Origin of the sequence: Aeromonas sp. 30P (assembly GCF_051919805.1) — a bacterium.
GTDB lineage: Bacteria > Pseudomonadota > Gammaproteobacteria > Enterobacterales > Aeromonadaceae > Aeromonas > Aeromonas veronii.
Genome location: NZ_JBQBEA010000001.1, coordinates 2533544 through 2591214, shown reverse-complemented (window position 1 = coordinate 2591214; position 57671 = coordinate 2533544). Strand labels below are relative to the sequence as shown.

Annotated in this window: 43 protein-coding genes and 4 pseudogenes (2 of these 47 running past the window's edge); 25 read left to right on the top strand and 22 right to left on the bottom strand. The window is 57.0% G+C overall.

Going from position 1 to position 57671, the window contains the following annotated elements; all coding sequences use genetic code 11:
• Together mngB and mngA are read right to left on the bottom strand one after the other, a co-directional pair.
• A protein-coding gene (gene mngB, locus ACTG2B_RS11930) for a mannosylglycerate hydrolase (protein WP_439995915.1) crosses the window boundary here: on the bottom strand, positions 1 to 1132 show its start. Its footprint begins 1523 nt before the window's first position; only the first 1132 of its 2655 coding nucleotides appear in the window; the start codon lies at positions 1130 to 1132; its stop codon lies beyond the left edge, outside the window.
• A gap of 86 nt (positions 1133 to 1218) precedes the next feature.
• Complete coding sequence (gene mngA / locus ACTG2B_RS11925) at positions 1219 to 3165, bottom strand: PTS 2-O-a-mannosyl-D-glycerate transporter subunit IIABC (RefSeq protein ID WP_439995913.1); 1947 nt, start codon at positions 3163 to 3165, stop codon at positions 1219 to 1221.
• 247 nt (positions 3166 to 3412) lie between these two features.
• Between mngA and ACTG2B_RS11920 the strand changes: the two genes are divergently transcribed.
• Positions 3413 to 4132 (top strand): GntR family transcriptional regulator, encoded by a 720-nt coding sequence (locus ACTG2B_RS11920; protein ID WP_069553902.1) that lies wholly within the window; start codon positions 3413 to 3415, stop codon positions 4130 to 4132.
• A 127-nt stretch (positions 4133 to 4259) separates the two neighbouring features.
• On the opposite strand, the gene xseA is transcribed toward ACTG2B_RS11920, so the two are convergent.
• Positions 4260 to 5639: an exodeoxyribonuclease VII large subunit gene (gene xseA / locus ACTG2B_RS11915; protein ID WP_439995911.1), complete on the bottom strand. Its 1380-nt coding sequence runs from the start codon at positions 5637 to 5639 to the stop codon at positions 4260 to 4262.
• A gap of 290 nt (positions 5640 to 5929) precedes the next feature.
• Here xseA and ACTG2B_RS11910 point away from each other — a divergent pair, with 290 nt between their 5' ends.
• The 6 genes from ACTG2B_RS11910 (at position 5930) to ACTG2B_RS11885 (ending at position 12270) form a co-directional block, all read left to right on the top strand.
• Positions 5930 to 6481 (top strand): cytochrome b, encoded by a 552-nt coding sequence (locus tag ACTG2B_RS11910; protein ID WP_439995909.1) that lies wholly within the window; start codon positions 5930 to 5932, stop codon positions 6479 to 6481.
• A 465-nt stretch (positions 6482 to 6946) separates the two neighbouring features.
• Positions 6947 to 8410 (top strand): IMP dehydrogenase, encoded by a 1464-nt coding sequence (gene guaB, locus ACTG2B_RS11905; protein WP_439995908.1) that lies wholly within the window; start codon positions 6947 to 6949, stop codon positions 8408 to 8410.
• Positions 8411 to 8493: 83 nt separating this feature from the next.
• Entirely contained in the window at positions 8494 to 10083 is a 1590-nt protein-coding gene (gene guaA, locus ACTG2B_RS11900) for a glutamine-hydrolyzing GMP synthase (protein WP_033115210.1), read from the top strand.
• Between the two features lie 379 nt (positions 10084 to 10462).
• On the top strand, positions 10463 to 10735 hold the full coding sequence (locus ACTG2B_RS11895; protein WP_005337011.1) for a hypothetical protein: 273 nt from the start codon (positions 10463 to 10465) through the stop codon (positions 10733 to 10735).
• A gap of 325 nt (positions 10736 to 11060) precedes the next feature.
• Positions 11061 to 11393, top strand: a complete 333-nt coding sequence (locus tag ACTG2B_RS11890; protein WP_439995907.1) for a hypothetical protein — start codon at positions 11061 to 11063, stop codon at positions 11391 to 11393.
• Between the two features lie 67 nt (positions 11394 to 11460).
• Positions 11461 to 12270, top strand: coding sequence for a TIR domain-containing protein (locus ACTG2B_RS11885; RefSeq protein WP_439995905.1), 810 nt, complete (start codon positions 11461 to 11463; stop codon positions 12268 to 12270).
• Positions 12271 to 12404: 134 nt separating this feature from the next.
• Here ACTG2B_RS11885 and ACTG2B_RS11880 read toward each other — a convergent pair whose 3' ends face one another.
• The gene (locus tag ACTG2B_RS11880) at positions 12405 to 13232 is read right to left on the bottom strand and encodes a bifunctional transcriptional activator/DNA repair enzyme AdaA (protein ID WP_439995904.1); all 828 of its coding nucleotides are present in this window, start codon (positions 13230 to 13232) and stop codon (positions 12405 to 12407) included.
• 51 nt (positions 13233 to 13283) lie between these two features.
• Entirely contained in the window at positions 13284 to 14048 is a 765-nt protein-coding gene (locus ACTG2B_RS11875; RefSeq protein WP_439995902.1) for an SDR family oxidoreductase, read from the bottom strand.
• A gap of 320 nt (positions 14049 to 14368) precedes the next feature.
• Here ACTG2B_RS11875 and ACTG2B_RS11870 point away from each other — a divergent pair, with 320 nt between their 5' ends.
• Both ACTG2B_RS11870 and ACTG2B_RS11865 read left to right on the top strand, forming a co-directional pair.
• On the top strand, positions 14369 to 15739 hold the full coding sequence (locus ACTG2B_RS11870) for a leucine-rich repeat-containing protein kinase family protein (RefSeq protein WP_439995901.1): 1371 nt from the start codon (positions 14369 to 14371) through the stop codon (positions 15737 to 15739).
• Between the two features lie 283 nt (positions 15740 to 16022).
• Entirely contained in the window at positions 16023 to 16670 is a 648-nt protein-coding gene (locus tag ACTG2B_RS11865; RefSeq protein WP_005337003.1) for a thiopurine S-methyltransferase, read from the top strand.
• 331 nt (positions 16671 to 17001) lie between these two features.
• Here the strand turns inward: ACTG2B_RS11865 and ACTG2B_RS11860 are convergent, their stop codons facing one another.
• Positions 17002 to 19788 carry an insulinase family protein gene (locus ACTG2B_RS11860; protein ID WP_439995899.1) on the bottom strand — a complete coding sequence of 929 codons (2787 nt, stop codon included), beginning with the start codon at positions 19786 to 19788 and terminating at the stop codon, positions 17002 to 17004.
• Positions 19789 to 19950: 162 nt separating this feature from the next.
• Here ACTG2B_RS11860 and sixA point away from each other — a divergent pair, with 162 nt between their 5' ends.
• From sixA to ACTG2B_RS11845, 3 genes are all read left to right on the top strand, one after another.
• A complete protein-coding gene (gene sixA / locus ACTG2B_RS11855; RefSeq protein WP_040099633.1) occupies positions 19951 to 20418 on the top strand; it encodes a phosphohistidine phosphatase SixA in 468 nt (155 codons plus the stop codon).
• A gap of 133 nt (positions 20419 to 20551) precedes the next feature.
• Complete coding sequence (locus tag ACTG2B_RS11850) at positions 20552 to 20758, top strand: DUF1107 domain-containing protein (RefSeq protein ID WP_005336998.1); 207 nt, start codon at positions 20552 to 20554, stop codon at positions 20756 to 20758.
• A 164-nt stretch (positions 20759 to 20922) separates the two neighbouring features.
• Positions 20923 to 21840, top strand: a complete 918-nt coding sequence (locus tag ACTG2B_RS11845) for a DMT family transporter (RefSeq protein ID WP_128835583.1) — start codon at positions 20923 to 20925, stop codon at positions 21838 to 21840.
• 104 nt (positions 21841 to 21944) lie between these two features.
• On the opposite strand, the gene ACTG2B_RS11840 is transcribed toward ACTG2B_RS11845, so the two are convergent.
• Positions 21945 to 23561 carry a peptide ABC transporter substrate-binding protein gene (locus ACTG2B_RS11840; RefSeq protein WP_439995897.1) on the bottom strand — a complete coding sequence of 539 codons (1617 nt, stop codon included), beginning with the start codon at positions 23559 to 23561 and terminating at the stop codon, positions 21945 to 21947.
• Positions 23562 to 23943: 382 nt separating this feature from the next.
• Here ACTG2B_RS11840 and fbp point away from each other — a divergent pair, with 382 nt between their 5' ends.
• On the top strand, positions 23944 to 24978 hold the full coding sequence (gene fbp, locus ACTG2B_RS11835; RefSeq protein WP_042081164.1) for a class 1 fructose-bisphosphatase: 1035 nt from the start codon (positions 23944 to 23946) through the stop codon (positions 24976 to 24978).
• 239 nt (positions 24979 to 25217) lie between these two features.
• Here fbp and mfd read toward each other — a convergent pair whose 3' ends face one another.
• Together mfd and ACTG2B_RS11825 are read right to left on the bottom strand one after the other, a co-directional pair.
• Positions 25218 to 28700: a transcription-repair coupling factor gene (mfd, locus tag ACTG2B_RS11830; protein ID WP_439996935.1), complete on the bottom strand. Its 3483-nt coding sequence runs from the start codon at positions 28698 to 28700 to the stop codon at positions 25218 to 25220.
• A gap of 56 nt (positions 28701 to 28756) precedes the next feature.
• Positions 28757 to 29332, bottom strand: a complete 576-nt coding sequence (locus ACTG2B_RS11825) for a hypothetical protein (RefSeq protein WP_064336238.1) — start codon at positions 29330 to 29332, stop codon at positions 28757 to 28759.
• A gap of 76 nt (positions 29333 to 29408) precedes the next feature.
• Between ACTG2B_RS11825 and ACTG2B_RS11820 the strand changes: the two genes are divergently transcribed.
• The 3 genes from ACTG2B_RS11820 to lolE all read left to right on the top strand — a co-directional run bounded on the left by ACTG2B_RS11820 (position 29409) and on the right by lolE (position 32672).
• Positions 29409 to 30644 (top strand): lipoprotein-releasing ABC transporter permease subunit, encoded by a 1236-nt coding sequence (locus ACTG2B_RS11820; RefSeq protein ID WP_368151698.1) that lies wholly within the window; start codon positions 29409 to 29411, stop codon positions 30642 to 30644.
• Positions 30645 to 30732: 88 nt separating this feature from the next.
• Positions 30733 to 31431 (top strand): lipoprotein-releasing ABC transporter ATP-binding protein LolD, encoded by a 699-nt coding sequence (gene lolD, locus ACTG2B_RS11815; RefSeq protein ID WP_429200317.1) that lies wholly within the window; start codon positions 30733 to 30735, stop codon positions 31429 to 31431.
• Positions 31431 to 32672 carry a lipoprotein-releasing ABC transporter permease subunit LolE gene (lolE, locus tag ACTG2B_RS11810; RefSeq protein ID WP_323969721.1) on the top strand — a complete coding sequence of 414 codons (1242 nt, stop codon included), beginning with the start codon at positions 31431 to 31433 and terminating at the stop codon, positions 32670 to 32672. Before lolD ends, lolE begins: the two co-directional genes overlap by 1 nt.
• An 87-nt stretch (positions 32673 to 32759) precedes the next feature.
• Here the strand turns inward: lolE and yfbR are convergent, their stop codons facing one another.
• Together yfbR and ACTG2B_RS11800 are read right to left on the bottom strand one after the other, a co-directional pair.
• On the bottom strand, positions 32760 to 33350 hold the full coding sequence (yfbR, locus tag ACTG2B_RS11805) for a 5'-deoxynucleotidase (protein ID WP_439995895.1): 591 nt from the start codon (positions 33348 to 33350) through the stop codon (positions 32760 to 32762).
• Between the two features lie 91 nt (positions 33351 to 33441).
• Positions 33442 to 33876, bottom strand: a pseudogene (locus tag ACTG2B_RS11800) (YccF domain-containing protein).
• 441 nt (positions 33877 to 34317) lie between these two features.
• Here ACTG2B_RS11800 and tig point away from each other — a divergent pair.
• The 6 genes from tig (at position 34318) to ppiD (ending at position 42756) form a co-directional block, all read left to right on the top strand.
• Positions 34318 to 35628 carry a trigger factor gene (tig, locus tag ACTG2B_RS11795; protein ID WP_439995893.1) on the top strand — a complete coding sequence of 437 codons (1311 nt, stop codon included), beginning with the start codon at positions 34318 to 34320 and terminating at the stop codon, positions 35626 to 35628.
• A gap of 86 nt (positions 35629 to 35714) precedes the next feature.
• Positions 35715 to 36338 (top strand): ATP-dependent Clp endopeptidase proteolytic subunit ClpP, encoded by a 624-nt coding sequence (gene clpP, locus ACTG2B_RS11790; protein WP_005336979.1) that lies wholly within the window; start codon positions 35715 to 35717, stop codon positions 36336 to 36338.
• A 70-nt stretch (positions 36339 to 36408) separates the two neighbouring features.
• Positions 36409 to 37683 carry an ATP-dependent protease ATP-binding subunit ClpX gene (gene clpX, locus ACTG2B_RS11785; protein ID WP_005336977.1) on the top strand — a complete coding sequence of 425 codons (1275 nt, stop codon included), beginning with the start codon at positions 36409 to 36411 and terminating at the stop codon, positions 37681 to 37683.
• Positions 37684 to 37824: 141 nt separating this feature from the next.
• The gene (gene lon, locus ACTG2B_RS11780; protein ID WP_005336976.1) at positions 37825 to 40179 is read left to right on the top strand and encodes an endopeptidase La; all 2355 of its coding nucleotides are present in this window, start codon (positions 37825 to 37827) and stop codon (positions 40177 to 40179) included.
• A gap of 240 nt (positions 40180 to 40419) precedes the next feature.
• Positions 40420 to 40692: a nucleoid-associated protein HU-beta gene (gene hupB, locus ACTG2B_RS11775; RefSeq protein ID WP_005315375.1), complete on the top strand. Its 273-nt coding sequence runs from the start codon at positions 40420 to 40422 to the stop codon at positions 40690 to 40692.
• A 150-nt stretch (positions 40693 to 40842) separates the two neighbouring features.
• A complete protein-coding gene (ppiD, locus tag ACTG2B_RS11770; protein ID WP_439995892.1) occupies positions 40843 to 42756 on the top strand; it encodes a peptidylprolyl isomerase in 1914 nt (637 codons plus the stop codon).
• 201 nt (positions 42757 to 42957) lie between these two features.
• On the opposite strand, the gene ACTG2B_RS11765 is transcribed toward ppiD, so the two are convergent.
• The 5 genes from ACTG2B_RS11765 to ACTG2B_RS11745 form a co-directional block, all read right to left on the bottom strand.
• The gene (locus ACTG2B_RS11765) at positions 42958 to 44550 is read right to left on the bottom strand and encodes an ABC-F family ATPase (RefSeq protein ID WP_439995891.1); all 1593 of its coding nucleotides are present in this window, start codon (positions 44548 to 44550) and stop codon (positions 42958 to 42960) included.
• Positions 44551 to 44715: 165 nt separating this feature from the next.
• Positions 44716 to 46368 (bottom strand): cation acetate symporter, encoded by a 1653-nt coding sequence (locus ACTG2B_RS11760; RefSeq protein WP_026035062.1) that lies wholly within the window; start codon positions 46366 to 46368, stop codon positions 44716 to 44718.
• Positions 46369 to 46379: 11 nt separating this feature from the next.
• Positions 46380 to 46691 (bottom strand): DUF485 domain-containing protein, encoded by a 312-nt coding sequence (locus ACTG2B_RS11755; protein ID WP_005336970.1) that lies wholly within the window; start codon positions 46689 to 46691, stop codon positions 46380 to 46382.
• Positions 46692 to 46796: 105 nt separating this feature from the next.
• Positions 46797 to 47423: a 3'-5' exonuclease gene (locus tag ACTG2B_RS11750; RefSeq protein ID WP_101530787.1), complete on the bottom strand. Its 627-nt coding sequence runs from the start codon at positions 47421 to 47423 to the stop codon at positions 46797 to 46799.
• 2 nt (positions 47424 to 47425) lie between these two features.
• Positions 47426 to 49213 (bottom strand): putative nucleotidyltransferase substrate binding domain-containing protein, encoded by a 1788-nt coding sequence (locus ACTG2B_RS11745; protein WP_101530786.1) that lies wholly within the window; start codon positions 49211 to 49213, stop codon positions 47426 to 47428.
• 168 nt (positions 49214 to 49381) lie between these two features.
• On the opposite strand from ACTG2B_RS11745, the gene ACTG2B_RS11740 reads away from it, so the two are divergent.
• The 3 genes and pseudogenes from ACTG2B_RS11740 (at position 49382) to ACTG2B_RS11730 (ending at position 51042) form a co-directional block, all read left to right on the top strand.
• Positions 49382 to 50188: a crotonase/enoyl-CoA hydratase family protein gene (locus ACTG2B_RS11740; protein ID WP_439995889.1), complete on the top strand. Its 807-nt coding sequence runs from the start codon at positions 49382 to 49384 to the stop codon at positions 50186 to 50188.
• Positions 50189 to 50206: 18 nt separating this feature from the next.
• Positions 50207 to 50733 (top strand): annotated as a pseudogene (locus ACTG2B_RS11735) (phage portal protein); the annotation flags it as partial.
• A gap of 58 nt (positions 50734 to 50791) precedes the next feature.
• Positions 50792 to 51042, top strand: a pseudogene (locus ACTG2B_RS11730) (ogr/Delta-like zinc finger family protein).
• Positions 51043 to 51212: 170 nt separating this feature from the next.
• On the opposite strand, the gene ACTG2B_RS11725 reads toward ACTG2B_RS11730, so the two are convergent.
• The 6 genes and pseudogenes from ACTG2B_RS11725 to ACTG2B_RS11700 form a co-directional block, all read right to left on the bottom strand.
• Positions 51213 to 51833 (bottom strand): hypothetical protein, encoded by a 621-nt coding sequence (locus tag ACTG2B_RS11725; protein ID WP_439995887.1) that lies wholly within the window; start codon positions 51831 to 51833, stop codon positions 51213 to 51215.
• 339 nt (positions 51834 to 52172) lie between these two features.
• Entirely contained in the window at positions 52173 to 52886 is a 714-nt protein-coding gene (locus ACTG2B_RS11720; RefSeq protein WP_439995886.1) for a hypothetical protein, read from the bottom strand.
• Between the two features lies 1 nt (position 52887).
• Positions 52888 to 53343: a hypothetical protein gene (locus tag ACTG2B_RS11715; protein ID WP_439995884.1), complete on the bottom strand. Its 456-nt coding sequence runs from the start codon at positions 53341 to 53343 to the stop codon at positions 52888 to 52890.
• A gap of 517 nt (positions 53344 to 53860) precedes the next feature.
• Positions 53861 to 55095, bottom strand: a pseudogene (locus tag ACTG2B_RS11710) (replication endonuclease); the annotation flags it as partial.
• Between the two features lie 803 nt (positions 55096 to 55898).
• On the bottom strand, positions 55899 to 56972 hold the full coding sequence (locus ACTG2B_RS11705; RefSeq protein WP_439995883.1) for an LPS O-antigen chain length determinant protein WzzB: 1074 nt from the start codon (positions 56970 to 56972) through the stop codon (positions 55899 to 55901).
• A 657-nt stretch (positions 56973 to 57629) separates the two neighbouring features.
• On the bottom strand, positions 57630 to 57671 hold the final stretch of the coding sequence (locus ACTG2B_RS11700) for a hypothetical protein (RefSeq protein ID WP_439995881.1). Its footprint extends 1569 nt past the window's final position; only the last 42 of its 1611 coding nucleotides appear in the window; its start codon lies off the right edge, out of view; it ends in the stop codon at positions 57630 to 57632.

Below are 57671 nucleotides of genomic sequence, written 5' to 3'. Positions count from 1 at the left end.
TGTTGTCGACAATCTTGCGCATGTAGAAGCGGATCAGGTTCTCGGCCATGTCGTCGGCCAGAATGAAGCGGGTCATCACCTCCTGATGCACCTTGTCGCTACAGCAGCAGCCGATGCTGTCGTGGGCGTGGTTCTTCATGATCTCCTTCCACATCTTCTCCAACAGCCCATGGTGGTACTCGAAGCCGAGTGCCCAGGCGATGCTCGCCAGCGGCTCGAGGATGTTGACGATCTTGTTCTCGATGGCGGCGTGGGCCAGCTTGATGTCCATCCGGGTGGAGGAGATGGTGCGGTGTACCCGCATGTATTTGCCGTCGTTGAACTCCCCCTTGAGGGTGGCCAGCTGGTCGCGGCATTCTTCAATGCGCTCGAAGACCTGCTCGAAGCGGCTCATGTGGAATTCACGCTGGGGGTAGATCTCCTGCAGCTTGTCGATGATGGCGAAGATGTTCTGCTGCAGCGGCATCTGGTCGTGGCCGTTGGGCAGCAGGATATCCTTGGTCACCGAGGCCTTCTCTAGCACCTCGAAGTAGGATTCGAGCCGCTTGCGCAGGCCCGCCTCATCTTCCGGCAGGTACTTGCCGATGGCGTAGCCAAGCGGCAGCACCTGGGCGGTCACCTCGCTGCCGTCGTTGCTCTGCCAGAGGAACTCGGTCTTGTCGGTACCGTGGCGCTCGGAGCAGCCGCGCCAGAACATGGCCCGATCGATCCCGAAGCCGTTGAAGATGTGGGGCAGTTGGGAAGACATGCCGAACGAGTCGGGCAGGTAACCGATCTTCATCGGCTCGCCAAGGCTAAGGCAGTCGCGCATCCCGTAGAGCAGGTTGCGCAGGATGGACTCGCCGCTCACCTGCATGGTGTCGGTCTGGGTGTACCAGGGGCCGATGATGAGCTTGCCCGATTCCACCAGCGCCTTCACCCGGGCCTTGTTCTCGGGCTGGATGGCGAAGTAATCCTCCAGCACCGCGGTCTGGCCGTCCAGCACATAGAACTTGTAGTCGGGGTCGGATTCGAGACGGGCCAGGATCTCCGCCATGTTGTTGACCAGCAGGATGCGGGACTCCTCGGTGGTGAAGTACCACTCCCGATCCCAGTGCATGTGCGGCGTGATGTGAACTCGTGAAACTGTCATGACAATGATCCTTTGCTGACGCACGGCGGCCCTTGCCTGCCGTGCGGAAAAATAGTCTGTTGAAAAAGCGGTGGTGAAGATGCGCCTTACTCTGGGGCGACCACCTGATAGGTGCCGCGCTGCATGGCGTGACGGCGCCAGCCGATCAGCACCACAGTGGAGATAAGGGTGCCCACCAGCGCCGCACCGAGCCAGACGGCGGCCGCCATCAGGGCGCCGTGGCCGCCATCGTGGAGCAGGAACAGGGAGAAGATGCCGGCCCCCGGGGTGGAGAGACCAATCCCCATGGCACCCACCATGGCGCCGGTGACCACTGAGCCTGCGAGGAAGGAGCCGATCACCCGGATCGGATCTTCGATGGCCATCGGAATGGCGCCCTCGGTGATCCCTGCCAGCCCCAGCAGCCAGGTGGACTTGCCGGTCTCGATCTCGAAGGTCTGGAACAGGCGCGGCGCCAGCAGGGTGGAGAAGGTGACGGTAAAGGCCGAGACCATCTTGACCGCGCCGAAGATGGCGTAGGGGCCGTAGACCCCGTTGGCCATGGCGCCGAGGCAGAAGGCGTAGGCCGCCTTGTTGACCGGGCCACCCAGATCAAACGAGCACATAAAGCCGAGCAGGGCGCCCAGTACCAGCGCATTGGTGCCGGAGAGGCCGTTGAGCCATTCGGTGAGGCTGTTGTTGAGCCAGGCTACCGGCTGGCCGATGACAAACAGCATCAGGCTGCCTGCCACCAGAGTGCCGATCACCGGATAGAGGTAAAAGGTGAGAAAGCCGTTGAAGTTGGGGCTAAGGCGCACATGCTGCTTGACCCAACGCATCAGGTAACCGGCGATAAGACCACCGACCACGCCACCGAGAAAACCGGAGCCAATCATGTTGGCGGCCAGCCCAGCCGCAAAGCCCGGGCCCAGCGCCGGTTTGTCCGCCAGCGAGTAGGCGGTATAGGCCGCCAGCACCGGCACCATCAGGGTGCCCAGCATGCCACCGCCAAGCTTGCGGTACATCCAGAGCCAGGAGTTCTCGGTATCAAACTGATGTTGCAGGCCGAATATCTGGGCCAGCAGCACAGAGACGGCGAGCACGGTACCGCCTGCCACGATCAGCGGCACGGCAAAGGAGATACCGCTCAGCAGCGCCTGCTTGAGCTCGGTCTTGATGCTCACCTTCTTGCCGGTCGGCGCGTCGCTCTGGCTGGGGTTGGGCGTCGGGGCGGTGCGACCGGCCTTGGCCGCTTCCAGCGCATCATTGAGGATCCGCTCGGCATGGCGGATGGGCTCGGCCACCGGCGTCTCGATCCGGGGGATACCAATAAAACGCTCCTGCTCCTTGATGGCCACCTCGGCGGCGAAGATACAGGCCACCGCAGCATCGAGCGCCTCTTGCGGCAGGCGATCCTCGATGCCGTTGGCACCCTGCTTCTCGACCAGTACGCGAATGCCCAGCTTGCGCCCCGCTTTTTCCAGATACTCGGCGGCCATATAGGTGTGGGCGATCCCCGCCGGGCAGGCAGTGACACAGACCACAGTGGGTTGATTTGTATCTAATTTGTCTTCTTTTGCTGGTTGCTTGCCGCTATCCCCTTCACCATCGAGTAGCGCCATCAGCTGCTCGGCACTCTGGGCTGCCAGCACCGCCTCGCGGGTATCGTCATCCACCAGGGCGGTGGTGAGGGTGGTGAGCAGCTGCATATGGGTGGAGCCCGCCTGATCTGTCGGGATCGCCAGCATGAAGATCAGGTTGACCGGCTCGGGGCCGTCGATCCCCTCCCAGCCCAGCTCCTCACTCAGGGTTGCGACGGCAAAGGCCGCTTCGCGCACCGCATCGCACTTGCCGTGGGGTACTGCCAGCCCTTCGCCAAGGGCGGTGGGGCCCTGTGCCTCGCGGGCCATGACCGCGGCCAGAAAGGCGGCCTTGTCGTGCAGCTTGCCGGCCTGATCGAGCCGATCAGCCAGGGCATGAATGGCCGCATCCCGATCGGCAAACCGGGTTTGCAACGTGATGAGATGGGGGCCGGTAAGACTGGTCAGATTCATGATGATCCTCTGTCAGGTTGGCTTGCCAGCAAGCCGTCATGGTGAAAGTGACAGCGATGCTAACAAACCGGCCGACTGATTTTTGTGAGTGGTATCATACAATTCTTTATTTGTATTGTTTTTGTATTGTTTTGTCAAGGTGATTTGTTAGGTCAAATGGGGCCGAGCCGTTTTGTCTGCCGGGCAACTGGGGTAGAATGACGCCTCTTCCATTTATCATGGCGCAGAGCCGACGAGGTGGCCTTTCGTGTCGAAAAAACCCATGTATCGCCAGATAGCCGACACCATCCAGCAGTGGATTGCGCAAGGGGAGCTGGCCCCCGGCGATGCCCTGCCCACCGAAGCCGAGCTGCGCGAGCAGTTCGGGGTGAGCCGGGTGACGGTGCGTCAGGCCCTCAAGCAGCTGACCGAACTCAACGTCATCGAGAGCATTCAGGGCAGCGGCAGCTATGTGCGGCAGGAGAAGGTGAACTACGACATCTATCAGCTCACCAGCCTCTATGAGAAGGTGACCGATCCGGCGGCCGAGACCCACAGCGACATTCTCGCCTTCGAGGTGATCAAGGCGAGCCGCGAGCTGGCCGAGCGGCTCAATCTGCTGGAAGGGGCGCTGGTCTACTACGTCAAGCGGGTGCGCTTTATTCGCCAGATCGCGGTAACGCTGGAGGAGACCTGGATGCCGCTCGCCCTCTTCCCCGATCTCAGCTATGCGGTGATGCAGGGCTCCAAGTACCACTACATCGAGGAGGTGAAGCAGCTGGTGATCGACCGCAGCGAGCAGGAGATCATACCGGTGCTCCCCTCGGCGCAGGTGGTGGAGGCGCTCGGTATCGATCCCGCCAAACCCATTATCGAGAAGGTCTCCCGCGGCTTCTTGCAAGATGGCACCGTGTTCGAGTTCAGTCGCAACTTCTTCAAGAGCGATGACTACAAGTTCACCCTGGTCGCCCGCCGCGCCAAGGGGTGAGCGGGCGGCAGCGCCCGAGATAAAAAAGGCCACCACCCTGTTTGCGGTGGTGGCCTTTTTGTTTGACCGATTAACGGGTCGATGCCGGGCTAAATAGCAGATTGGCTGGTGGTTTGATGCAGCCGATCTACTGCGCTGAGTCTTTGATAACTTCCTCGACCCGCACCTGCAGGCTCCCTTGCGCCAGGGTGGTGATGAGTTGATCGCCACTGTTGACCTGATCGGCGCGGCTGATGACTTCGCCGCGTGGAGTGCGGGTGATGGAGTAGCCGCGACCGAGAGTAGCGAGCGGGCTCACCCCGTCGAGGCGGGCGGTGAGCATGGCGAGGCGGTGGCTCGCAAGGTCTTGCCGCTTGGCAATCAGGGCATAGAGCCGCTCCTCGGCCAGCTGGTGGCGGCGTTTGCCAGCTGCCAAGAGGCGCTCCGGACTCTTGCCCTGCAGGCGCAGCTCAAGGTTGGTGAGGCGCCGCTCACCCTGATGCAGCCGCTGGCGCAATAGCTGTTGCAAACGGGTGGAAAGCTCATCGAGGCGCTGGGATTGCTGCTCCAGTCGCCGCTTCGGATCCTGATGGTCGAGCCGCTTTTGCAGCAGGATGAAATCGTGGCGGGCGGCGGTCTGCTGGCGGCTCATCGCCTGCAGCAGTCGCTGCTTGAGGTGGGCGAGGCGCTGGATGCGGGCCTGATTGTCCGGTGCCACCAGTTCGGCGGCGGCCGACGGGGTTGGGGCGCGCACGTCGGCGGCAAAGTCGCTGATGGTGACATCCACCTCGTGACCCACCGCGCTCACCACAGGTATGGCGGAGTGGGCAATGGCGCGCGCCACCGCCTCTTCGTTAAAGCACCAGAGATCTTCAAGCGACCCGCCGCCACGGCCAACGATCAGCACATCCACCTCGGCGCGCTGGTTCGCTTTGGCGATTGCTGCGACGATCTGGCTGATGGCGGCGCTCCCCTGCACCTGAGTCGGGTAGATAAAGAGCGGCAGATCCGGCGCACGCCGTTTAAGCACCGTCAGCATATCGTGCAGGGCGGCACCTGTGGCGGAGGTGATAAGGCCCACAGCCCGCGGTTCACGGGGCAGCGGCCGCTTGCGGCTTTCGTCAAACAGCCCTTCGGCGCCGAGGCGGCGCTTGAGCTCTTCAAAACGCAAGGCCAACACGCCATCGCCCGCTGGCTGCATCGATTCGATGATCAGCTGGTAGTCGCCGCGCGGCTCATAGAGGGAGACCCGCGCCTGCACCAGCACCTGCATGCCATCCTGCGGGCGGAAGGCCACCCGCCGGTTGTTGCCCTTGAACATGGCGCAGCGCACCTGCGCCGACATGTCCTTGAGGGAGAAGTACCAGTGGCCGGAGCTTGGCATCGCCAGATTGGAGAGCTCGCCGGTCAGCCACACCAGCCCGAGATCCTGCTCCAGGATCATGCGCACGGCGCTGTTGAGGCGGGTGACGGTAAAGACCTGCTGCTCGCGGCCGCTCGCCGCACTGGATGGGGTAAATCGGTTCAATGGCGTACCTGTGGTCTGCTCCGGCGGGGCCGGGATAAAACAATGGCCGCTATCTTAACCCGAAACAGGGAGAGGGCGTTAAGCAGGCGGCGCCAGCAGCAGAAAAGCAAGATTGGAAACGCTGCCGTTTATCCGTGCAGGCAGTATGGCTTCCGATAAAAGCCCTCGCGCTTGCCCGCATCTGGTCAAGTTGCGGTTTGCCTAGATGCTGTTGATATCTCAGGTGCTGCTGATGTTCACGGCGCCACCATCTTGACCAGCGTTCACTCGCCCCCTGTTTGGAGTAGCTTATGAATCCCTCAGCCCGCTTAAGTTTGACGACCCGTTTGCTGCACTGGTCGGTTGCCTTGCTGATGATTGGCCTGACCCTTGTGGGCTATCTGATGGTTAAATTTGAAATATGGGATCTCTATGCCCTGCATAAATCTCTGGGGGTGATTGCACTGATCTTGATCCTGCCCCGCGCCATTCTCCGCCTTGTTAAAGGGTGGCCTGAGCCTGTGCGTCAATATCCTGTTTACGAGGCATTGGCAGCCAGGGCGATCCACTGGGGTTTGCTGATTTCAACGCTGCTTATTCCGGTGTCTGGTCTCTGTTATTCCGCAGCAGCTGGCCGAGGTGTCGCGATATTTGGCTGGTCTATTATCCCGATGAATCCAGATATCCATGATCCTGCCAATGTGATTCCATTTAGTGAATCCGTTCGGGATATTGCTCACACAGTCCATATATATTTGCCATATATCATGCTGGCATTTTTGCTGGTGCACATTGTCGGGGCGTTGAAACATCATCTGCTGGATAAAGATAATACCTTGTTGCGGATGGTGGGGCGAAAATAATAAAGAGAGGCACCCCTTTTTGTGCCGGAAAATATATATTGGCAGCGGATGAAATTTATTATCCAGACCGAGCAAAGGACATTGAGAAGATAATGATACCGGTGCGAGTTGTCGCCGCGAGGGCAAGAGACAATACAAGGACACAAGACACAAGACACAAGACACAAGACAAGGGGAGGGTGGTCAGAGGCCGCTTGCCCCCTGAGCCCCTGTCGATCATCCCGTTGCATGGGGGTTGCGCCGCCTCGGCACCTACCGGTTTTGCATAAATCACCGGCTAGCCAACTCTTTTGCCCCGAAATGGCGCTTTTCGTACTGATAATCTTGGTTTTTTGGCGTTTTGGCCGCCTAAAAGAGGGCTATGCCATAAAAAATTCAAAAAACTTCTTTACCAGTGACCAATGCGTGAGTAAACTTCGTCGGCAATATTTTACACCCCCACTTCCTCAACGGTGAGATATTGCCATGCTCAGGATTGCCAAAGAAGCGTTAACCTTCGACGATGTACTGTTGGTTCCCGCCCACTCCGAAGTTCTTCCCAATACTGCCGATCTGCGTACCAAGCTGACCTCCGCCATCAGCTTGAACATCCCGATGATATCCGCTGCCATGGACACAGTGACCGAAGCCCGTCTGGCTATCGCACTGGCCCAGGAAGGCGGTATCGGCTTTATCCACAAGAACATGTCCATCGAGCAGCAGGCTGCCGAAGTGCGCAAGGTCAAGAAGTACGAGAGCGGCGTGGTCACCGACCCCGTCACCGTGCGCCCTGACATGACCATCGCCCAAATCAAGGAGCTGAGCCACAAGAATGGCTTCGCCGGTTACCCCGTGGTGACTGACGGCAATCAGCTGGTCGGTATCATCACCGGCCGTGACGTGCGCTTCGTGATTGACCTCTCCCAGACCGTTGAACAGATCATGACCCAGAAAGATCGTCTGGTCACCGTGCGTGAAGGGGCCCCTCGCGAAGAGGTGGTTGCCCTGATGCAAAAGCACCGTATCGAAAAAGTGCTGGTGGTGAACGGCGACTTCAAACTCAAGGGCATGATCACCGTTAAAGATTTCCAGAAAGCCGAGCGCAAGCCCCATGCCTGTAAAGATGACAAGGGTCGTCTGCGGGTCGGTGCTGCGGTCGGTGCCGGTGCTGGCAACGAAGAGCGCGTCGCTGCGCTGGTGGAAGCCGGTGTAGACGTGCTGCTGATCGACTCCTCCCACGGCCACTCCCAGGGCGTGCTGGATCGCATCAAAGCCACCCGCGAAGCCTATCCTGATCTGCAGATCATCGGTGGCAACGTCGCGACCGCCGCGGGCGCCAAGGCGCTGGCTGCTGCCGGCGTCAATGCCGTCAAGGTCGGTATCGGCCCGGGCTCTATCTGTACTACCCGTATCGTGACCGGCGTGGGCGTGCCCCAGATCACTGCCATCTCCGACGCCGTTGACGCGCTGGAAGGCACTGGCGTTCCGGTTATCGCCGATGGCGGCATCCGCTTCTCTGGCGACATCGCCAAGGCCATTGCCGCGGGCGCCAGCTGCGTCATGGTAGGTTCCATGTTCGCCGGTACTGAAGAAGCGCCGGGCGAGATCGAGCTCTATCAGGGTCGCTCCTTCAAATCCTACCGTGGTATGGGTTCTCTGGGCGCCATGTCCAAAGGTTCCAGCGACCGCTACTTCCAGACCGACAACGCCGCCGACAAGCTGGTGCCGGAAGGCATCGAAGGTCGCGTGCCGTACAAGGGTCGCCTCAAAGAGATCATCCACCAGCAGATGGGCGGCCTGCGCTCCTCCATGGGCCTGACCGGCAGCGCCACCATCGACGATATGCGCACCAAAGCTGAATTTGTGCGCATCTCCGGCGCCGGGATGAAAGAGTCCCACGTCCACGATGTGACCATTACCAAAGAAGCCCCCAACTATCGGATGGGCTGATAAAACGGGGCCCTGCGCCCCGTTTTTCCACCCTTTTTTATCCCGTGCCCTTTGTGACAACATCAGCCTGATGCAGGAATAAAATGACTAAAGACATTCACCAGCACCGTATCCTTATCCTCGACTTCGGTTCCCAGTACACCCAGCTGATCGCCCGCCGCGTGCGCGAAATCGGCGTTTACTGCGAACTGTGGGCCTGGGATGTGACCGAAGAGCAGATCCGCGAATTCAATCCGAGCGGCATCATCCTCTCCGGCGGCCCCGAGTCCGTCACCGAAGCGGGCAGCCCGCGGGCCCCCGAGTATGTATTCAACGCCGGTGTCCCTGTGTTCGGTATCTGCTATGGCATGCAGACCATGGCCGAGCAACTGGGTGGCAAGGTGCAATCCTCTACCGAGCGTGAATTCGGTTACGCCAAGGTGGAAGTGCTGGGCGAGGCTGGCAAGAGCAGCGCACTGCTGCGCAACATCGAAGATGCCATCGCCGACAACGGCAATGCCCTGCTGGATGTCTGGATGAGCCACGGTGACAAGGTCACCACCATTCCGGCCGACTTCACCACCATCGCCCAGACCCCGACTTGCCCGCACGCGGCCATGGCCAACGAAGCCAAGCGCTTCTACGGCGTGCAGTTCCACCCGGAAGTGACCCACACCCGTCAGGGTGCCCGCATGCTGGAGCACTTCGTCAAAGACATCTGCGGCTGCGAATGCCTCTGGACCCCGGCCACCATCATCGACGACGCCGTTGCCCGCATCCGCGAGCAGGTGGGTGACGATGAAGTGATCCTCGGTCTCTCCGGCGGTGTCGACTCCTCCGTGGTCGCCATGCTGGTACATCGCGCCATCGGCGATCGCCTGACCTGCGTCTTCGTGGACAACGGTCTGCTGCGTCTGAACGAAGGCGAGCAGGTGATGGAGATGTTTGGTGACCACTTTGGTCTGAACATCATCAAGGTTGAAGCGGAAGATCGCTTCCTCTCTGCCCTGGCCGGTGTTGACGAGCCGGAAGCCAAGCGCAAGATCATCGGCCGCGTCTTCGTCGAAGTGTTTGACGATGAAGCGAAAAAGCTGAAAAACGCCAAGTGGCTGGCGCAAGGCACCATCTATCCGGACGTTATCGAATCCGCTGCCAGCAAGACCGGCAAAGCCCACGTCATCAAGTCTCACCACAACGTCGGCGGCCTGCCGGAAGAGATGAAGATGGGTCTGGTCGAGCCGCTGCGCGAGCTGTTCAAAGACGAAGTGCGCCGCGTCGGTCTGGAGCTGGGTCTGCCCTACGACATGCTCTACCGTCACCCGTTCCCGGGCCCGGGTCTGGGTGTGCGCGTCCTTGGTGAAGTGAAGAAAGAGTACTGTGATATTCTGCGCCGCGCCGATGCGGTCTTTATCGAAGAGCTGCGCAAAGCCGACCTCTACAACCAGGTCAGCCAAGCGTTCGCCGTCTTCCTGCCGGTGCGCTCCGTTGGCGTGATGGGTGATGGTCGCAAATATGACTGGGTGATTGCCCTGCGCGCTGTTGAAACCATCGACTTTATGACCGCCCACTGGGCTCACCTGCCGTACGACTTCCTCGGTCACGTATCGAACCGCATCATCAACGAGATCAACGGTATCTCCCGCGTGGTGTACGACGTCTCTGGCAAGCCGCCCGCAACCATCGAATGGGAATAAGCGACTCGCGCCCTTCTACCCTTCGAGCATAAAAATGCAAAAAGACGCCCTTGAGGCGTCTTTTCTTTTCTCAATCGTTTGCGCAACACATCTTCTTTTTTAGAGCAGCTTTTTCGCCACCTTGCCCCTGTCATATGTGACAGGGGCATTTTTGCCATCCCGCACTAGGCTCTCTCATGCCAATTGAGCCCGCTGTCAACAGCGGCTTGTGGCAAGGGGGAGGGCTGAGCCAGTTGCAGATAGCTGCGCAAACGGGCCCATCGTTATCGCGCCAACCGGCAGTGATGACACCCCGGTGGAGACCGGAAACCACTTGAATCAACGGGGCGCAGCCCGAACGGCCAAACGAGTCGGGATCATAGAGCACGGAGAGTTTGATATGTCAGAACAAGCAGTGTTGGTGGGTGGATGGACCGCATATCACAAGCTGACCGCCGAGGATCAGGCGGTATTTGATCAGGCGCTGAAAGGATTTGTCGGGGTGCAGTATGTGCCCTTTGAAGTCTCCACTCAGGTGGTGGCTGGCACCAACTACCGCTTCAAGTGCAAGAGCACTGTGCCGCTTGCCAAACCGATCCATGGCGAAGCCGTGGTGCAGATCTTCAAATCACTGGACGGGGATGCCCATATCACCTCCATTACCCCGATCTGATAGGGTTACGGGCAAGGCGGGGAGGGGGAGAGAGCTCCTAACCGGTTTGCTCCAAATCCTGAAAATAAGAAAGACGCCTTAGGGCGTCTTTTCTTTATCTACGATCCAGTAGCGCAGCTATGAGGTCGGTATTTGTACTTGTTAATTAATTTGTTGATCTTGCTCAGGAAATTGTCATCTCACACTTTTTCTTATCTTCCTTGCTCGCTAGCATACTGGTTCGGTAACAGCCTTTTTATGTCAAGCTAGAGTAGCCGCAGAGTTATATGGCAAGCTCAGTAAACTGACCTGTACCGCTTCCCATCTAATCGCCATTAGAGGTCACATGAAGCTTACAGTGCATGAAAATTGGATCGAAGGTGATGGTGTTCGCTTTAAAGGCGAATATCCAGTCCTCAGTGCATCACTGATTAAAGAACACGTTTTTGTCATATATGACTGGATGGCCTTTGAGCGAAATAGCCCGGCTCGAAACCTATTTTGTTATGCTCGTGCAGGGAGTTTTATTTGGCGGGCATCAGATATTAGTCAAGGTGCTGTTGATGCCTACACTTACATTACAAGTGAATCTCCATTATGGGTAGGAAATTTTGCGGGATTCAACTGCAGAGTTGATGAGGCATCAGGTAATATATTAGAGAAATATTTCAATAAATAATATTTAATAAATTATTAACTTCGTTCCAGCTTTTTCTGGATAGTTTTAACAAAAGATTGGAGAAACAATGAGAAAGCCAAGAGTATTTATCGGTTCATCTGTTGAAAGCCTACCTATAGCAGATGCAATTGCTGAAAACTTAGAGTTTGATGCAGAAGTTACAATATGGCGGAATGGTACATTTAATATTTCGAGTAACGCTCTTGATGACTTGATTTCAAAAGCTAAGTCTGTGGATTTCTCTATTTTTATTTTCTCTCCTGATGATCTGACAATTATCAGATCTAGAGAAAAGTATGTTGTAAGAGATAATGTTGTTTTTGAACTTGGTTTGTTTATTGGTGCAATTGGAAAGAACCGGTGTTTTATTGTAAAACCACGTGGCGTTGACTTGCATTTCCCAAGTGATCTTCTAGGTATTACGCCAACTGATTTTGATGCAAACAGAAGTGACGAAGACTTAGCGTCATCTCTCAATTATTCCGCTACACAAATCAAACGAGCTTTCAAAGCACAAGGTTTGCTTGAACTTGATTCTGTTCAGGAAAAACCACGCATTGATGTAAATGCTCAATTAGCAACGCTCACCGACACAGATATGATCACATTGTCTGTGTTGCTTGAGTCTGTAAACTCAGATGTTGAAGGTTGCGTTAGTTGGGATTTGTATAACCGTTTTACTAAATATAATTTAAGTTCGGCAAAAATCAACTTAGCTATAATAAAACTCACCCGTTCAGGTATGATCGAAAAATTAAATAGTTCTGATTTTAATGGTAATGAATATTTTAGCTACAAGTTGACTGAGTACGGAATTGACGTTTGTCTATCACATCAAGATCGTATTGAAACTCTTACTTCAACAGAGAAATGTTAATCTGGCTGGGGTATTCCTCCGCTATTTGTGTGCTTTATATCGCCGCACGCTTGTCTGGCGCTGTCTGATTGTTTGCTGACTCACCACCAACAGTTCTGTTTCTCCCCCATCAGGCGGGCAGAAAAAGGCCACCTTCACTCATACCTCGCCGCTTCCCAGGCGTGTATCGCCTGTTTGCGGGTCTCGCCCCAGTGATAGCCGCCGAGTTTGCCGTTTTGCTGGATGACCCGGTGGCAGGGGATCATCAAGGCGACAGGGTTGGCGCCCACCGCCAACCCCACGGCGCGGGCGGCTTTGGGGTTGCCGACGGCGTTCGCCACCTGGGCGTAGCTCACCACCTTGGCGGGCGGGATCTGCAGCAGCGCCCGCCAGACGCTGATCTGAAAGTTGGTGCCGCTCACGTGCAGCGAGATGGGGCGATCCGGCGCCTTGCTGCCATCGAACATGGTGTTGATGACGTTCTGGGTACGTGATGGCGCTTCTTGCAACGTTGCCTCAGGCCAGTGCTGGGCGAGGGTGGCCAGCGGCGCCTCTGGGGCCTTTTCATCGAGAAACGAGAAGTTGCACACCCCCCGCGGGGTCAGGGCGACGAATGCCTGACCGAAGGGGGTGTCATGCACCCCGTGATCGATAACCAGCCCGGCCCCGCGCAGCTTGTACTCGCCCGGCGTCACCGCTTCGAGCTGCACGAAGTGATCGTAGAGCCGCGAGCCGCTGCTCAGGCCCAGGGTATCGGCCACCTCAAGCAGTGGGCGCGACTCCTGCAGCAGCGCCTTGGCCCGCTCCAGGGTCAGCACCTGCAGATAGCGTTTGGGCGTCACCCCGGCCCAGCGGCTGAACAGCCGCTGGAAGTGAAAGGGACTTAAGTGAACGTGTGCCGCTATCTCGTCCAGAGTGGGCTGGCGCTCCACCTGACTTGCGATAAAACGGATGGCATCGGCGATGCGGGCGTAATCAGACATAAGGCGCTCTCACGATAAGTTTGCGGTCGCAGGATCTTGGGGGCGACAACGTCATGTACGACAAATTGATACCCCACCATCGGCCAGCAGGGCAATGCCGGTGGTAAAGCTGGATGCATCGGACGCGAGATAAAGGGCCGAGCGGGCGATCTCCTCCGGTTGGGCCAGCCGTTTGAGGGCATGCATATTCTGCACAAAGGCGAGGCTCTCTGGCGTATTGGCAAAAGCCCGCCCCATGGGGGTGTCGGTACCCCCCGGCAGCAGGGCGTTGACCCGCACCCCTTGTGCCCCATACTCGGCAGCCAGCACCCGGGTCAGGCCAATGAGGCCCGCCTTGCTCGCCGCATAGGCCGCCATGCCGGGCAGCCCCAGGGTATGGCCGACGAAGGTAGAAGTAAAAATAAGCGAGCCGCCACCACGCGCCAGCATGGCGGGGATCTGGTACTTGGCTCCCACAAAGGCGCTGGTGAGGTTGGTATCCAGAATTTCCTGCCACTGCGCCAGTTCAAGCTCCTCTACGCTGCCCGGCATGCCTGTGGTACCGGCGTTGTTGAAGGCGATATCGAGCCCGCCGAAACGGGTTAGCGCGAGATCAACAAGGTCGCGGGCGTAACTCTCGCTTTTCACATCTCCCGCCAGACTCACCGCCTGGCCCCCCTCGTGGCGGATCTCCTCCACCAGTAGATCCAGTTCGGGCTGGCGGCGGGCGCCGACGACGACGCAGGCCCCTTCGCGGGCAAACAGGATGGCGCTGGCGCGACCGATGCCGGAGCTGGCGCCGGTGATAATGGCGACCTTGTTGGACAGTAATGACATGGCAGTTCCCTCGCAGGTGTGTTGTGCGCCAAATCAGTGGGGCACAGGGTTGGCTGTGGGTTGGAACCCCAATAGGTTCCAACCGACTTGGGTTTGGCCCCCACTATGGCAACCACTCCTCGCTGGAACGACCCGAATCTTGCTCTCTTTGTTCCCGAGTCGTTTTGCTACATGTCGATACAGGCCTTTGCGGCAACAAAAGGGGAGAACTGAGCCCCGAATTCTTTATAATGCCCCCCTTTAAAATCGCCGGACCCAAGTTCGGCGTGCGCTGATGGTCGCTGTGCCATCAGGCAGATCATCAGGATTGAGACACGGTTATGCATACTCTGGAACAGCTGCGCGCAGGTGAACTGTGCGGTGCCCGCTATCTGAAGCTCTCTGAAAACCTCGCGGTTTTCCCCCACGAGATTTTGAGCCTGAAAGAGACGCTGGAGGTGCTGGATTTGACCGGCAACCAGCTAAGCACGCTCCCCGACGAGCTGGCCGGGTTTGGCAAACTGCGCATCATCTTCTGCTCCGAGAACCGCTTTACCGAGCTGCCCGAGGTGCTGGGGCGCTGCCCGGCGCTCACCATGGTGGGCTTTAAGGCTAACCGGATTGCTACCGTCTCGGCCAAGGCGCTGCCCGCCGGGTTGCGCTGGCTGATCCTGACCGATAACGCGGTGGAGCAGTTGCCCGAGGAGTTGGGCCAGTGCGACGCCCTGCAAAAGCTGATGCTGGCAGGCAACCGCCTGCGCGAGCTGCCTGCGAGTCTTGCCAATTGCCGCAATCTGGAGCTGCTTCGCATCGCCGCCAACCGCATCGAGCGCTTCCCCGAGTGGCTGCTCTCGCTGCCGCGCCTTGCCTGGCTTGCCTACTCAGGCAACCCCTTTAGCGGAGGGGCGGAGGCGCGGGCCATCTATGATGCCCATGTCGCTCCCCTTGCCTGGGAGACGCTGGCGCTGGGCGAGTTGCTGGGGCAGGGAGCATCCGGCGTTATACATCGCGCCACCCTTGTGGGTAATACTGCTGATGAAGTGACTCAGGCGAGCGATAGAGGCGATGGCAATCAGGTGGCGGTCAAGCTGTTCAAGGGGACGGTGACCAGCGACGGACTGCCCCGCTGCGAGATGGCGGCATCGCTGGCGGCGGGCACTCATCCCAACCTTATCAAGGTGATGGGCAAGGTGGCGGATCACCCCTCCGGCATTCCGGCGCTGGTGATGGAGCTGATCGACCCGGCCTTTGCCAATCTGGCCGGGCCGCCGAGCCTGGACTCCTGCACCCGGGATGTCTATCCCGAGGGGCTGCATCTGAGTGTGCCGGATGCGCTGGCGATGGCCCACGGCATCGCCTCGGTGGCGGGCCATCTGCACCGCGCGGGCATCATGCACGGGGATCTCTACGGCCACAATATTCTGTTTGCCCGTGGGTCTGACGCACCGGCTCGCGCCCTGCTGGGGGATTTTGGTGCGGCTTCTTTATATGACCGCAGCGACCGCGAGCGGGCGCTGGGCCTTGAGCGACTGGAAGTGCGCGCCTTTGGTTGCCTGCTGGAGGAGCTGCTGGCCCATTGCGATACGCAAGACTCACCGCTTGATGGATTGCATCAGCTCAAAGCGGCCTGCCTCTCGGAACTCCCCGCAGATCGTCCCGATTTTGCTTATATCGAGCGTCAGCTGGTGGCCGCTCGCGCCACGCTGTCGTGATCTTTCTGGCGTTGGCAGGCACGTTGTGGCCTGCCAACGTCATTCCCTTCTCTCATTAATGGCTATCAATGCATGACATATTTGCATGGATTGGTGTGCCTCTGCTCGTCATCAACGTACCCAATAGCGCCCATTGCGACAGCGAGGCGCACGGCAAGGGGATGTCCCGTCATTCGCCCGATAACACGCAGAGACTGCGCGGCAAAAAGGGCAGGGCAGAGGGTTGCGCGGTGCCGGTTAAGTTGTGATATTGAGGCATCTTTAGTACAGAAGGGTAATAACGATGGAAGCTGCGTTTTGGCATCAGCGTTGGGAAGAGAACCGGATTGGCTTTCATCAGGCGGACTTTAACCACTGGCTGCAATCCTGGTGGTCAGCTCAGCAAGCGGACGAGCCGGTGCTGGTTCCCCTGTGTGGCAAATCCCGCGACATGCTCTGGCTGAGCGCTCAGGGCCATCCGGTCGACGGTTTCGAGCTATCGAGCCTTGCCGTCAGCCAGTTCTTCAGTGAAAACCAGCTCGCCGCGACCGTGAGCGAGGTGGGCCCTTATCAGTGCCATCAGGTGGACAGCCTGCGCATTTTTCAGGGGGATTTTTTCGCCGCCCCTAGTCTGGGTCGCCGTTACAGGCTGGTCTATGACCGCGCGGCGCTGATCGCCTTGCCGACCGCGATGCGCCGCCAGTATGCAGCCCTGATCAGTTCGCTGGTCGAGACCGGTGGCCAGATCCTGCTGGTGACCCTTGAATATCAGCCTGAGCAGCAGAGTCAGCCCCCCTTCTCGGTGGGAGAGATGGAGGTGCGAGCCCTGTTCGAGCGCGATTTTCGTATTGAGGTGCTGGGGCGTGCCGCCGAGGTGGATCACCCGCGGGTGCTGTCGGGTCAGCTCTCCTACTTCGATGAGGTGGCCTACCGACTGGTTCGCCGGGGTTAACGGGCAGCTAGCGGGCGGCCAAAGGGTGATCTGCGCCGACAAATCATCGGGCTACGCGCTCTTCGCTACCTCCTTTGACGTAGATCAACGTGACTGGCGGGGGGAGTGCCTAATATGAGGCTGTTTCTCAATCACTGTTGGCATTGCAAAGCGAGTATCGGGTCTTTCCCGCTTGCTGATCAGCAACTCAGTGTCTGATTTTCACGCTCATGTTCACTTTTGGCGGCTTTGGTCGCAATTGTTATGGTTTTTCCAGCCGACCCTGATGGGTCGGCTTTTTATTGTCTGCGATTTGCCGGGGGCAGGAAAAACGGGGGATGTCGAGGCCTGATCAGGCCTCGAAGGTGGCGGCATTGAGCCGAAATGCCCGTGGATCGTCGATAAACTGGCCGGTGATCCGCTCGTCATGTTCGTGCCCCTGACCATAGCTGCAGAGGAGCAGCCGATCGGAGGTGCGCGATCGCAACTGGGTGATAAAGCGCACCAGATCGGCGCGGCTCAACTTGCCCACCTCGTCGCAGACTCTTTCGCGCTGATCAAACCCCAGATCCTTGTTGCCAATACTGACCCACAGCCGCTGGCCGCGACTGCGCAGATTGGCATCCCGCTCGCTCAGCTGGGCTTGCAGCCCCGCTTTGCTCTCCTGCCACTGCTGCTCGGTGAATTCGAGCATGGCGAGCGGGAAGAGGTCGATAAACTCCTCCACCGCATCGAGCAGGATCTGCGGCCCAGCCACCGGCGACTGGATATAGAAGATCAGGCCCGGGTGGCGATTGAGGGGCAGGTTGCCGGCACCCACCACATACCCCAGTTGCTGACGGGTACGCAGCTCGTGGAAGAAGGTGGAGGACATGATGTGGTTCGCCAGGGTAAAGCAGGCGAGATCCCGCGCCCGGGTGGTACGGGACTGGTAGTAGACCAGCAGTGCCGAGTCTTCGTGATCGCAACCCTGCTCGCGAATAAGGGTGCCCCTGTCCTGAATGGAGATGAGCGGACGACGGGTCTCGCCGCTCGGTTTGCTGCTGGTGCCATTGATGTCGCTCAGGTGGCGCTCCATCAGGGCGGCCAGCTCCAGTGCTTCGGCGGCAGTCCAGTCGCCGTGCACCAGCGCTTCGACATGGACCTCGCCAAACAGCTGGGCCACGAAGCCGGGCATCTCTTCCAGCTCGACGGTGCGCAGGTGACGGAGCAACTGCTCGAACGGCGGGTTGTTGGGTTGCAACAGGCTGGTGAGCTGGTTAAAGAGCTGGGAGATGGGGCGCGCCTTGGACTGGTTGTCCCAGTTGCGAATGAGCTGCTCCTTGATCTCGGCGAAGCGACCCGGATCCGGATACCCCAGGGTGCGGTTGCCAAGGATCATGTCGAGCAACAGCGGCTGCTTGTCGGCAAAGCCGCTCAGGTTGATGGTAAAGCCCCCCTGATGGGCATAGATCTGGTAGCCCAGCCCCGCCAGCTCCGCCGGATAGGTGAGGGCGTTGAGGTGGTCGGCCAACAGCTCCACGGCGAGGCGCGCCATGGCGATATTGCGCGGATTTTTGACCGCATGTTCGCTGTCGATGGAGATGTAGAGATTGCCCTTGGGCACGCTGAACAGGTGCTCATGGAGGTGCCAGAGGCGAAAACCGGGGCGATCGATAAGGCAGGCGGGCATGTCGGCGGCAAGCTCGGGCGTACGCGGATCGAGTCGGCTGCTGATAAAGGGGTTGGGCTTGGGCAGCGCCAGCGCCGGATCCGGTTCGCTCTGCTGCCAGCGAATTTTCTCGGCCTCGGTAATGGTCGCCACGCTATAGGGGGTCTGATACCAGCGGGCCAGTCGATCGGTCGCCACTTCCGGCGCAGTGATGGTGATACGCAGGTTGTGCGGGGTGAGTTTGGCGAGGAAGCGGCGGATCAGCCCCTCGTCATATTCGCGCATCATGTAGTCGCCGTAGAGCAGATCCTCAGGTTTGTAGCTAAAGAGGTTGAGCACCAGCCCCGACACCGTATCGAGGGGGCGGCCGCGCTCCTGAAAACGGAACGCCGATTCGAGCACGGTCCGTTTTTCGTCATAGCGCCAGCTCTGTAGCCCTTCGCGGCCAATCAGTTTCAGATAGCCAAACAGGGTGGCGAGGATGTCATCCACATGTTCAAGGCCCAGAGGGGTGAGGCCGAAGTTGACGCCAAAATCCTTGAAGTTGGCGCCGCTGATGCCACCGCCCGCAGAGAGTTGGTTGACCCAGCCTTTCGCCTTGAGCAGGGAGAGCAGGCTGCCATCCCCCTCATAACCAATCAGATGGCTCAGGAAGGTGAGGGGCTTTTTGTCGTAAAACTCGTCCACATTGGGCAAGGGGAAGCTGAGCGAAAGCTTGCGGGTCTCCTTGACCGGATTGATGTGGATGCGCACGCCGAGATCATCGAGCCGATAGAGCGGCATGGTGAGGGTCGGGGTTCCCAAATTGCGATTCAAAATGGGAGCAAAATAGCGGCAGCACCACTGCAACTGGGTATCGATGGACTCCGGCGAGATCATCACCAGCGCCATGCGATCCGCGCTGTAGTGGCTTTCGTAAAAACGGATAAGGTCGGAGCGCAGATCCCGTCCCGGCAGATCGGCCAGGGTATCGAGGTTGCCCACCGAGAACTTGGAGAAGGGGTGCGCCGGGTTGACCGTCTCTTTATGCACCTGATAGCTGCGGCGCATGTCATCCTGCAGCTTGAGGCGATACTCGGAGTCGACCGCGTTGCGCTCCTTGTCCACCCACTCCGGATCAAACGTGGGGCAGATAAAGAACTGGGAGAAGCGATCCAGCCCCGCTTCAAAGAAGCCGTTGTCGATTTCGAAGAAGAAGTTGGTGAACTCGGTACCGGTCCAGGCGTTGTTGCTGCCGCCATGACGGCTCATAAATTGCTGGTACTCACCAGGCTTGGGGTAGGTGCAGGTGCCGAGAAACAGCATGTGCTCCAGAAAATGGGCCATTCCCTGCCGGTCGGCGGGATCGTCAAAATGGCCGGTATTGACCGCCAGCGAGGCGGCGGATTTGTCTGTGTCGGGATCACAAATCAACAAGACCCTGAGCCGGTTGGCCAGCTCCAGAAAATGGTATTGCCGATGGTCATTGGGACTGGCATATGGGCTCATTGGCGTGTGACTCACGTTGGATTTATTTGAATTTAAACATGATTATCGACCCCGCTATCCCGTCAGGCAAACCCTTTTCTGAGAGGTAGCGCAATTGTTTCCACACCCGTGGCGGGGTAAGATCCCCCGGCTATCAAAACAGGCCCGTTGGGCGAGGTTGTAATGAAGATCTATATCATGCGTCATGGCCAGGCTGGCATGAATGCGAAAACAGATGAACAGCGTCCATTGACCGAGCAGGGTATTGAAGAGTCTATCCAGATGGCCCGCTGGCTGGCGCCTCAGCTGATTGGCCCGCTGGATCGGGTGATCCACAGCAACTATCTGCGGGCACGCCAGACCTGGCAAGCCATATGCAGTGAATTACCTGACGCAGCAGCCGTTGAAGAGAGTGGCGACATTACCCCTTACGGTGATCCCGCTTTCGTGGCCAGCTACCTCACCACTTTGGCGCAGCAACATGACCAGATCCTGATGGTCAGCCATCTGCCGCTGGTGGGTTATCTGGTGCAAAGCCTCTGCCCGGCCGCAGGAGCACCCATGTTCGCCACCTCGGGGATCGCCTGTATCGAGTGGCTTGATGGCAAAGGAGCCTTGCTCTGGCTCGAAGGGCCGCATACAATAGGCTAAAAGTTAATAAAAAGTTATAGATTGAATTTTTTGGGAAGAGATGGGCGAGTTTTCCGGATTTTTATAAATATTTTACGGAATTAATTCGCAGAAGCTGCTGTCATACGGATACAACTGCAAGAGGTTGCAAACGATGAGAGTGTTCAAGAAGTACCTGCCACTGATGGTGGCAAAGCATGTCAAAACCTTCTTTAAAGGTCGGATTTACATCCATGGTCGGGGGCGGTTCGATTTCCAATCCGGTTTGTTGCTGATGCCGAATCCGGCGGATATTCCCCATCGCCAGACAGTCACCGAGGTCAACGAGCTGATCTCCAGACTGCACATGGATGCCGCGTGATGCGCTTCTGAACCTGTTTCTGCACTGATATGCCCGCACTTTTGCGGGCATATTTGTTTCTGGCGACTGGCGTTCACCGCGTGGTTGTTCAGGCCCACACCTTTGTTTCTCTTCCATCGCCCCCTATACTGGCCCGCTGTTGTCTCTTCGGTCTGGATCCTCTCATGCCCCTTGCCTTTCTGTTTCCCTTCTCCTGCATTGCCATCTGGGCTGGCAATGGCATCGTCAGCAAACTGGCGGTTGGTGTGTTGTCCCCCGCAGCCTTGGCCTGGTCGCGCTGGGTGGTGGCTGCGCTGGTATTAAGCCCGTTTCTGGCCCGTCGGGTATGGCGTGCGCGTGCCCGTCTGCGCGCTGGCCTTTGGCAGATCGCCATGTTGGCCTCGCTGGGCATGGTGCTCAACCAGACTTTTGGGTACTACGCGGCGCAAACGCTGGGGGCTACCGAGATGGGGTTGATGATGGGACTGACGCCGCTGCTGACCGTGCTGTTCAGTATCTGGCTGCTGCGCGAGCGGCCCACCTGGGGCGCTGTGCTGGGGGCGCTGCTTTCCCTCCTTGGCTTGTCTATCTTGCTGGGGCAGGGGGATCCGACCCGGCTGTTTACCCAAGGCATTCATATCGGCTCTGTCTATATGCTGATTTCGGCGGGAACTTACGCCCTTTACAGTGTGCTGCTCAAGAAGTGGGATCTTGGGCTCGACAACTGGTCGCTGCTCTACGGTCAGGTGATCTGCAGTGTGGTGATCCTGACGCCCTTCTTTTTGCTGGTGGATGGCCAGTGGCCGGATGGCCGGGCCCTGTGGCTGATCCTCTATGCCGGTATCCCCACTTCGGCGCTCTCGCCCTGGCTCTGGATGCAGGGTATTGCCCTGCTCGGTGCCAACCGTACCGCCATCTTTATGAACCTGCTGCCGGTGATGACGGCTGGCCTTGCCATCACCCTGCTGGGTGAGCGGTTGACCAGCTATCACCTGATCGGGGGTGGACTGACCCTGCTGGGTGTCTTGCTGGCACAGTTGCTGGTGCGTCCGGTGGCGATGGGTCGCCGCCGGGTGGTGTTGGCACCCTGCCCCGAAGAGTAATCTTGCGCGAAAGCGTAGATGGGCCCAATGGCCCGCTTGGCCGCCAATGAAAAGCGCCTGCAGCAATGCAGGCGCTTTTTTATGGTCACATCTTGCCGAGCCGGTTATTGGGCAACCAGATAGAGCTCCTTGCTGTAGACCACATCCTGCGGGTTAAGGTGGGGGTAGCCTTTCACGAAAGGCTTGAGCAACCTGGATTTGACCGAGAAATAGATGGGGGCGATGGGGGCATCCGCATCAATGAGTGCCTCTGCCTGTTGATATAGGGCATTGCGTTCAGCGGGATCCAGCGAGTCGTGGGCCTTGGCCAGCAGGGCGTCGTACTCCTTGTTGAACCACTTGCCGCTGTTGGCACTACTGCTGGAGGTCATGATGTCGAGGAAGGTGGAGGCATCGTTATAATCCCCGTTCCAGCCATAGCGGCTAACCCCGAAATCCCCCTCGTTGAGTGCCGAGACCATGGTCTTCCACTCCATGTTGTTGAGGGCGGCAGTGACCCCCAGGTTATGTTTCCACATGGAGGAGACGGCCAGCGCAATCTTTTTGTGGCTCTCGTTGGTGTTGTAGAGAATGTCCACTGTGAGTGGCTTGTCCGGGCCATATCCCGCTTCGGCCAACAGGGCTTTGGCTTGCTTGATCCGCTCCTCTTTGCTCAGCAGCTGGCTGGCCGGTTTTTTCAATTCAAAACCGTCCACAATGGGGGGCGTGAAGCTATATGCGGCAATTTGTCCCTGTCCCAGGATCTTGTCGGTGATGGTCTCCCGGTCGATGGCGAGCGAGAGCGCCTTGCGTACTTTCGGGTCATCGAACGGTTTGCGCTGGGTATTGAAGACATAGTAATAGCTGGCCAGTGTGGGGACGCTGACCAGTTCTTCCGGGCTCTTGCTCTTGAGCTGTTTGTACTGCTCCAGCGGATAAGTGGTGTAGTGCAGTTCACCGGTGCGATAGCGGTTGTAGGCGGCGGTTTCGGAGACGATCTCCAGATAGATCACCTTGTTCAGGACGGTGTGCTGGTTGTTCCAGTAGTGGGTATTGCGCTCGGCGCTCAGCCGCTCGTTGGGGGTCCACTCCTTGAGTACAAAGGCACCGTTGGAGACGATATTGCCCGGTTTGACCCAATCCTTGCCGTATTTTTCAATGGTGGCCTTGGGGGCCGGGAACGTGGTGTAGTGGGCCAGCGTCTTCAGGAAAAAGGGAACCGGATTTTTCAGGGTGACCTGCAGAGTGTGGTCATCGAGCGCCTTGATCCCGAGCTCTGACGGGCTCTTCTTGCCCTGTGTCACCTCGCTTGCATTGACCACTCCGGTCAACTCGATAAACCAGGCGTAGTTGGAGGCGGTCTTGGGATCGGCCGCCCGTTGCCAGCCGTAGACATAATCGGCGGCGGTGACCGGTTCACCGTTTGACCACTTGGCCTCGGGCCTCAGTTTGAAGGTGTAGACGGTACCTGTCTTGTCGACCTCGTAGCTGACGGCACCTGCTGGCTTGATCTTGCCGGTACTATCCAGCTCATAGAGCCCTTCAAACAGATCGTTGACGATGGCACTACCAGCGGTCTCTTCCACCAGCTGGGGGTCGATGGTGGTGGGCTCGGTGCCGATATTGGTCACGTAGATTTGTTGGGCATCCGGCAGCAGCTTGGTACCGGCAGGCACCTGGGCAGCCCAGGCGGGAAGGGCAAACAGTCCGGCTACCATGCCGGCAATGAGAGTCTTGTTCATTGATAATCCTTGAGTTTTATTTGCTTCCAAAGCGAAATCAGTGTGCTGGATTGGCGATCGGATCTCAAGAGGCAATGGCTGAAGGATGAGCAGGCCCATCAGACTCCATTTTTAATGGCTCAAGGCCAGTCAACTCATGGCTTGCAGCAGGTTATTGCCACGAATTAAGAGTCCGAAAGTTATCGAATGAAACCGAATAAAACGCGTCTTTTACCATAACGTTAGGCGAGATAGCCTATTTAATAGGCCGCTTAATTCGCTGCAAAAACAAAAAACAGACGTTACATTAGGTTACAAATCAAGGCCGCCGGTGATCGGCATTTTTTTTGCTGACGCCTGCAAACGTTTTCAATGCCAACGGATGCGATCTAAAGGAACAAAAATGCGAAACATGATCACCATGGGTGAGTTCATCGTCAAAAAGCAGGCGGATTATCCTACCGCGACCGGCGAGCTGACCTCGTTGCTCAGCTCGATCCGCCTTGCTGCCAAGGTGGTGAACCGGGAGATCAACAAGGCGGGACTGGCGGATATCATCGGTTCCATGGGCGCTGAAAACGTACAGGGCGAGGTGCAGCAGAAGCTGGATGTTTATGCCAACGAACGCTTCAAGGCGGCGCTGGAAGCGCGCGGCGAGGTGTGCGGCATGGCTTCGGAAGAGGAAGAGGACTTCGTCGCCTTTGACTCGCCGCTCTCCAAAAACTCCAAGTATGTGGTGCTGATCGACCCGCTCGATGGCTCCTCCAATATCGACGTCAACGTCTCGGTCGGGACCATCTTCTCCATCTACCGCCGTTTGAGCCCGCAGGGGTCGCCGGTGACGCTGGAGGACTTCCTGCAACCGGGCAACCGTCAGGTCGCCGCCGGTTATGTGGTCTACGGCTCCTCCACCATGCTGGTCTACACCACAGGGTTTGGCGTCAACGGCTTTACCTACGACCCCTCCATCGGTTGCTTCTGCCTCTCCCACGAAAACATTCGCATTCCGGAAGAGGGCAAGATCTACTCCATCAACGAGGGTAACTACATCAAGTTCCCGGACGGGGTGAAGAAGTACCTCAAATATTGCCAGGAGCGCGACGAAGCGACCCACAGACCCTACACCTCCCGCTATATCGGCTCCCTGGTTTCCGATTTCCATCGCAACCTGCTCAAGGGCGGCATCTACATCTATCCGTCCGGCACCAACTCGCCGAATGGCAAGTTGCGTCTGCTCTATGAGTGCAACCCGATGGCGTTTCTGGTGGAGCAGGCTGGTGGCAAGGCCTCCGACGGCTTTGGCCGCATCATGGATATCCAGCCCACCGCGCTGCACCAGCGTACCCCTTACTTTGTTGGCTCGACCAAGATGGTGGAGCGCGCCGAAGCCTTTATGCGGGAATTTTCCGCCCATGAGGATCCAGCCAACCTGGGCTGATCGTCAGAGGTGTAGGTTGGTGCTGAGCACAGCGAAGCCCAACATTTACCGGCGCGACTCCCTCTCCCCTCTGGGATAGGGCTGGGTGAGAGGAATAGTTTTCACTGTCCCCTCATCCCCGACCCTTCTCCCACAAGGGGAGACGCTAGTCACCAGCCAACATAAACAAAACGGGAGCCGATTTGGCTCCCGTTTTAGTTGGCGTTATCTCTCTGGCTCGCCGCTAGCGTTGCAGAGATTTACAGGCTGTTGTTGGCCAGATCAGCCAGCAAACCATCCACCAGTTTCAGGCGCATGGCGCGATCCTGGGCCGGCACCTGGAAACGCAACCGGGTTGGCCCGTCCATCTTGTAGACCCTTGGCTGGCTGGAGAGCAGCTTGACCAGATAGGCCGGATTGACCTTGGTCTCTTGCGTGAAGTCGAGATAGCCGCCACGCTCGCTCATCTCCACCCGGCGAATGCCAAGGGCGGTGGCACGCTGGCGGAAGGCGGCCAGCTCCAGCAGGGTTTTGGTCGCCTCCGGCAAGAGACCAAAGCGGTCGATCAGCTCCACTTTCAGCTCCCGCAGCTCCTGCTCGTCCGCCGCACTGGCGATCCGCTTGTACATGGAGAGGCGCATATTGACGTCCGGAATATAGTCATCCGGCAACAGCGCAGGCAGGCGTAGCTCCACCTCGGTGTGCTGGCTCATCAGCTGCTCCAGCGACGGCTCCTTGCCATTTTTCAGCGCCTCGACCGCCTGCTCCAGCATCTCCATGTAGAGGGTGAAGCCGACCGATTCGATCTGACCGCTCTGATCGTCGCCGAGCAGTTCGCCTGCGCCACGGATCTCCAGATCGTGGGTCGCCAGCGCAAAACCGGCGCCGAGATCTTCAAGCGAGGCGATCGCCTCCAGCCGCTTGGCCGCATCCTTGGTCATCAGCTTGGGATGGGGGGTGAGCAGGTAGGCATAGGCCTGATGGTGGGAGCGGCCAACCCGGCCCCGCAGCTGGTGCAGCTGGGCCAGACCCAGGTGATCCGCCCGATCCATGATGATAGTGTTGGCGCTCGGTACGTCGATACCGGTCTCGATAATGGTGGTGCAGACCAGCAGGTTAAAGCGCTGGTGGTAGAAGTCGGACATGATCCGCTCAAGGTCGCGCTCGCGCATCTGGCCGTGGGCGATGCCGATGCGGGCCTCTGGCACCAGCTCCGCCAGGTCGGCTGCGCACTTCTCGATGCTCTCGACATCGTTGTGCAGATAGTAAACCTGACCGCCACGCTTCAATTCCCGCAGTACCGCCTCGCGCACCACTGCCGGTTCGTGCTGGCGGACAAAGGTCTTGATGGCGAGCCGCTTGGCAGGCGGGGTGGCGATGATGGAGAGATCCCGCATGCCGGACATCGCCATGTTGAGGGTGCGCGGAATGGGGGTAGCGGTGAGAGTGAGGATATCCACATCGGCCCTCAGAGCCTTGATCTTCTCCTTCTGGCGCACCCCGAATCTGTGCTCCTCATCGACGATGAGCAGCCCCAGATCCTTGAAAGTGAGCTCGGAGCCGAGCAGCTTGTGGGTGCCGATGATGATATCCACCTTGCCTTCGGCCAATTCCTTCATCACAGCGCTCTGCTCCTTGGCGGAGCGGAAGCGGCTCAGCACCTCGACCCGCACCGGCCAGTTGGCGAAGCGGTCGCGGAAGTTGTCGTAGTGCTGTTGCGCCAGCAGGGTGGTAGGCACCAGCACGGCAACCTGCTTGCCGCCGTGGACGGCCACAAATGCCGCCCGCATCGCCACTTCGGTCTTGCCGAAACCTACGTCGCCGCACACCAGTCTGTCCATGCTCTTGGCCTGACACATGTCCCCCAGCACCGCATTGATGGCGTTGAGCTGATCGTCGGTCTCCTCGAATGGGAAGCTTGCGGCAAACTGGCGATAGGCCTCTTTGTCGTGCTTGAAGGCAAAACCGGCGCGGGCGGCGCGATGAGCGTAGACATCCAGCAGCTCTGCTGCCACGTCGCGCACCTTCTCCGCCGCCTTGCGCCGCGCCTTGCTCCAGGCCTCGCCGCCGAGCTTGTGGCTGGGCGGGTTATCCGACCCGGTGTAGCGGCTGATAAGGTGCAAACTGGTGACCGGCACGAACAGCTTGTCGCCGCCGGCATATTCGAGGGTCAAAAACTCGGTGGGCAGGCCACCGGCATCGATGATTTCCAGTCCCAGATAGCGGCCGACCCCGTGATCCAGATGGACCACCGGCTGACCCTGGGTCAGCTCGCCCAGGTTTCTGATCACCGCATCGGAGCTTAAATTTTTGCTCTTCTCCCGCGCCCGCTTGCTGCGCACCTTGCCGCCCAGCAGCTCGGTCTCGGTGATCAGCGCCAGTGGATCCTGACCGACCTCCTGCCACAGGAAGCCACGTTCAAGCGGTGCAACCAAGAGGCCGTGGCGATCCGGGCTCGCCGTAAAGGCGTCGAGGGAGGGGAACTCTTTGGGTTGCAGCGAGATACGCGCCAGCAGATCGCCGAGTACCTCCCGCCGTCCTTCGGACTCCACTGCAAACAGGGTGCGCCCGGCAAAACCGTGCAGGAACTGGTTAAGCGCCAGCAGGGGTTGCTCCTTGCTATGATCGAGTTGCAGATCCGGCAGCGCCGAGATAGGCAGATCGTGCTGACCGGCATCGCCCGCAGTGGCGGCCTCTTGCAGCCGCACCTCGCCATATTGGCCCAGAGAGGCAAAGAGCTGCTCCACCGGCAGATAGAGCTGGGCCGGGGGTAGCAGGGGGCGGGTGTTGTCCCAGCGTCTGTCTTCATAGCGCTGGCCGATGTCGTTCCAGAAACGCTGGGCGGCGGGGTAGATATCCCCCACCGTGAGCAGCAGGGTCTCTTCCGGCAGGTAGTCAAACAGGCTGGCGGTCTGGTTGAAGAAGAGCGGCAGATAGTACTCGATGCCGGCGGGCCAGCGCCCCTTGCTCACCTCCTGATAGACGGAACCCTCGGCCCGCGACAGCTCGAACTGCTCGCGGAACTGGCCGCGAAACAGCTCGATGGCCGCCTCGTCGGTAGGGTATTCCCGGGCGGGCAGCAGGCTGACCGTCTTGACCGGTTCGCTGGAACGCTGGGTTTCGGGATCGAATGGGCGGATGGAGTCCACTTCATCGTCGAAGAAGTCGATGCGATAGGGGCTGCTACTGCCCATGGGGAAGAGATCGAGCAGGGAGCCGCGAGCGGCAAATTCGCCATGTTCCAACACCTGATCCACCGCCACGTAACCCGCTTCGGCGAGGCGCCCGCGCAACTGTTGCAGATTGAGGCGCTGGCCGGCCTTCACCATCAGGCTGTATTTGTCGAGATAGACCCGGGGCGCGCAGCGCAACATCAGGGTGGAGATGGGGACAATCAATACCCCCTTGCTCATCTGTGGCAGCTTGTAGAGGGTCTCGAGCCGCTGGGAGATGATGTCCTGATGGGGAGAGAAGGTGTCGTAGGGCAGGGTCTCCCAATCGGGGAACAACAATACCGGCGCAGACTGATCGGCTAGCTGCTTGTCTGCCAGCAGCTTGTCTGTCAGCAAATACTGCAGCTCCTGCTCCAGGCGCAGGGCGCTCGGGGTATCGGCGGTGATAAGCAGTACCGGCCCCTTGGCTTCACGGGTGAGACGGGCTGCAATCAGCGAGAGGCTGCTGCCGACCAGCTGGCCGAGCGTGATCTTTTGGCCCGCTTTGGCGGGCAAGGCGGGGAGTGTCATTGGCATGATTCGATTCTTTTAACGTTGACGTTATCTATCGCTGACGTTTGCTCTGGTTAGCGCTGACGTTCTTGGGCGCGCAGTTTGAGCTGTTTCGATTGCACGTGGAGGCTGGCACGAACCAGCAGTTCACGGTCATCTTCGCGGATCCGCACATAGTCGAGCTGCACATGGGTGCCATGTTCACCGCCGTCAAGCTGTTTGACCTGGCCATAGCAGTAGATGGCGGCCGCCTCTTCCCGCAGGAAGATCTTGAGACGCACGATCTGGTGCAGGTGCGGCGCATCCCCGTGACCATGATAGGGGTGCAGGTAGGTGAGCTGGCCAGCCCCGAAGCGCAGGGTGTGAAAGCGCTGCTCCGGATGGTCCTGCAGGGAGAGCACATAGCCCATGATCATGTCGATCTTGCGGGACTGCTGATTGACGATCTCGATCAGATCGTGCATCGACTCGTTCTGGTTGCGCAGCAGGCGAGTGGTCACCAGATCGATGGAGGTAATGGCCGAAGAGATCCGAAAGGGCTCCGGCAGCTCAGCGTCCAGCTCCTCCAGCGAGGGGAGATGGAAGTCGGCCGGCATGGGGATCACATTGACCGGCGTGGCATGAGTGACGCTGAAGAACTGTTCCTGCATGGAGGCTATCCCTTGTTGTCATGGACGGTTTCCCTTTATTATCCGGTATCTTATTTTGTTGGCAACGTACATATCCTTGAAGACCGGACTTTTTCAGCCCCTTTCGCTGGCCATCGGCCTGCGTTATGCAGGCTCGAAGCGCAGCAATCGCTTCGTCTCATTTATCTCCCTGTTCTCTACCTTTGGCATCGCCATCGGGGTCGCCGCCCTGATGGTGGTCATTTCGGTGATGAACGGTTTCGAAGGGCAGCTCAAAGGGCGCATCCTCGGGGTGATCCCCCATGTGGTGGTGACCAATCAGGCTGGCCGCATTGATGCCGACCCGCAAGGCTTGCCGGATCTGGCCAACTTACCCCATGTGGTTGCCTCTGCCCCCATGCTCGACAGCGAAGGGATGCTGCAAAGTCCCGGCCAGCTGACCGGGGTGAGTGTGCAGGGCATCGATCCTGCGAAGTGGCCCAAGGATGACATCCTGCACTCCCAGATGCTGGGGGGGCGCCTCGATACCCTGCAGGCCGGCCACTACCGCATCGTGCTGGGGCAGGGGGTGGCACGTCGCCTCAATGTCTCCATCGGCGATCAGGTTCGTCTGATCCTGACTGAAGGGACCCGCTTCACCCCGTTTGGTCAGGTACCGGCCCAGCGCCTCTTTACCGTCTCCGGCATCTTCGGGGTCGGCGCCGATGTGGATAACCAGATTGCGCTGATCGCGCTGGGGGATGCCCAGCGGCTGCTGCGTCTGCCGCCAGAAACCGTCGGTGGCATTCGCCTCTGGCTCGATGATCCCTTTGCCGCTGACGAGGTGATCAAGACGCCGTTGCCGGATGGCTTGCTGTGGCAGGATTGGCGCCGCGAGCGGGGCGAGCTGTTCCAGGCGGTCGCCATGGAAAAACGGATGATGGGGCTGATGCTGGTGCTGATCATCGCCGTCGCTACTTTCAACATCCTCTCCGCGCTGGTGATGGTGGTGACGGACAAGGAGGGTGAAGTGGCCATCCTGCGCACCATGGGCATGAGTGAATCTGGGATCGTCAAAATCTTCATGGTGCTTGGCGCCTCCAGCGGGGTGATTGGCGCCCTGTTTGGCGGACTGGCGGGCCTTGCGCTCTCCTTGGGTCTCAACCCTCTGCTCAATGCGGTGGGGCTCAACCTCTATATGGCGGCGGGCGGCAGTGGCCTGCCGGTGATTGTCGAGCCGGCTCAGGTCATCACCATTTTGCTGGGCGCCGTGCTGCTGAGCTTCAGTGCCACCCTCTACCCGGCGGCCCGCGCTGCGCGGGTGAAACCGGCCGAGGCGCTGCGTTATGAGTAATGCCGTGAATAATGCATCTTCTGTTGTGACTGGTGCCCCCGTAGTTGCGGGTGCCAGCGTTGTTACCGAGGCAAGTGGAGCCCCTGTTATGAATGAAGCCGTATCCCGTGAACCTCTGCTGCGCTGCCAGGCGCTCAATCATGTCTATAAAGAGGGGGAGCTGGAGACTCAGGTGCTCAAGGGGATCGATCTCTGCGTCGCACCCGGTGAAATGCTGGCGGTGGTGGGGAGCTCGGGCTCCGGCAAGACCACTCTGCTGCACCTGATGGGGGCGCTGGACAACCCCTCCAGCGGCGCCGTGCTGTTCAAGGGGGAGGATATCCACCACTGGGACAGCCGTACCCAGGCCCGTTTTCGCAACCGCGAGCTGGGCTTTGTCTATCAGTTCCACCACTTGCTCTCCGAGTTCAGTGCGCTGGAAAATGCGGCCATGCCGCTGCTGATCGCCGGTGAGTCGGTGGCGGTTGCCACCGAAAAGGCAACCAAGATGCTGGGGCGGGTGGGGCTCTCCCATCGCTTGAATCACCGTCCCTCCGAGCTCTCCGGTGGCGAACGTCAACGGGTGGCGATCGCCCGAGCACTGGTCAACGAACCGAGTCTGGTATTGGCGGACGAACCCACCGGCAATCTGGATCACGCCAGTGCCACGGCGGTGTACGAACTGCTGTGTGAACTGAATCGTGAACTGGGTACCGCCTTTGTGGTGGTGACCCACGACTTGAGCCTGGCGGCCAAGCTCCATCGCCGGGTGACCCTGGTGAGCGGCGCGATGACGGAGGTTGCCTGATGTTCAAACCGCTGCCCCTCTTTCTGGGCCTGCGTTACAGCCGCTCCCGCCGTCGCAACGGGTTTATCGCCTTTATCTCTGCCTCTTCCCTGATCGGTATTGCCCTCGGGGTGATGGCGCTGATCCTGGGCCTCTCCGCCATGAACGGTTTCGAGCGGGAGCTCAAAGACAGGGTGCTCTCCGTGGTGCCACAAGGTGAGCTGGACGCCGTCGAGCGGCCGTTGCCGGATTGGCCCCGTCTGCGTGACTACCTGCTGGCCCAGCCGGGCGTTGAGGCGGCAGCCCCGGTCATTCGCCTCAATGGCCTGCTGGAGCATGGCTCTGCCCTCAAGGGGGTGCAACTGCGCGCCGTGCTGCCCGATCTGGAAGCCAATCTGTCGGATGCCGGCAAATACATGACGGGCCGTGGTTTGCGTGAGCTGCAACCGGGTGAACGTGGCGTGATCCTTGGCAAGACCATCGCCGACAAGCTGGGAGTCAAGGTGGGGGACGCTGTCGCTCTGCTGCTGCCGCAAGGGGGCGATCAGGCGGGGATCAAGAATCCTCGCCGTGAAGCCCTGACCGTGGTGGGGCTGCTGGAGATCGGCGGTCAGCTCGACGGCCTGCTCGGCTTTATGCATCTGGCCGATGCGCAAGCGATCACCGGCATGGGCAGCGATGTGGAGGGTTTCAGCCTGCGGGTGAGCGATGTGCTCAAGGCGCAATCCATCACCGTAGCCGCCGCGCAGCAGTTCCCTCATCACGTCTATATCCGCAGTTGGATGAACAGTCAGGGTTACCTCTATCAGGACATCCAGATGGTGCGTACCGTCATGTATGTGGTGATGCTGATGGTGGTGGCTGTCGCCTGCTTCAACATCGTCTCCACCCTGGTGATGGCGGTGAACGAGAAGCGCAGCGAGATCGCCATCCTGAAAACCATGGGGGCGAGCCCCGGCCAGATCCGGCTCACCTTCGTCATTCAGGGGATGGTTAACGGCGTGGCCGGAGCCCTGCTCGGCGCCCTGCTGGGCGGGCTGCTTTCGAGCAAGCTGACCCAGATCCTGGGTGTCATCGAGAAGCTTATTGGCCACCGCTTCCTCAATCCGGATATCTACTTCATCGACTTCTTGCCGACCGAGTTGCATATGCAGGATCTGCTTATCGTGACGGGCGCTGCCATCCTGATGAGCCTGGTGGCTACCCTCTATCCCGCCTGGCGGGCGAGCGGTCTGGTACCCTCCCGCGAGCTGGGTCACTGATGCGCTGCATCTAATGCGCCATAAATAACGAAGGGCCCGCCGGTGCAAACCGGCGGGCCCTTCTGTTTTCAGGTCGCGTGGACTGGCTTAGTGAGCGTTAAGCTCATCGAGCGGCAGAGAGAAGCTGGCCACAAAGGTGTCGATAAAGTAGCGCATCTCATCGCTCATCCGCGCTGCCAGCATGGCTTCAAGGCGCTTGCGAGCCGGTTCGAACTCCCGGTTGCCCGCGTTGATCTCCTCCAGACACTTGGTATAGGCGCAGAGGGTGTCGGCATCCTTGACCAGTCTGGCCAGCTCGCCATCCCGGGCTGCCGAATCGAGCAGGGGGCGAAAATCCTCCACCAGCTCCGGCGGCAGCATGCCAAGCAGACGCTGCTCGGCGGCCAGCTCTATCTTCTTGTACTCGCGGGCGATCTCGGGATTGAAGTATTTGACCGGGGTGGGCAGATCGCCGGTCAGAACCTCGCTGCTGTCGTGGTAGAGGGCCATCACCGCGGCGCGGTCGGCATTCACGTTGCCGCCAAACAGCCGGTTTTTGATGATGCCGAGGGCATGGGCCACCATGGCCACCTGCAGGCTGTGCTCGGCAATGTTTTCCGGCTGGATGTTGCGCATCAGGGGCCAGCGGTAGATCAGCTTCATGCGGGCGAGATTGGCGAAAAAGTGGCTGGGTAACATGATGGCCTCAACAAAGAGAATAGAAAAGGGCAGACCCTAGTCTGCCCTTTTTTTCGTTGCAGGGCAGCGTCTGCCCGCGCATTTCCCGCCGTTAGCGGATATAGCGGCCCGATTCCGCCTCCTGATTGGTCACAATCATCTGGCCAATGGGCGCCAGGCTGATCAGCGCCAGCTTGAGGTGCTGGATACCGAACGGGATACCGATAATGGTCACGAAGCAGGCCAGCGCGGAAGCGATGTGGCCGATGGCCAGCCAGACACCGATCAGCACAAACCAGAGGATGTTGCCAATCAGCCCCAGAGTGCCGGTGCCGATATCGCTCTGGCCAGTCATGGTCTTGCGATTAACGGCCTGCTTGCCAAACGGGAAGAAGGTAAAGGTGCCGATCACGAAGCAGGCACGTCCCCAGGGGATGCCGACCAGCGAGATAAAGCAGACAAGACCGGCCAGCCACTAGGCCAGGCCCATAAAGACACCTCCCAGTACAAACCAGAGCAGATTGAACAAGAAGCGGAAAAAGGCCATGTGAGTGACTCCAGATCATCAATTTGGTTGCCACCATAACGAGGGAGGGGTAGGGACGCAATGGTTGATTGGCCCAATCGCCATTTGGCTGGACAAATTGAGTCGCCGCCCGCAACGGTGGGCTGTTTTTCGGTGAAAGATGGGTAATAAAGCGGCGTTCGGATGAAAAAAGGTGAACAAACGCAAAATTATTGCCATCGGATAGTTGAAGTCTGGCACCTCTCTCCCCATATAAAGGGCAGTTTTGCACGAATTGTGCTTGCACGCCGCTCAATGTGGGGGATGTGTGGCTCGACTCGACCAAAGTGCGCCGCTATAATGCCGCGTCATATTTTCTCATCACAAAGACATATCGTTGTCTTTATAAACAGGAAGACTCCGGGCTTTGCCCAGGGGCAATAAAGGGTCAGCACACAGTGCTGAGTTGAACGAGGTAGAAGAATGCAAGTTTCTGTAGAGACAACCCAGGGTCTGGAACGCCGTCTTACCATCACTGTACCGGCTGCTACCGTAGACGCCGCTGTGCGTAAAGAATTGAATGGCCTGGCCAAAACTCGTCGCATCGACGGTTTCCGTCCTGGCAAGGCTCCGGTTGCCATCATCAAGAAGATGTTCGGCGCCATGGCTCACGCCCGCGTTGCTGATGAAATGATGCAGAGCAACTTCATCAAAGCCATCATCGAAAACAAACTGAGCCCGGCCGGCGCCCCGACCATGGATCCGAAAGAGATCAAAGAGGGTCAGGATTTCGAATTCACCGCCACTTTCGAAGTGTATCCGGAGTTCGAAGTTGCAGGTCTCGAGACCATCAAGGTCGAGAAGCCGGTTGCTACCGTGAAGGATGAAGATCTGGCCAACATGATCGACACCCTGCGCAAGCAGCACGCTACCTGGGCTGATGCCGATGTTGCCGCTGCCAATGGCATGCGTGTGACCATGGACTTCGTCGGTTCCATCGACGGTGAAGAGTTCGACGGCGGCAAAGCTGAAGGCTTCAACCTGGTGCTGGGCGCTGGCCGTATGATCCCGGGCTTCGAAGACGCCATCATGGGCAAGAAAGCAGGCGACGAGTTCACCATCGAAGTGACCTTCCCGGCTGACTACCACGCTGAAAACCTGAAAGGCAAAGATGCCAAGTTCGCTTCCAAGCTGATCAAGGTTGAAGAGCAGATCCTGCCTGAGCTGACCGAAGAGTTCGTGAAGCGTTTCGGTATCGAAAGCGGTTCTGTTGAAGAGCTGAAAGCCGAAGTGCGCAAGAACATGGAGCGCGAACTGGCTCAAGCCCTGAAAAACAGCGTGAAAGAGCAGGTTCTGAACGGTCTGGTTGAAGCCAACCAAATCGACCTGCCGAAAGCAGCTGTTGCTCAAGAGATCGACGCACTGCGTCAGCAGGCTCTGCAGCGCTTCGGTGGCTTCCAGGGCGGCAACGCTCCCGAGCTGCCGGCTGAACTGTTCCAGGCTCAAGCCGAGCGTCGTGTACGCGTAGGCCTGCTGCTGGGTGACGTGATCCGCACCAACGAGATCAAGGCTGACGATGCCCGTGTAAACAGCATCATCGAGTCCATGGCGACTGCCTACGAAGATCCGAAGGAAGTGATCGAGTACTACCAGAAGAACGAACAGATGCTGAACGGCGTTCGTAACCTGGCAGTAGAAGATCAAGCCATCGACCTGATCCTGTCCAAAGCGCAAGTGACCGAAAAAGAAGTTGCCTTTGACGAAGTGATCAACAAGTCTGGCGCCGCTGCCTAAGAACATTTGACTTAAGGTCAAGACTGTTAAGTATAATGGCTCGTGTGATCTCCACTCGGGCCATTTTATTTTAGGGACAATGCCTTATGTACAAGAACTATAACGATATGACCGATTCCCCCAGCAATGCGCTGGTCCCCATCGTGGTCGAACAGACTGCCAAGGGTGAACGTTCCTACGATATTTACTCCCGTCTGCTGAAAGAGCGGGTGATCTTCCTGACTGGTCAGGTTGAAGATCACATGGCCAATCTGGTGGTGGCTCAGCTGCTGTTCCTCGAATCCGAGAATCCGGACAAGGACATCTATATCTACATCAACTCGCCGGGTGGTTCGGTGACTGCAGGCATGTCCATCTACGACACCATGCAGTTCATCAAGCCGGATGTCAGCACCGTCTGCATGGGGCAGGCCTGCTCCATGGGTGCCTTCCTGCTTGCTGGCGGCGCCAAGGGCAAGCGTTTCTGCCTGCCTAACGCCCGCGTGATGATCCACCAGCCGCTGGGTGGCTTCCAGGGTCAGGCATCTGATATCCAGATCCACGCCCAGGAGATCCTGAAGATCAAAAATACCCTGAACGAGCGCCTGGCATTCCACACCGGTCAGGACATGGCTACCATCGAGCGTGACACCGATCGTGACAACTTCATGTCCGCCGAGCAGGCCGTGGCCTATGGTCTGGTTGACGGTGTCCTGAGCCAGCGTAGCTGAGCAGGGTGTCCCGGTCTGTTGTAAACTCAACAGGCCGATCCATCCTCTATTGATAAAACGAGGTTGCTGAATGACAGAGAAACGCAAGGGTGAGGGTGATAAGCTGCTCTACTGCTCTTTTTGCGGCAAAAGCCAGCATGAAGTGCGCAAGCTGATCGCTGGCCCTTCCGTCTACATATGTGATGAGTGCGTCGAGCTGTGCAACGACATCATCCGCGAAGAGATCCGCGAAATCTCTCCCAAGCGCGATGGTAACGAGCTGCCGACCCCTCATCAGATCCGCGCTCATCTCGATGACTATGTGATCGGGCAGGAGTACGCCAAGAAGGTGTTGGCCGTTGCCGTCTATAACCACTACAAGCGTCTGCGCAACAGCGGCGAAAACAGTGGTGTTGAGCTCGGCAAATCCAACATCCTGCTGATTGGCCCGACCGGTAGCGGCAAGACCCTGCTGGCCGAGACTCTGGCTCGTCTGCTGGATGTGCCGTTCACCATGGCCGATGCGACCACCCTGACCGAAGCCGGTTATGTGGGCGAGGACGTGGAGAACATCATCCAGAAGCTGCTGCAAAAGTGCGACTACGACGTAGAAAAGGCTCAGCGTGGCATCGTCTACATCGACGAGATCGACAAGATCTCCCGCAAGTCGGACAACCCCTCCATCACCCGCGATGTCTCCGGGGAAGGGGTACAGCAGGCACTGCTCAAGCTGATCGAAGGGACCATCGCTTCCGTACCGCCGCAAGGTGGTCGCAAGCACCCGCAGCAGGAGTTCTTGCAGGTTGATACCTCCAAGATCCTCTTCATCTGTGGCGGTGCCTTTGCCGGTCTGGACAAGGTGATCGAGCAGCGTTCCGTGAAGGGAACCGGTATCGGTTTTGGCGCCGAGGTGAAATCCAAGGATGCCAAGGCCACTCTGAGCGAGACCTTCGCCAAGGTAGAGCCGGAAGATCTGATCAAGTATGGTCTGATCCCCGAGTTCATCGGCCGTCTGCCGGTGGTCGCGACCCTGACCGAGCTGGATGAGTCTGCCCTTATCCAGATCCTGAAAGAGCCGAAAAACGCGCTGACCAAACAGTACGCGGCGTTGTTCGATCTGGAAGGTGTTGAGCTGGAGTTCCGTGACGACGCACTCAACGCCATTGCCCGCAAGGCGATGGAGCGTAAAACCGGTGCTCGTGGTCTGCGTTCCATCGTGGAAGCCGTGTTGCTGGATACCATGTATGACCTGCCTTCTCTGGAAGGGGTCAGCAAGGTGGTGATCGACGAGACCGTGATCAAAGGGGACTCCGCGCCCTTGATGATTTACGAAAATCCCGAGACCCAGGCAGCTGCATCAGAGTAAATGTCTGATTTTTAATCAAATGGAAGGGGCTTTTTGCCCCTTTCATGCTTTTTACGGTTTCGGCGATTGAATCTCATCTCAGCGCCCCCATATACTCAGCCAAGCGCTTTGCCAACGGTATAACAAGCCGAGAGGACATATATGAACCTAGAGCGTTCAGAACGCATCGAGATTCCCGTCCTGCCTCTTCGTGACGTGGTGGTTTATCCCCACATGGTCATTCCACTCTTTGTGGGGCGGGAAAAATCCATTCGCTGTCTGGAAGCGGCCATGGAGCAGGACAAGAAAGTTCTGCTGGTGGCCCAGAAGGATGCGTCAACCGATGAGCCAACGGTGGAGGAGATCTTCACCGTCGGGACAGTGGCCAATATTCTGCAGATGCTCAAGCTGCCGGACGGCACCGTCAAGGTGCTGGTAGAGGGTGGGCAGCGTGCCCGCCTGGAGCGGATGATCGACGACAAGGATTTCTTTGTCTGCGAGGCCCAGTACATTCCCTCCCAAGCCATTGAGGAGAAGGATCAGGAAGTGCTGGTTCGCTCCGCCATTGGCCAGTTTGAAGGCTATATCAAGCTCAACAAGAAGATCCCGCCCGAGGTACTGACCTCGATCTCGGCGATCGACGATGCTGCGCGTCTGGCTGACACCATGGCGGCCCACATGCCGCTCAAGCTGGAAGACAAGCAGAAGGTGCTGGAGATCGTCTCGGTATCCGAGCGCATCGAGTTCCTGATGGCGATGATGGAGTCGGAAATTGACCTGCTGCAGGTCGAGAAGCGCATCCGTACTCGCGTCAAGAAGCAGATGGAAAAGAGCCAGCGCGAGTATTACCTCAACGAGCAGATGAAGGCCATCCAGAAAGAGCTGGGTGAGCTGGAAGATAGCCCGGATGAGTTTGAAGCCCTCAATCGCAAGATTGAAGAGGCTGGCATGCCGGAAGATGCCCGTGAAAAGGCCCAGGCCGAGCTTGCCAAGCTGAAGATGATGTCTCCTATGTCCGCCGAGGCTACCGTGGTGCGCAGCTATGTGGACTGGATGGTACAGGTGCCCTGGAAGGCGCGCTCCAAGGTCAAAAAGGACCTTGGCAAGGCGCAAGAGGTGCTGGATGCCGATCACTATGGCCTCGAGAAGGTCAAGGATCGCATCCTCGAATATCTGGCGGTACAGGCACGGGTGAACAAGCTCAAGGGCCCCATCCTCTGTCTGGTTGGGCCTCCCGGTGTGGGCAAGACCTCGCTGGGCCAATCCATCGCCAAGGCGACAGGCCGCAAATATGTGCGGATGGCTCTGGGTGGGGTGCGTGACGAAGCGGAGATCCGCGGTCACCGCCGTACCTATATCGGTTCCATGCCCGGCAAACTCATCCAGAAGATGGCGAAAGTCGGCGTGAAGAACCCGCTGTTCCTGCTCGACGAGATCGACAAGATGAGCTCGGACATGCGTGGCGATCCCGCATCCGCCTTGCTAGAAGTGCTGGATCCGGAACAGAACAACAGCTTCAACGATCACTATCTGGAAGTGGATTATGACCTGTCGGACGTGATGTTCGTGGCTACCTCCAACTCCATGAACATCCCGGGCCCCTTGCTGGACCGGATGGAAGTGATCCGTCTCTCCGGTTACACCGAAGATGAGAAGCTCAACATTGCCAAGCAGCATCTGGTTGCCAAGCAGATCCAGCGCAACGGCCTGAAAGAGTCTGAGATCACCATCGAAGATTCTGCGCTGGTCGGAGTGATCCGTTACTACACCCGCGAGGCGGGGGTGCGGAGTCTGGAGCGCGAGATCTCCAAGATTTGTCGCAAGGCGGTCAAGCGCATCCTGCTGGACAAGAGCATCAAGCATGTTCAGGTCAATCAGGAGAACCTCAAGGAGTTCCTCGGGGTGCAGCGTTTCGATTACGGCAAGGCCACCGACCAGAACCAGGTGGGTCAGGTGTGTGGTCTGGCGTGGACCGAAGTGGGGGGCGATCTGCTCACCATCGAGACCACCAACATGCCGGGCAAGGGCAAGCTCACTTATACCGGTTCTCTCGGTGATGTGATGCAGGAGTCCATCCAGGCGGCCATGACAGTCGTACGGGCCCGTGCCGAGAAACTGCGTATCAACGCCGACTTCTACGAGAAGCGCGATATCCACGTGCACGTACCGGAAGGGGCAACCCCGAAAGATGGTCCGAGCGCCGGTATCGCCATGTGTACCGCCCTGGTCTCCAGCTTGACCGGTAATCCGGTTCGTGCTGATGTGGCGATGACAGGGGAGATCACCTTGCGCGGCGAAGTGCTGCCCATCGGTGGTCTCAAGGAGAAGTTGCTGGCAGCCCACCGTGGCGGCATCAAGCGAGTGCTTATTCCGAAAGAGAACGAGCGTGACCTTGAGGAGATCCCGGCAAACGTCAAACAAGACCTTGAAATTTATCCGGTTCGCTGGATTGACGAGGTGCTGGAATTGGCGTTGCAGGACAATCCACAGGGGTTTGAGCGCGTTTCTGTCGTGTAAATGTTGATGCGCCGCAAATTTGGCGCATTCGGCGGGTGGTTAAGGCTTGCATGCGCCCGATAACGGAAGTAGCCTTGACCACCGATCGGGTACTCGTGATGAGTCGCAATGCGTTGTGTGGCGCGGGTTTGCGCCAGATTGTCACTTGCAACTGATCAGGAGGCTTGCTATAAAACCTCCACTTGTTGTGGCCAGGGAAATCAGCGCCGCAGCGGTGTTTGATAAAAGGGGAATATAAGAGTGAATAAATCTCAACTGATTGACAAGATTGCAGACGGTGCCGATATCTCCAAAGCTGCCGCTGGCCGTGCGTTGGATGCCTTCATTGATGCTGTTGGTGAAGCGCTGAAAGAGGGTGACCAGGTTGCTCTGGTTGGTTTCGGTACTTTCGCTGTACGCGAGCGTGCTGCCCGTTCAGGCCGTAACCCGCAGACTGGCGCGACCATCGAAATCGCTGCTGGTAAAGTTCCTGCCTTCAAAGCCGGTAAGGCCCTGAAAGACGCTGTTAACTAAGTCGGTCGCTGATATCCGTCGGCTACCGTCCTTGGTCGCAGACCAGACAAGTTAGAGAGTCTTCTCTCATACTGATTGACCAAGGCGCATCGCAATCGGTGCGCCTTTTTATTGTTTACGCCCATCGAGTTCGGGAGCATAAGTACAAACATGATGTTGGATAAACTACGCGAAGGGGCGCAGGGCAAGGTAGCCAAGGTTATCTTGGGCCTGATCATCCTCTCCTTTGCCTTGGCTGGTGTAGGTAGTTACCTGAACGGCCCGGCCCGTACCGCCCCCGCCACCGTCAATGGCACCGAGATCAGTGCTGCGGCACTGGAAAATGCCTACCGTAACGAGCGCGCCCGCATGGAATCCCAGATGGGAGAGGCATTCAGCCAGCTGGCCGCGAACCCCGATTACATGAAACAGTTCCGCCGTGGCGTGCTGGATCGGCTGATCGATCAGGCGCTGCTGGACAGCAAGGCTCGCGAGCTGGGTCTGCGCGTCAGCGATGAGCAGATCAAGCAAGCCATCGTAGCGATGCCGGAGTTTGCCGAGAACGGCAAGTTCAACAATGACCGTTACCTGCAACTGATCCGTCGTGCCGGCATGACTCCCGAAATGTTCCGTGACTCCCTGCGTCAGGACATGGTGCGTCAACAGTTGATGAACGCCCTGCTGGGCACCGAATTCTCCCTCAAGGGTGAAGCGGAGCAGCTCGACAAGCTCTACAACCAGACTCGCGATCTGCGTCTGGTGCGTCTGGCTGCCGCCAACTACATGGCTGACGTTCAGGTATCCGACAACGAGCTTGAGCAGTACTACAAGACCAATGGCGCCCGTTTCATGAACGACGAGCAGGTCAAGGTCGACTATCTGCTGCTGGACGCCGCCAACCTCGCTAAGGATATCAAGGTCACCGAGCAGGATGCCCAGGATTACTACGATCAGCACCAGGATCTGTTCCAGCGTGCCGAGCGTCGCCATGTGGCTCATATCCTGATCCCGTTTGGCAAGGACGAGAAAGCGGCCGAGCAGAAAGCAGAAGCCGTGCTGGCCAAAGCCAAGGCAGGTGATGATTTCGCTGCGCTGGCCAAGGCTGACTCTTCCGATACCTTCTCTGCCAAGAAAGGCGGCGAGCTGGACTGGTTCGAGAAAGGGGTGATGGATCCGGCCTTCGAGAAAGCCGCTTTTGCCCTGAACAAGGCGGGTGATCTTTCCACCGTGGTGAAGAGCCCGTTTGGTTTCCACATCATCAAGCTGCTGGGGGTTGAAGCAGCCCAGACCAAGCCGTTTGCCGATGTGAAAGAAGAGACCATCACTCGTCTGCAAGCTGACAAGGCCAAGGAGAAGTTCTTCGCCGAGCAGCAGAAGATGGCTGACAACAGCTTCGAAAACCCGGACTCGCTGGATCTGACCGCTGACGCCATGGGGATGAAGGTTCAATCTTCCGATTTCTTCACCCAAGCGACTGCTCCGGCTCCGCTGAACGATCCCAAGGTGCTCTCTGTTGCGTTCTCCGAACAGCTGCGCGATGACAATACCAACTCCGACGTGATCGAGCTGGCTGACGGCAAGGCGCTGGTGCTGCACATCACTGGTCACAAGCCCAAAGCGGTCAAGCCGCTGGCCGAGGTGAAAGAGCAGGTGATTGCCGCCATCAAGCATGACAAGGCTAGCGAAGTGGCCCGTGGCAAGGCCCAGGGCCTGCTGGACAAGCTGAAAGTCGGTGAGAGCATCACCGCCGATCTGACTGCACTCGGTCTGAAAGTGGAGACCCACAAAGGGGTTGCCCGCTTCGATCGCGAGCTGGATCAGAACCTGATTGCCCAGGCGTTCACGCTGCCCCATCCGATCGACGGCAAGCCGAGTGTGGCTCTGGTTGCCGAGACCAATGGTGACCGCGTTGTGGTTGCGCTGGACAAGGTCAACGTCCCTGCCGCTGCATCCGGTATGGCCGCCATGCTGCAAGCTCAGCTGGGTCAGGGCAAAGCCCAGGTGGATTACAAGTCTCTGATCGACGAGTTGCGCAAAGCAGCCAAGATCGAGTACTTCACCAGTGTGGAAGCGACCGTCGAGTAATCGGCACTGCGCAATCCATTGAAAACGGCTCCTTGATGGAGCCGTTTTTTTATCTGTGGGCAAAAGGGGGGATACTCAAGCTCTGCTCTCTGGCGTGTAGTCACCCACTGCTATACGCCATCTCAGTCGTCTAAATACGGAATATAAAAAAACCGGCACGTGTGTGCCGGTTTTTCATTGCGAACTTGCGCAGGAGCGGGGTTATACCACGCCCTGAGTGCGCAGGTAATCCTCGTAGGTGCCGCCGAAGTCGCGGATACCATCTTCGCTCAGCTCCAGAATGCGGGTCGCCAGAGAGGAGACGAATTCGCGGTCGTGAGAGACGAAGATCAGGGTGCCCTTATACATCTCGAGGGCCAGGTTCAAGGATTCGATAGATTCCATGTCCAGGTGGTTGGTCGGTTCATCCATGATCAGGATGTTGGGGCGCTGCATCATCAGCTTGCCGAACAGCATGCGGCCCTGTTCACCACCGGAGAGCACCTTGACCGGCTTCTTGATGTCGTCCTGTGAGAAGAGCAGACGACCCAGTACGGAGCGCACAGCCTGCTCGTCTTCGTTATCCTGTTTCCACTGGGCCATCCAGTCGAACACGTTGAGGTCGGTGTCGAAATCTTCGGCGTGATCCTGGGCGTAGTAACCGATCTGGGCGTTCTCGGACCACTTGATGGTGCCGGTATCCGGTGCCAGATCCCCGACCAGCGTCTTGATCAGGGTCGATTTACCGATACCGTTGGTACCCAGAATAGCGACCTTCTCACCCACTTCCAGCATCATGTTGAGGCCCTTGAACAGGGGCGCCTCGCCATAACCTTTGGACAGGCCTTCGATCTCCAGAATGTTGCGGTAGAGCTTCTTCTCCTGCTCGAAGCGGATGAAGGGGTTCTGACGGCTGGAGACCTTCACTTCCTCAATCTTGATCTTGTCGATCTGCTTGAGGCGGGAGGTCGCTTGGCTGGATTTGGAGGCGTTGGCACTGAAACGGGAGACGAAGGATTGCAGATCGGCGATCTGGGCCTTCTTCTTGGCGTTGTCGGCCAGCAGACGCTCGCGCGCCTGAGTGGCAGCCAGCATGTAGTCATCGTAGTTGCCTGGGTAGACGCGCAGCTCGCCGTAGTCCAGATCCGCCATGTGGGTACAGACGGAGTTAAGGAAGTGACGGTCGTGAGAGATGATGATCATGGTGCTTTCACGTTCGTTCAGCACCTGCTCCAGCCAGCGAATGGTGTTGATATCCAGGTTGTTGGTCGGTTCGTCCAGCAGCAGGATGTCGGGGTTGGAGAACAGCGCCTGTGCCAGCAGCACCCGCAGTTTCCAGCCAGGGGCCACTTCGCTCATCGGGCCGTTGTGCTGCTCGATGGGAATACCGGCACCCAGCAGCAGTTCGCCTGCACGTGCTTCAGCGGTGTAGCCGTCATATTCGGCGACCAGACCTTCCAGCTCGGCGGCCTTCATATAGTCTTCGTCGGTGGCTTCGAGGTTGGCGTAGATGGCATCGCGCTCGGCGATGGCTGCCCACAGCTCGGTGTGTCCCATCATGACCACATCCAGTACGCGCATATCTTCGTAGGCGAACTGATCCTGACGCAGCTTACCGATGCGCTCGTTGACGTCCAGGCTCACATTACCGCCAGTGGGCTCCAGATCACCACCGAGGATCTTCATAAAGGTGGACTTGCCACAGCCGTTGGCGCCGATAAGGCCATAGCGGTTGCCGCCGCCAAACTTGACGTTGATGTTCTCAAACAGCGGCTTGGCGCCGAACTGCATGGTGATGTTGTTGCTACTTAACAAGGTATGTGTCCCGATTGGTCTGTCAAATGGCGCGCATTATGGCACAGATCCCCCGAAAGTTTTAGCAAGAACTGTGATCTTGATCGGGGCAAGCGGGGCGTGCAGCCGATTGATGGGCAATAAAAAAAGCCGGCATGAAGCCGGCTTTTGCGTGATGGCTGCCCGTTAGTGGGAAGTGGCGCCAGAGGCACCCAGCCCGGTCTGGGAGCGAACGAACTGCGGCAGGAACTTGGCATGTTCGTCGGCGGCGTTCTGGGAGCTGTCAGTGATGGAGAAGAACCAGATCCCGACGAAGGCCAACCCCATGGAGAAGAGGGCAGGGTATTCGTAGGGGAAGATGGCCTGGGCATGGCCCAGCACTTTCACCCACACGGTCGGGCCCAGGATCATCAGGGTCACTGCGCTCACCAGCCCCAGCCAGCCACCGTAGACGGCGCCACGGGTGGTCAGGCGTGACCAGAACATGGAGAGGAACAGCACCGGGAAGTTGCAGCTGGCGGCAATGGAGAAGGCCAGACCGACCATGAAGGCGATGTTCTGCTTCTCGAACAGGATCCCCAGACCAATGGCAACCACACCCAGTACCAGAGTCGTCATCTTGGAGACGCGCAGTTCATCGGTCTCGTTGGCCTTGCCCTTCTTCAACACGCTGGCATAGAGGTCATGGGAGACCGCAGAGGCTCCGGCCAGGGTCAATCCGGCAACGACCGCCAGAATGGTGGCAAATGCCACGGCGGAGATGAAGCCTAGGAACAGGCTGCCACCGACCGCATTGGCCAGATGGACTGCCGCCATGTTGGTGCCGCCCAGCAGGGCGCCGGTGGCATCCTTGAAGGCCGGGTTGGTGCTGACCAGCAGGATGGCGCCAAAGCCGATGATAAAGGTGAGAATGTAGAAGTAGCCGATAAAGCCGGTGGCGTAGAACACCGATTTACGCGCCTCTTTGGCATCGCTCACGGTGAAGAAACGCATCAGGATATGGGGCAGACCGGCGGTGCCGAACATCAATGCCAGACCGAGCGAGATGGCGGAGATGGGGTCAGCAACCAGGCCACCCGGGCTCATGATGGCGATCCCTTTCTCGTGCACCTTGACCGCTTCGCTAAACAGGGCACCGATATCGAAGTTGACCGATTTCATGACCATGATGGCCATGAAGCTGGCACCGGAGAGCAGCATCACTGCCTTGATGATCTGCACCCAGGTAGTGGCCAGCATGCCGCCAAACAGCACGTAGAGCACCATCAGGATACCGACCAGCACCACGGCCACATGGTATTGCAGGCCAAACAGCAGCTCGATCAGTTTGCCGGCACCGACCATCTGGGCGATCAGGTAGAGGGCGACCACCACCAGCGAACCGCAGGCGGAGAGGGTGCGCACTTCAGTCTGTTTGAGACGATAGGAGGCGACATCGGCAAAGGTATATTTGCCAAGGTTGCGCAGCCGCTCGGCGATCAGGAACAGAATGATGGGCCAGCCCACCAGAAAGCCGATGGAGTAGATGAGGCCGTCATAGCCGGAGGTGTAGACCAGCGCGGAGATCCCGAGGAAGGAGGCGGCGGACATATAGTCACCGGCGATGGCCAGACCGTTCTGGAAGCCGGTGATACGGCCACCGGCCGCATAGTAGTCGGAAGCCGAGCGGTTGCGCTTGGAGGCCCAGTAGGTGATGAACAGGGTGGCGGCTACAAAGACCACGAACATCACGATGGCCGACACATTGAGGGGTTGGCGTTGTACCTCGCCGGTCAGCGCATCCGCTGCCAGCAGGGGGGAGGAGGCTAGTGAGGCCAACAGCAGCCACTTGCCTTTCATGCTTTTTGCGCTCATGACTGCACTCCCTTGAGGATTTTCTGATTCAGCTCGTCAAACTCGCCATTGGCCCGAAACACATAGATGCCGGTCAATACGAAGGAGGAGAGGATCAGTCCCACCCCGACCGGAATGCCACGGGTGACGGTGGTGCTGTCGCTGAGCGGGGTGCCGAGCCAACCGGGGGCAAAGGCGATGAGCAGAATAAACGCCAGGTAGAGTCCCAGCATCAGAGCCGAGAGGGCCCAGGCAAAACGCTGGCGCTTGGCGACCAGCTCCTGGAAGTTGGGATCTTGCTGGATCCTCAGATAGCTTTGCTGTTCCATTGCAGTTCTCCATGACATGAGTGTCAGCGGTGGATGGGGTAACCCCGACGAGCAGGCAATCTGCTCATGTAAGCAAAATGTGAATTAAATGTTACTTCTCGACAATTAGACTTTGGGATAAGCCAGTGGCGAGCCGCAGGTCAGGCGCAGGTAGATAAGCGCGGCCGTGGTGGCATCGGCAAGGGCATCGTGGGCGGGCAGGGCGGGCAGCGCCAAGTGACGGCAGATGGCACTCAAGTGGAGGTCAATCGCAGCATCGGGGTAGCGGCGATAGAGGTGGTCGTGATAGAGCTGGCTTACCTCGATCCCTCGCTGGGGCAGGGTCAATCCCCACAATTTCTGGCAGGCAAGATTGAGAATGCGCAGGTCGTAGGCGATGTGATAGCCCACCAGTTCGCGCGGGCCGATATAGTCGAGTAGCAGGCGCAGCGCGGCTTCCAGCTCCATCCCCTGTTGCAGATCCTGATGGCGCAGACCGTGGATCACCACAGATTGGCTGGTCAGGCTGGCCGGTGGCTGTACTTTGATGGCGAGGGCCTCACCGGTCAGCAGCCGGTTGCCCTGAATGCGCACCGCCCCGATGGAGACGATCTCGGCCTGCTCGGGATCGAGACTGGTGGTCTCGAAATCGAGGGCGATCCGTTCATCTTTCGGTGGGGTGGCAAAGAGCGGCGCGAACTCGCCCGTTCGGAACGTGCGGCCATACCAGTAGCGTCGAACGCGGCTCAACATGGCTATTGTCTCAGACGAAAGTGCAAGGTGAGCCACTGCTGGAACTTTTTCACCTGATGCAGCGCCTGGCGCAACAGATCCCGCTCGCTGTGGCTAAGCTCGCTTGTCTGCACCCGACTACCGCTCCCCTTGAGCTGGCTGCGTAGCCTCAGCCGGATAAAGAGCCGGAACGCCTCCGCCAGATTGCTGCCATAGTCGGCACTGAGCCGATCGGCGGCCACCAGCGCGTCGATGCGCCCCAGGGTCGAGGTTTCCAGTATGCCCTCCTCAAGGGCCAGCATGCGGATACCGTGTACCAGCGGAAACAGCCCGCCCCGCTTCAGATCCAGCCCTTCCGGTGGCTGCTCCAGTCGGCCAAACAGGGTGAGCGGGGCATGAAAGGCCACTGCCGGTCGCACCATCTCCGCCAGCAGATCCCGTCTGTCCGCCAACTGCTCGCGCAGCGCTCTGGCAACCGGCAGATGGAGCTGTCGATCCCCTGCTATGGGGTGAGCATCGGCCAGGGTGGCGAGCCAGAGCAGCTCATCCTCTTTTGCCGTGGTGCAGGCGCAGGCAATGGCGCTTTGCCACTCGCTGCCCGTTTTCACCCAGGCCGGATTGTTCACCATCACCTGCCCGGGGCACAGCGGGTAGCCGAGTCGCTCCAGCAGGGCGCTGAATTCGGCCAGATCGGCTGCCTGGGTGGGCCATGCCAGCCCTTCTGGCAGGATCAGGGCGTTGTCCTGGTCGGTTTTGAGGATCTGCTCGCCGCGCCCCTCCGAACCCAGCATCAACAGGCAGACGTTATCCTGCACCCTGGGGGGGATCACCAGCGCAAAGGCTTTGGCGATCAGCTGTTCGTTGATGGTGGCGATCAGCTTCATCAAAAAGGCGGTGTGGATCCCTTGGGCAAACAGTGAGCGGGTCAATTGTTGCTGCTCGCGGGCCACCGCCTCCAGTGCCGGCAGGCTGTCGGCACGGGCGATGCGCAGGGTCAGCACGTGGGAGTGGGTCGAGAAGAGCCCCAGCACCTGAGTCAGTTGCAAGATGCCCGCCACCTCGTTGCCACGCCATACCACCAGTCGCTTGATGCGATGGCGGGTCATCAGCAGCAGGGCATCAAACAGATAGCTCTCCAGCGGCAGACCAATCAGGGGCGTGGGGGTCAGCACCGAGAGGGGGGCCGTCAGCGGCAATCCCTTGAGGGTCAGGGCGTGGAGCAAAGTCTTGCGGGTTGCCAGCGTGAGGGAGCCGTCGTGGGCCGGGTAGAGCAGACAATCGGTTCCCTTGCTCACCATGGCTTCGGTGGCCGCCAGTAGTGACAGCTTGCTGTCGACGATAAGCGGTGCCTGCAGGTGGCCGGGTTCGATGCGGGTCAGGATAAACTCCGCCAGATTCTTCTGACCCAGCTGTTCGCGCTGTTCCTGCTGGCGCTGACGCTCGGCCAGATTGGCGGTGAAGTAGCTGGCAAACTGCGGATCCTGCTCACAGAGCGCCAGAAAGGTGTGGCGAGGGATGAGCTGGCAGAGGCTATCTTCCAGCGCGGTGAAGCGGTGGCGGCAGTGGCCATCAAACTGGGCGCGCACATCGAACAGGTCATCGACCCCGTAATCACCAAACTGGTGGTGAGGGGCTGACTCTTCCACCGCCCCCTTGATGATGAGATAGAGGCCGGGAGGCTCGTCCCCCTCCTTGAGCAGCAGATCCCCGGCCCGAAAATAGCAGAGCGAGAGGTGACGGGAGAGCTGTTCGCGCGCCTCCTCATCCAGTCTGTCGAACGGTGGTCTGGCAAAATTGAACAGGGTTGACATGACAGCGTCCTCTGCTGGCTTGCGGCACTCATGCAGCTCCCAGTGTGACAAAGGGAGGGGGAGGCGACCAGCCGACTTTAGTCTCAGCTGTACCGCCTGTTCACACTCTGATAACGTAGTGGTATGACCAGTGAGTCAGTTTCAGGGATCAAGGAGAGGACAAGGGAGATGGAAAAACCAAGGATCAAGTGCGAGATCCGCGACGGGATTGCCGAAGTGATGCTGACGCGGGGGGATAAACTCAATGCGCTGGACCGCGCCATGTTCAGCGCCATCGATGAGACATTGACGCAACTCGCTCAGCACAAGGGGCTGCGGGCGGTGATCCTGCATGGCGAGGGGCGAGCCTTCTGCGCCGGGCTGGATGTGAAATCCATGCTGAGACAGCCGGTGGCGGCGCTCGATATTCTCAAGCGCGAAGCGGACGAGGCGACCAATCTGGCCCAACGGGTTGCCTATGGTTGGCACCAACTGCCGGTGCCGGTGATTGCGGTGACCCAGGGAGTCTGTTTTGGCGGTGGCTTGCAGATTGCGCTCGGCGCCGATTTTCGCTTCAGTACCCCCGATTGCCGCTTCTCGGTGATGGAGATCAAGTGGGGCATCATCCCCGACATGAGCGGCAGTGTCACCATGCGCAACTTGATGGGGCTGGATACCGCCATGGAGCTGGCCATGAGCGGGCGCGAGCTGGATGCCATCGAGGCCAAAGCTCTAGGGATGGTGAGCCGGGTCTGCGCCGATCCGCTGGTGGAGGCGCGAGAGTTTGCCCGCACCCTGATCACCAAATCGCCCGATGCATTGGCGGGGATCAAGCAGCTCTACAGCCAGGCCTGGGCCCGCAGTGACGAGGCGATGCTCAAAGAGGAGACTCGGCTGCAAAAGCAGATCCTGGGACGACCCAATCAGTGGCGAGCCACCCTTAACAGCCTGTTTCGCTGGCGGTTGCCATTTGGGCCGCGCCGCAATCCGCTCTGACTGCGAGCTGCACGAGCGATCTATGGTATGCCCGACTACTTGGGCGGCCTGCAGTCGGCCTTGCTCAACCAGGACGCCACCCTGTTTCGGCGCAAGTACTTCCTCAACGGCGCCAACATGGGCTTCATCTTCTACGCCACCGACCCGAACATGGACGATGACACCGAAGAGGAGATGAAGGAGATGATCGCAAGCAGCAAGGGGGTGGGGAACTTCCGCTCCATGTTCGTGAACATCCCGGACGGCAAGCCAGATGGCATCAAGCTGATACCGGTGGGGGATATCGCTACCAAGGACGAGTTCGCGGCCATCAAGGGGATCACCGCTCAGGACGTATTGACCAGCCACCGCTTCCCGGCGGCGCTGGCCGGCATTATTCCGGCCAATGGCGGGGCAGGGCTTGGGGATCCCGAGAAGTACGATGCGACCTATGCCCGCAACGAAGTGTTGCCGCTGTGTGAGCTTATCCAGGATGCCATCAACAGCGCGGGACTCCCGTCTCCCTGCGGGTCGATTTTCGGGAGAATATCGGTTCAACTGTATAAACAAACAGTGATCGCTGTGGCAAGATAGGCTGTTGATTTGGATAGAAAAGGGGGCGTAATGCGGGTTTATTGCAAAGTGTGTGGCCAGCGGGGCCGCATTACCAAAACCAACCGGCTGAGCGATGATGTCTCGATCTCTACTGTCAGTGCACCGATGCCGAGTGTGGCCACAGCTGGGTGGCCACCCTGTCGTTCGCCCACACCCTAAGCCCCTCGGCCAAGACCACCAACCAGCTGGTGCTAAGTTTGATGGGCTCGCTGACTCCGGAGGGACGGCAGCTGGTACTGAAAGGACTGGGGGCGCAATAGCGCCCCCAGTTTTTTCTAATTCACTCGATACTGTCATACATTGCCAGTGTGATTTCGTAGAGACCTAACGTTAGCATAATGGGCGTTTAACAATCCAAACCGATTGAAACTGGTAAATCACCATTTATTTAAAAATCGCGCCACGTGTAAACGCCCCGTTTATGTTCTTGTTATAACGAGAATTCACCGCAAAGCTGCTTCAGCCGCTCACCCGCAGGAGTATTAATTATAGGTTTGAACTTTTCTAAGGCCTGCTTACCCCGATCTCCTAACTCTTTGGGCTTGAACAAGAAGTTGGGATCACTTATGAGATTCTCAAGACTTGCCTCACACTTACGCTTGATAGGTACTAAACCCTCTTCAATCAGAGCTGGATATGCAGAGGCACCTTTCTCTACTTTATATTGCTCAATTACCAAATCTTTAGAGATTTGAATTACAGCATCTACTTTAGCTATACCTTTTTGAGTAGCTTGCACCCTGAAAAGGTCAATTGCCCATTTCCGGCAATCCTCTGCTTGAATTGCAGCGTTAAAGGAATTGTCTATAACGTCATAGTACTCTGACCCAAGCTCTCGCAAAAACAAGTGCTTGTTTTTTGTCCATGATTCGTAGGGTAGTATTGGCGGGGAAAATTCCCCAATCGCTGGTATGAAGTTAGCGCCGAATTGCTGTTCTTTCTCTAAAGTCTCTTGTTTTATTTTCTCAATCGCAATTTGAGCTGACTTGATTTCTTTGTATATAGTAGCGGCCAACCTTTCCTTCTCTTCTTTTTTGGCGGCTTCATTCAACGTCCGTTCTGCTACCTGTTGACACCTAAATATTGCTATGGCTACTAGCGCTGTAAACAGTGTTGCGATGCTTGGTAAGAGTATTTTCGCTAACTCATTGAGTTTGGAACTATCGTCAAAGCCATAAATGAAGTATGAAAGAGCAGCCATTGCAGCAAATAGCGAAAAAAAACAAAGCCAGATAATAATTTCACCACTAAAACCCCTTACGCTTTGTTATAACGCCCGTCTAAGGAGCTGACAACGCATAACAACCAGACTAAAAGACAATAACTGCAACCACCGAAGCTCAATGGGACTGGAAACGTCACGCGTTGACAGTCCCTTTTTAGGAGTTTGTTAGGTTTTTGCTATCGTTTTAACGAACCATACCCTTAATTCTTTCTTTAGATTTTCGATATTTTCAAATGCAAGAATTCGAGAGTTGCTTATGTCAAATGGAATATTTACTAATGACTCTGAAACAATAACTACTGGTTTGCCAAGTGCATGCGCAATTCCTAATTCATAAAAAACATTGGGATTGCGGCCACTAATGTTCGCTATTACAATTCTTGAGCTAGCTATTTGTTCCACAATATGACTTAAAATATTAGAGGACAATTTTTCATCATCACCTCGTGTACAGCTGAAACCAAAGTCGATAACAACATCTTTAATTGCTTCATATTGCGATAAGTACTCTTCATTAAAAGGAGTCAAAACGAACACTTTTTCTTCATTCACACTAGGTATATGTGAGAGTCCTAGGTTTTTCAAAAATACATCAGTGTTTACTGTTTTGTTATTTATAGAGTATTTATTCATGTCCCCTAGACTTGAAGCTTGAGCATCAGACAGAAGATGATTGATACTTGAGAAACGTTTTTCGTTTACAGTTAATTCACGGGTTAATTCCGAAATCTGTTTTTCAATTGATTGGCGAAATTTATCATTTTTATAGTCCTCATATTTTTTTGAAAGACTATCCATCTTGAAATTAAAATAAATGGTAATAATTAAAACCACACTCATGATTGGAGTGGCATATGTGATTAAGTCTATAAATTCCATACTATGACGCTCCTACCATCATTGAGATACTGTAAACAAGCATCATGCCAGTAATAATAAAGTTGATAATAACTAGGGCTGATGATGCTGCTATAGAACCTCTAGTTGTATGGATAGGTGAGCACTTCCAAATCACTACAGATATTACCAACAACAAAATAAATGTTAATGCTGAACCAAAGATGGCTCCGCTATTTGTGGGGTTTGTGATCATTAAAGATGCTGAGAATGATAAAGCGAGAAATCCCACATCTACTGGAGATTGGAGAAAATTTCTCCACACCTGATGAATCGATGCTTTTTCAGCGATGAATAATTTGAAGCAAAATTGAATAAGAACCAATAGCAAAGGAACCAGCCAAATAGCACTATCACTGAAAAACAAGTTAATAGTACTAACAACTGAGTCATTCATGGTTCCATCAGCAGCACTAACCGCGTTGACACCAGAACTCAAAGTGATTTTCCTATGAAAAATTTTCTTGATATTACTATAGGTTAATAGAGACTTACCACAAGAAATCTTACAGTAATTAGATAGATGGCGGTACTAATCCGTTAATCGTGCCTTTCATATAACTCCGAACCGTGCTGATAACCGTCACGAAAAAGCATGACCTTATCAGCCTGCCTCTGGTGCTGAACGTATTCATGGGGGCTCCTCCTTTGGATCCTGTTTTTTCGCGGTGCAACAATACACTCAAGGAGCTGCAATGGAAAGCACCACCAAGCCTCGTTTTCATGAACAAGTTCGGACTGTGATCGAGGCCACCTATCAGATGGTGTAGCTGGCCAAGTGTAGGGCGGCGGAGCGAGAGAGAAAGTAAAGGGAAGGGCCTGCTGTTTGCCCTTGTGCAACCCCTGCCACAGGCTGATCTCGTTGGCCAGCCAGCGGTACTGGAACATGCAGGTTACCCGATTATCCAAGCCGCGGTACTCTTCGCGGTTGATATTCCGCTTGATATTCAGGCTAACTACTCACTGTAATCGTCCTGTTCCTGCATCCACTCTGGGGTGTCAAGCCCCTCTAACACACGCCACATCTCTGACTAATAGGGCTGTGGCAGCATCTCGATCCAGCGGTGTGCACTTCCATGGCCTTGCGCTTGGTAGACTTGACCGCACAGCTCAACCAGCATCGGCCAGTCCGGATCGCCTTCCGGCACCGCGTATTCATCCGGCTGGTCCTGTTCGGCGGGCCACAGTCCTTCTGGCTGCCAATCTGGCTCGCTTGGAAGTGATCTGCACGACTGCAGCTGGCCGTTCTCCAGCCAGAGGGTGAAACCATCCGCCCTGACACTGGCCCCAGCCCGCAATCGCGCGATGGAGAAGGGCGATACCCCCCATTGTTCCCTCATGATCTGCTCTGTGAAGGTATCAGGATCCGGTAGCGTACAGCTCCAGGGTGCCGGGCTGTCGCCCGTCTTAACCCTAACCCCCCTCGCTGCACCTCGGCGGCTTTCCTGGCTTCATGGGTGCCGGCGGGCACAATCTCCCACCCTTGCAGGCGGGTCTTGATGCCAAGGCGAGCGGAGGTAATGCCCATCAGGCGCTTGATGTCTTCGCCATAGCAGTTGGCCTGCTCCTCAATAAGGTGGGCCAGCTTGATGGGGTGTTCGGCACGGGTCGCCAGTGCACCGCCCATGGCGTGCAGATAGCAGCGGAAAATGCCGTTATCTGCGGCAAAGCGGGCAGCCTCAAAGCGCGGGTCTTGCAGCACTGGCTTGGGCGGGCCAACCAGTTCGGCATTCTTCTTGGCGTTGCTGATGCGGCGCAGCTCGCGCCATACACCGACCGGGGCGCCTCCGATCTGCTGGAAGGTGCGAATGCCCCACCAACTGGCCCAGGCCACGGCATGCAGGGCCCCTTCATCTGCGGCGGTGCCAGCCTCTTCGTCGTCGTCCAGGTAGGCGCCGTCGATGTTCTTGGCAATGTATTTGGCGATATAGCCCGCGGCATCCCCCTTGGCCGGGTCTATCTCTTTCCAGTCAAAGCGGGGAGTAAAGTCGGTAAAGGGTGGGGCACCCTTGATATCCCGTACCAGCTCGTCGTGGTCATCGGTCAGGGCATAGCGTTGCAGGATGCCGATCACCCGGTTGCGATCTTCCGGGCGCATAAATAGCAGCAGATGCCAGTGCGGGGTGCCGTCGTGGTGAGCCTCGCACACGCGAAATCCATAAACGGGGGCGTTCCACCGTTTGAGGGCGGCCATTTGATATTTAATCAGACGATGACATACGCGCACTTTGCACCGGATTATCTCAATGACGCTGTCCGCTTTAACCCGTTGGAAAACCATCTTCAACCAGCGTGATTTCCCCCGGGAATGGGCAGAAAAAAGTGTCCACATTTTGCCAATTTTGGTGTCTTTTCACGTCCCAAAGTGTCCCCTTACGTGGCACTTAACTCCTTGGCCTGAATGCAACCTATTGAAATTAAAGAAATAAAAATGGCAGCAGAGGCTGCCATTTACTATTAACTAACTAGTTGTTTTTTAAAGTTAAATGATTTTCAGTGACCATATAATGTCCACGCCTTTCATTTTATGTAGTCTCTTTGACAGAGCTTCAAGTTACGGGTGGTTAATGTCGCACTGCTTGAGAGAATTGTGCATCATTCGGCATGAGCTCCATTGAGTCCTTCTCTTTGCTATACAGCATCTATTAAATTAGTGTGTGGGGATATCAATGAAAGACACATGCTCTGATATCGATCTGTGTGAAGTGATTTCAGGACCTTTTGTGGACAACGAAGTTGATTATCGCTATATCGTCAGGGTAGCTAATGACTTTCCTATTGAACATGCTGACCCTTGTTCCAGAGATCTGGAATAGCTTTGAAAAGGATATACAACACTTACTACATTAGAAGCTAATCCCGGCCTTCTTAAGAAGGCCGGGATCTATTTTCGTGCAGAGATTTAGTACAGGAGTAGGATAAACTGTAGTAAATCCTGCTAGGCACTAAATATTGCGTTGATAAAAAATATGTAAGTGCAGTAAAAAAAACCGCTCATTGAGCGGCTTTATCAATAAACCGTTGTCTGTGGTGCACTTTGTATCTGCGTTGTTTTAATAGGTGTTGAAATAATGCAATGGAAACACCTAACAACCCACCAATTACTGTTGATAGAATTGTTATTTGAGCTAGCTTGGGCTCATCTCTTGTGGTTGGTGGGAGAGGGCTCTGCAAATAGCTAAATGGCTTAAATTCAAACTGGGTTATTTTAATTTCTCTTATCTTTGCCATACGTTCTTTAAGTTTAGTCAATTCAGGCTGATATTCAGAAATTTTCATTTGGTTAATGGTAGATATTTTCTCTGCTAGTCCCTGAGTTCCTAACCTTATTGAGAATCGTCCAGAGGATTCGAAATTTGTAAGGGGACGAACAATCTCAGCTGCCTTTGCAATTTTGAATGCATAGTTAAGATCATTTAATTCCGACGCTTTATTTAAAATTGCATCTTTTAGCATTATTTGATATTGAGTATCCCCTTTTGATAAAAAGGAGGTTTTTTCATATTCAATATTTTTGATAATTCTATTTTTCTCAATAGAGATAATATATGAAGTGTATTCGTTGAGTAAGTTCAATGCATCATCTGAATTTTTTGAGGAGACGGATATAGTTATACCTGAAGTTACGGCATTATTATCAAGAGGTCTAGCCTCAATGCTATTAACCCACTTGTTGTTAGTGTGGTTTTTGTGTGCATTGTTTAATAACTCACTCCCTAATGGATTTTTGGTCAGGAAATTAATTTTGTTATCATACTTGTTGAACTCTGAAATGAAGTTATCGTAAATTTCTATAGGGCTTGGAAGATTATTAACTCCATGCATTGACAATTTGTCAATTGTATTCATTACAACAGATAAATCATCTTTTTGGGGCTGTGTAATTATAGCGCTAGCAGTCCATTTTTCTGTGGCAGTTATAGCGTAGAATATACCACATAACATTGATATAATTATAAACCCTAAGATAGTGATTCGCTTTTCCCATAAAGTTGACATTAATTCAAAAAGATCAATTTCATCATTGGAAGAATCAAAAAATGGTGTTGGAGTTTTCTTTAGATCCATCTGACTACCGCTATGTTAATGATTTTTGACTTTGTGAGTTATATTATCTTTGATGTAATCAAGCAATTGATTACTGATTTGAGTTGCTGTTATTTGCGCGATGCGCGCACATTTGAGTCTGTTGTGGTTTGTGGCTTGCTTCAGTTTTCAGAACATACTGTTTAACGCCTAACGTAATGAAAAAATAAGGCTTTTTTGTTTTATACGTGATATGTATCATTCCTTATAGTCATGTGATTTACCAAGGAAAGTAAAAAAATCATTATCATTCAACGTTTTATGATTTTTTTGTGTTATCGATAGACCTTTCAAACTGTAAAACCCTGCAAAAATGATCCTTCATTTCAGATCCTCAACACTCTGCAGATCCTTTATCTGGCGCGGTCTGGGCATATGGTTTTGCGGTAATCCACTTTTGCAAAAATTTTTACCGGTGAAGCCCGCAGGCGGGAGCGGATGAGCGCGGATTCCGTGGCGCAGACGCCGCTGTGGGCTTTTCCGTGGTGCTCTTGCTGCTGTGCTCGGCTCTGTGCCTCGCGTATGATGTGCGCCTGCCTGACGGTGCCCTACATGCGGCGCCTTTCCCTGGCCATGCTTTGGTGCTGCCAGGCAGATAGAAGAAGGCCCCACAATGTGGGGCCTTCTTCGCTTGGTGGGCTATTCGATGATGGGGGAGAGGGTCTTGGCCAACTGGCCGGC

Coding starts and splice junctions, on each gene's coding strand:
- ACTG2B_RS11845 (WP_128835583.1), top strand. CDS start 20,923: ATGCCCCTTGCCTTTCTGTTTCCCTTCTCCTGCATTGCCATCTGGGCT.
- guaB (WP_439995908.1), top strand. CDS start 6,947: ATGCTCAGGATTGCCAAAGAAGCGTTAACCTTCGACGATGTACTGTTG.
- fbp (WP_042081164.1), top strand. CDS start 23,944: ATGCGAAACATGATCACCATGGGTGAGTTCATCGTCAAAAAGCAGGCG.
- yfbR (WP_439995895.1), bottom strand. CDS start 33,350: ATGTTACCCAGCCACTTTTTCGCCAATCTCGCCCGCATGAAGCTGATC.
- ACTG2B_RS11875 (WP_439995902.1), bottom strand. CDS start 14,048: ATGTCATTACTGTCCAACAAGGTCGCCATTATCACCGGCGCCAGCTCC.
- ACTG2B_RS11890 (WP_439995907.1), top strand. CDS start 11,061: ATGAAGCTTACAGTGCATGAAAATTGGATCGAAGGTGATGGTGTTCGC.
- clpX (WP_005336977.1), top strand. CDS start 36,409: ATGACAGAGAAACGCAAGGGTGAGGGTGATAAGCTGCTCTACTGCTCT.
- clpP (WP_005336979.1), top strand. CDS start 35,715: ATGTACAAGAACTATAACGATATGACCGATTCCCCCAGCAATGCGCTG.
- ACTG2B_RS11895 (WP_005337011.1), top strand. CDS start 10,463: ATGTCAGAACAAGCAGTGTTGGTGGGTGGATGGACCGCATATCACAAG.
- ACTG2B_RS11825 (WP_064336238.1), bottom strand. CDS start 29,332: ATGCAGGAACAGTTCTTCAGCGTCACTCATGCCACGCCGGTCAATGTG.
- sixA (WP_040099633.1), top strand. CDS start 19,951: ATGAAGATCTATATCATGCGTCATGGCCAGGCTGGCATGAATGCGAAA.
- ACTG2B_RS11755 (WP_005336970.1), bottom strand. CDS start 46,691: ATGGAACAGCAAAGCTATCTGAGGATCCAGCAAGATCCCAACTTCCAG.
- mfd (WP_439996935.1), bottom strand. CDS start 28,700: ATGACACTCCCCGCCTTGCCCGCCAAAGCGGGCCAAAAGATCACGCTC.
- ACTG2B_RS11740 (WP_439995889.1), top strand. CDS start 49,382: ATGGAAAAACCAAGGATCAAGTGCGAGATCCGCGACGGGATTGCCGAA.
- ACTG2B_RS11850 (WP_005336998.1), top strand. CDS start 20,552: ATGAGAGTGTTCAAGAAGTACCTGCCACTGATGGTGGCAAAGCATGTC.
- ACTG2B_RS11750 (WP_101530787.1), bottom strand. CDS start 47,423: ATGTTGAGCCGCGTTCGACGCTACTGGTATGGCCGCACGTTCCGAACG.
- ACTG2B_RS11885 (WP_439995905.1), top strand. CDS start 11,461: ATGAGAAAGCCAAGAGTATTTATCGGTTCATCTGTTGAAAGCCTACCT.
- mngA (WP_439995913.1), bottom strand. CDS start 3,165: ATGAATCTGACCAGTCTTACCGGCCCCCATCTCATCACGTTGCAAACC.
- ACTG2B_RS11910 (WP_439995909.1), top strand. CDS start 5,930: ATGAATCCCTCAGCCCGCTTAAGTTTGACGACCCGTTTGCTGCACTGG.
- ACTG2B_RS11860 (WP_439995899.1), bottom strand. CDS start 19,788: ATGAGCCCATATGCCAGTCCCAATGACCATCGGCAATACCATTTTCTG.
- ACTG2B_RS11840 (WP_439995897.1), bottom strand. CDS start 23,561: ATGAACAAGACTCTCATTGCCGGCATGGTAGCCGGACTGTTTGCCCTT.
- ppiD (WP_439995892.1), top strand. CDS start 40,843: ATGATGTTGGATAAACTACGCGAAGGGGCGCAGGGCAAGGTAGCCAAG.
- ACTG2B_RS11760 (WP_026035062.1), bottom strand. CDS start 46,368: ATGAAAGGCAAGTGGCTGCTGTTGGCCTCACTAGCCTCCTCCCCCCTG.
- ACTG2B_RS11865 (WP_005337003.1), top strand. CDS start 16,023: ATGGAAGCTGCGTTTTGGCATCAGCGTTGGGAAGAGAACCGGATTGGC.
- ACTG2B_RS11880 (WP_439995904.1), bottom strand. CDS start 13,232: ATGTCTGATTACGCCCGCATCGCCGATGCCATCCGTTTTATCGCAAGT.
- lolD (WP_429200317.1), top strand. CDS start 30,733: ATGAATGAAGCCGTATCCCGTGAACCTCTGCTGCGCTGCCAGGCGCTC.
- tig (WP_439995893.1), top strand. CDS start 34,318: ATGCAAGTTTCTGTAGAGACAACCCAGGGTCTGGAACGCCGTCTTACC.
- lon (WP_005336976.1), top strand. CDS start 37,825: ATGAACCTAGAGCGTTCAGAACGCATCGAGATTCCCGTCCTGCCTCTT.
- guaA (WP_033115210.1), top strand. CDS start 8,494: ATGACTAAAGACATTCACCAGCACCGTATCCTTATCCTCGACTTCGGT.
- ACTG2B_RS11870 (WP_439995901.1), top strand. CDS start 14,369: ATGCATACTCTGGAACAGCTGCGCGCAGGTGAACTGTGCGGTGCCCGC.
- ACTG2B_RS11705 (WP_439995883.1), bottom strand. CDS start 56,972: ATGGATCTAAAGAAAACTCCAACACCATTTTTTGATTCTTCCAATGAT.
- lolE (WP_323969721.1), top strand. CDS start 31,431: ATGTTCAAACCGCTGCCCCTCTTTCTGGGCCTGCGTTACAGCCGCTCC.
- ACTG2B_RS11745 (WP_101530786.1), bottom strand. CDS start 49,213: ATGTCAACCCTGTTCAATTTTGCCAGACCACCGTTCGACAGACTGGAT.
- ACTG2B_RS11720 (WP_439995886.1), bottom strand. CDS start 52,886: ATGGAATTTATAGACTTAATCACATATGCCACTCCAATCATGAGTGTG.